We start from the raw sequence: 57,671 nt of genomic DNA on the forward strand, positions 1-57,671 counted from the left end.
GTGGCATCTTCCTGGTAATATCGCTCCAGTACTTCCTTACTTTCCGTAGTATACTGGACTGAATATGTGATGCCACCCATTGGTTCCTGCACCATCACCTTGGTCATCAAAGCTTTGCTGAACTTTCCGGTTTTCAACATTTCCGGGATATGTTCTTTTTGCATCCATTCCATCCATTGGTCGTGGATCTCTTCCTGAATATTAACGGTGACATTGTATATGATCATTTGCAATCTTTTATTGTCAAATATCCGATTTTTGGTCCGGCAAATCAAAATATGCAGAATTATTAAAACTCTTGATGCTTAGACTTCGTTATATATAAATATTATAGTTCATCCATGCTTGGGAGAGAAATCAGTAGTTTAGAACAAAACAATAATTTATCATCTAATTACTGAATAACAACATGTAGCTTTAACCATAGGTTTACTCACGATTTTAAACTATTAATAAAAAGGCGATGGTTAAAGCCTAAGTTCGTCTAACAATTAAATTATTAAATATGAAACGCTTTATCCATTTAACATTTCTTTCAGTTCTATTATCAGTTATTTTCGTAGCGTGTAGTAGCGATGATGATAATATAGACGATACAGTCGAAACACCCGTTACACAAATTAATTCTGTTACTTATGAACTAGGCTCTGTATCTAATTCTTCAATTTCTGGTAAGGCTAAAATTATTGAAAATAGTGATGCTACAATTACTGTTGAACTCTCATTAGAAAATACTTCTGAAGGTTCAGAACATCCAGCCCATATTCATTTCAACACAGCCGCAGAAGGTGGTGACATAGCTATTACCCTGGGCAGCGTAAATGGAGATACAGGTGAAAGCAGTGTTACTTTTAATTCTTTAGACAACGGTACGCCTATAACTTATGAGGAACTGATCGATTTTGACGGCTATATTAATGTACACTTTAGTAGTTCGGAACTTTCTACCTTGATTGCTCAGGGAGATATAGGACAAAATGAACTAACTGGTAATTTTAAAGCCTATGAACTGAATGAAAAGGACATCGCCGGGATAAGTGGTACAATAGAATTTGCGGAGCGGGTAAATAAGACTACACTTGTAACTATTTCTTTAGAGGGAACTATTGAAGGGAATACGCACCCAGCTCATATCCACGAAAATGATGTAGCTACAACGGGGGATATTATTGCTGGACTAAATGCCGTAGACGGAGCAACCGGTATAAGTAAAACGCAGATTGAGAATTTAGTAGGAGGTGCCACCATTACATACGAAGAATTTCTTTCCAGCAATGCTTACGTGAACGTACACTTGAGTGATGATAACTTATCAACCATTATTGCCCAGGGGAACATTGGGGATAATGAGAATATCGATACTGTAGACTCTAAAACATATGATGTTACAAATAATGGTGCAACTGCATATATTTGGAACGGAGAGGAGTTTAATAATAATTCAAATCCCAATCTTACTCTGAGAAGAGGTGAAACCTATACTTTCAATCTAGATGCTCCTGGACACCCTTTCTTAATAAAAACTGTTCAAGGTACTGGCACTTCAAATCTTTATGACGAAGGCGTTACAAATAACGGTGCTGTTTCAGGAACTATAACTTTTACTGTACCAGAAGATGCTCCAGACACGCTTTACTATAATTGTGAATTTCATGGAGTAATGACAGGAACAATTAACATTACAGATTAATCGATAATTTGATTAAAACTTATGACCCAATGCTCTAAGCATTGGATCATATTATATAGGAATAACAGCATACGGAAAGGTATGAAAGAAAAAACCTAAAATCCTGTAATCTAATATTTTGGGATTATTCTATAATGTCTCCCCGAAGCAAACGATACTTTTTACGGGCATCTGTGAAATAAATACTATTGGCAAAGTTAAAGATAATTTGCTCGTAAAGAGTCTTTGCCTTCTCTGGATGTTCCAGCTTGCTTACGTAAAGTTCGGCAAGATAAAAATGTGCGTTATCTGCCAGGATATCATCACCATACGATTGGATGATTTGTAAATAATTATTCTCAGCCCTATCATAACTTGCTTCGTATTCAAAAAGCTTTGCCTGCGCATACAAAGCTTCATCCTCTATACTTTCACCCTTATGCGTTTCCAGGATCGTATCCAGCATGGAAATAGCTTCTGAATTTCGCTTCTGAAATGCCAGCAGGTCTGCCCTTGCATACTTTTTAAGTGCAGTTTGCGTACTATCTTCCTGGCTATTGTCATTGATAAGTAAACTCAGTTCCATGGCATCATTCGCGATCAATTGCGAAGTAGATTTTTTAAGAATATCAAGCTGAGATTTCGCCCATTCAAAATCACCCTTATAGTAACTAGTCTTAGCAACCTTCAACCTGGCATCCTGCGCCATGACATCGTTTTTCACCAGGTTTTGCACCTGTGAATAATAGATCAATGCCTGGTCGAACTTTTCCTGCATCACCAGGATATCTGCCAGCGCCATTTTTACTTTCGCTTTTTCAAAATTTGATAATTGTAGTTCCTGAGCGTTATCAAGCAAAGCGATCGCTGCTTCTTTTTTATCTCTTCGGAAAGCTCTAAAGTTTGCCAGATCGATCTGAAGTTCCAGCGTTTCATTATTAACTCCGTATTCTCCAATCAATTGCTCAAATGCCAATTCAAGGTCATTTAATCCTGCTGAAGTTACCGCTTCTGTTCTGAGTTTTAGCAATAGATGTCTGGCCTGTAAATTAAAGGCCGTTGATGGTGATTCTTCGATCGCATAGGTCAGGATTTCCTGTGCTACCTCAAATTGCTTCGCTTCCCGTGCGAGCAATGCAAGATTGAGAATCCCCTGTAAGTTCTTTTCTCCTCTTTTATAAATTGCGCGCTCCTGAGTAAAAGCTTTATCGTATTGCTGCTGCTGCACAAAAAGCCAGCTTAGCATTTGATTATATAATAATCTTGGATCTTCCTGTGACCTCTTCAGTAGTAATTTTCTAAAATTGATATTGGCTTCCGTAGCAGGATCATCAGTGATATAACGACTAAATTCCCGGTTTGCCAGGCTATAGAATTTTGTATCATCTTCTATAAGATCGAGATAATTAGAGAACATCTTTTCTGTATTTCCCTGTTCCCCGTAGATTCTTGCAAGTTGTAAATTAAAGTTCTGAGCGGGATTGATCTCCATTGCACGCTCGTAAGCTTTTACTGCATAGTCGAGTAAACTGTATTTCTCAAAACTTCGGGCAATAGAATAAGCATAATTAGGTCGGGATTCTCCAGCCTGCAAAGCTTCCTGGTAAAACTGTTCTGCCCGCTCCAGGTTTTGCTGAAGTTCGTAGTTATGACCAATATCAATAAGGATAGCTGGATTATTTGCCGAAGCGCTCATACGCTCCCGCAAAAGATCTTCCGCAGCTTTGAAATCCTCCAGTTGTTGATATGAACTTACGAGACCGTTAAAAATTATTGGATTGGAAGGATTATCCTCGTAAATATCCTGGTAGATCTTAAGTGCTTTTTTGTATTCTCCCTGATCGAAAAAATTCCTGGCAAGCTGCTCAGATTGTGCAACCGCTATAGAGCCGGTGAGCAGGAAAATCAGCATAAATAAAAAACAGCGCATATGTAAATATAAACATTTGCGCTGTTCCAGAATGGTGAACCTCAGGTTAATCGATAAGATCGAAACCGCAATATGGAACCAGAACTTCAGGAACTTTAATTCCTTCTTCAGTCTGGTAATTTTCAAGGATTCCGGCAAGTACTCTTGGTAAAGCCAGGGCGCTACCATTTAAAGTATGGGCCAGTTCCTTTTGATTTTCTTTATTCTTGTATCGTAATTTAAGTCGGTTTGCCTGAAAGGTTTCGAAGTTTGAAACCGAACTTATTTCCAGCCATCTATCCTGAGCAGTAGAGAATACTTCAAAATCGAAAGTAAGCGCCGCTGTAAATCCAAGATCACCACCGCATAGACGCAAAATACGGTATGGCAGTTTTAATTCTTTAAGCAGATTTTTAATGTGATCTACCATCCCATCTAAAGCTGCATAAGAGTTTTCCTGAGTTTCAACTCGTACGATCTCCACTTTATCAAATTGATGTAAACGATTCAATCCTCTTACATGCGCTCCATAAGATCCAGCTTCTCTTCTAAAACATGGAGTATAACCGGTACATTTAATTGGAAAATCTGTTTCGGTCATCAAATTATCACGAAACATGTTCGTCATAGGAACCTCAGCCGTTGGGATCAGGTAAAGATCATCTTCGGTAACATGATACATTTGCCCTTCTTTATCTGGCAACTGTCCTGTTCCGTAACCTGAAGCTTCGTTGACCATAAGAGGCAATTGATATTCTGTATAACCAGCTTCGGTTGCTTTATCCAGGAACCAGGAAATTAAGGCACGCTGTAATCTCGCTCCTTTTCCTTTATACACCGGAAATCCTGCTCCAGTGATCTTATTCCCTAGCTCAAAATCTATAATATCATACTTCTTAGCCAGTTCCCAGTGTGGTTGAGATCCTTCGGCTAGTACCGGAACATCACCATCTTTAAATATCTCCTCATTGTCCTCTTCGCTATTACCGGCGGGAACAGATGGATGTGGAATATTTGGGATCGTATATAGCAACTCCTGCAATTGAGCTGTGGTGCTATTAAGTAATTCTGAAAGATCTTTAGAATCTTCCTTTAATTTCCCGGTTTTTTGCTTTAAAACATTAGCCTTCTGGTGTTCCCCATTTTTGAACATAAGCCCTATTTCTTTCGAAAGCTTATTGGATGTCGCCAGGGTATCATCTAATTGCGCCTGCGTGGACCTTCTGGTCTCATCCAGTTCGAGGATCTTATCGAACACAGCTTCAGCCTCAAAATTTCGCTTTTTGAGTGCCTGTATATATTCGTCTTTATGTTCTGCTATTTTGGAAACCTGTAACATAAGGCCTGAAAATTTTAAATGAAGTTGAAATTTTTATAAGCTGCAAATGTAGCAAAAGCAGGCTAGAAAATTAGTCTTCAGTAGAAGGTAAAATCCAGTCATGATGACGAAAATGTTGCCATTCTTCAGCCGCCAGATCTACCTTTGGATCAATAAGGGTTTTATAGGGACCACGATTCACCCTTATTTTTCCTTCAGTATAAACCTCTATTTCCATACCTTTTTCAGCATATTCCTGCTCGAGTCTTTGCGCAAATTGCCAGATCATGTCCGGTTTGCTTGGAATAGCTTTTAATTGTTTTCGGGACAGGTAATCTTCTTTCTGAACAATGATGGTATCGCTGGTTCCTTTTTCTACTACTTTGAAAGTAATTCTACCACCTTTGCCTCGCAACATCATTCGCCAGCTTAAGCGATGTCCTTCTTCGGTCCATAGTACATCATCCTGAAAAAACCAATGTCGTAAAGGCAATGCGATCTGTATAGCGAACCACACTGCCAGAGCGCCAATAAAGATCTTATTCCAGGAAGGAACATTGATCTCATTTCCAGTGTAAAATCTCTTCTTTCCACGCAGGAATATCTTGTTGATAGTTTCCGAAGGAAAAAAGAAAATACAGAAAGCGAGCGACATATAGGGAAAAATGCCAATATGAAAGATAAAGCTATTGAAAAGATGGAAGAATATCGCAGCGATAAATGCTGTTAATCTTGTTCTTTTCCAAAGTAGCAATGGGATAATCAGCAGATCAAAAAGGAGTCCGAAATAAGTAATCGCGTAGCGAATCCAGGGTTGTTGAAGAAACTCTCCAACCAGCCAGTAATCCTTCTTAGAAGCCATTAGCATCGCAGGAAAACTACCATCCAGCCAGTCTGGGTAAAATTTGGCTACGGAAGCATAAGTATATACAATCCATAACTGAAGTACGATTACCACCCAGACCCACCTGGGCATGGAAATTCTGCTTATTTCCGGTTTTCTCCACGCATCTATCGAAAACCAACGATGTGCCGGCAGAAAGCTCATGATAAAACATAACAACATGAGCAGGTAGTAATGATTATTATAAGAAGATTTCTGCATTAAATACACCCCAGCCCACATGATCCCGTAGAGTACCATGGACATTCGATATTTGAAACCCATCATAACAAAAATTCCGAAAACCCCCATGATCGCATAATACCAGATCATCCCATTTCCAGGCAGCGGTTGTAGAAATTCGAATCCAATAAAATTGAAGGTGAATTCTGGTTCTATCATGGTTCGGCGAATCCAACCAGTGAAAATAGCGCCAAATGCTTCAATGGTGATCAATAATCCAAATAACGCACGAAAAACAACAAGTGCTGAATTATCGACTTCTTTGAATAACCACCTATTCAGCATAATTATCCTTGATATATTGACTTGAAAATGCCTGATCCTGCTTCATGGCGATCTTTAATTCTTGTACTGAATTAAATTTCTTTTCATCGCGGATCCTTACCAGCATTTCTATGGTAAATTCTTTTCCGTATAGATCTTTATCAAGATCAAAAAAGTAAGTTTCTATCGTTTGCTCCTTCCCTCCAACAGTAGGATTTGTTCCAATATTCATCATTCCAAAAATGTTCTGTCCATCCATCACAGATCTTACTACGTAAACACCATTCTTCGGTATTAGTTTATAATCTTCAGGAATCTCCATATTTGCGGTGGGATAGCCAAGATCTTTGCCAATCCCTCTCCCTCTAACCACGGTACCCTTCAGAGTAAATTCGCTTTGAAGGTAAATATTGGCCTGTTCCACTCTCCCCTCCAGAAGTGCTTTTCGAATCTTTGTAGAACTTACAGCTACTTGCTCCACGTCCTGCTGAGAGATCTCTTCTACCTCGAAACCAAATTCTTTTCCAAATTGCTTGAGATCATTGATATCTGCAGTGCGATTACGCCCGAATCTATGGTCATAACCAATAATGATCTTTTTTGCCCTGAGTTTATTTACAAGGATATCCCGTACGAATTCCAGTGCCGTTAACCTCGAAAATTGATGTGTAAAAGGATGAACCACAAGGTGATCTATCCCTGTTTGATCTAATAATTGCTTGCGCTCCTCGATCGTATTGATAAGCTTGATATCGCTTTCCTTCTGCAATACCATTCTTGGATGAGGAAAAAAGGTTAGCACTACCGCGTCCAGGTTGTTGGCGTTGGCAGAGTTCACAAGGCGATCTATGATCTTGCGATGTCCTGCATGAACACCATCAAAAGTCCCTATGGTCACTACAGTTTGACGTTCACTACTAAATGAGTTTGCACCTTTATGCTCTTCCAAATCCTGTTATTTTCCGTTATATGAATTCATGGTATTGGAAACTCCAGCTGTTCCAAAGCTCAATATTAATTCTGCGGAAGTTTTCAAACGTTCCGGCATCTTCTTAAGTTCATCACCTTCCCATTCACCAAGTACATAATCTATTTGTTGTCCTTTGGCGAACTCATCACTGATCCCGAATCTAAAGCGATTGTATTTCGTGGTATTTAATTGTGCCTGTATATCTTTGAGTCCATTATGACCACCGTCGCTACCTTTGGTTTTGAGTCTCAAAGTTCCAAAGGAAAGGTTGAGATCATCTGTCACTATTAGTAAATTTTCCAGGTTGATTTTTTCCTTCTGCATCCAGTAATTTACTGCCTTCCCGCTAAGATTCATATACGTGCTGGGCTTGAGAAGCACAAATGTTCTTCCTTTAAATTTAAAGCTGGCAACGTCGCCCAGTTTCTGGGTTTCAAAGCTCACCTCTTTTTCTCTGGCAAGTTCATCAAGGATCTTAAATCCTATATTATGCCTGGTATTTTCGTATTTCGGGCCAATGTTTCCTAAGCCTACGATCAAAAATTTCTTCATGGGATCTATTTGCTTCCCGGTCTCTTTCTTACGTAATATCCTTCCGAAGAATGAAAGCATCCAATTTAGTTTTCGTAAAGATAAAATTTATCAGCTACTTTGAAATTAGATTACTAAAAACCGAATGATAAAATTCTGCTAATAAAAAAAGCATTCCGAAGTGGAATGCTTTTCTATATGAATTAAAGACTAAGACTAGTTGTCTTCTCCTTCTTTTACTGCTGCCACATCATCAGTCTCAGTAGCTGGTACTTCGTCTGGAGCAACTTCATCTTCGTCATCATCATCGTCAAGAGCAACAATGTTACGAGAAGTTCTTACCTGACAGATTACTGTGTTATCTGGATGCTGGATCACATAATCCTCACTAGCAACACCAGTTACATAAAGCTTCTGACCGATTTTAAGTTTAGATACATCTGCAACGATGTAATCAGGAAGATCTCCAGGTAAACCTCTTACCTTAAGACGACGAAGGTTGTATCTTAGTACACCACCGTTCTTAACTCCTCTTGCAACACCTTCAGTGTGAACAGGAATTTCCATTGTAATTGGCTTATCATCGAAGATCTGGTAGAAATCGATGTGAAGGATAGAATCATTCACTGGGTGAAATTGAATATCCTGAAGAATTGCATCAAAAGATTTTCCATCTTTCAATTTAATTTTAACTGTATGTACATCTGGAGTGTACACAAGGTCTTTGAATGAGATTTCCTCTGCTGCAAAGTGTAGTGGATCACCTTCTACGCCGTACAATACGCAAGGAACCTGTCCAGCATTACGTAGTGCCTTCGTTGCCTTCTTGCCTACGCTTTCTCTTTTAGATCCGTTGATCGTAATTGATTTCATTGTTGTAATTTAAAGTTATAACAAATGTCGTCGGGTCCGCTTTGGACTGCCTTCATTTGCCAAAATTTTGAGGTTGCAAAAGTAAAGCTTTTTCTGAATCTATAAAATACTGATCCTTAAAAAGTTCAGATGAATTACAGAGATCATGATTTTGGTATCTCTCACTGGAAGTTCATCTATTATTTGTATAAATTGAAGCTTATTTAATTCTGAAGTACATGGAGAACCCATCTGAAACTGTAAATGCCAACAAGCGAATAGCCGCGATCGATCTTGGCACAAATTCTTTTCATGCCGTACTGGTAGATATTTATCCTGATGGAAGTTTTAGAACGGTAGACAAACTGAAGGAAATGGTTATTCTTGCCGAAAAAGGAATGGATAATAAATTAAGTGAAGAAGCCATGCAACGTGGCCTTAACGCTATGAAAAGAATTAAGTTTCTATGCGATAGCATGCACGTGGAAGAAATCATCGCCTTCGCCACTTCAGCCATACGGGAAGCCACCAATGGAGGAGATTTTATTCAACGAATGAAAGCGGAATCTGGCATCAAAGTCAGAGCAATCTCGGGCAGTAAGGAAGCAGCATTAATAGGGCTGGCGGTTCAGCATAGTATAGCTCTTTCCGAAGAACTGGTCTTGATGGTAGATATTGGAGGAGGTAGCGTGGAATTTATTCTGGGTAATAATGAGAAGTTTCTCTATTCTCAGAGTTTGAAACTCGGCGTTGCCCGCATGGCGGCAAAATTTGTTTCTAATGACCCTATTAGTAAAGAAGAGATCAAATCCTTAAAAAAACATTATAAAAAAGAACTTGGTGAACTTTCAGAAATACTAGCAAAACATAAAGTTAGAACCATTATTGGAAGTTCCGGAACCATGGAGAATATAGGAGCCATGATCGCCAACAGAAACTCTCATACGGTCAATATGAGCCTGAACGAACTGGTTTTTGATGTTTCAGAATTTAAAAAACTTTACAAGGATTTTATTCAGCTTGATCGCCAAGAACGTGAGGATATTAGTGAGCTGGATGAAAAAAGAATAGATATCATCAATCCGGGAATGGTGCTGGTGAAATATCTTATCAAGGAATTTAATATCGAAGAAATCAAAATTTCTGAAGCTGCGCTTCGAGATGGGATGATCCTCGATTTTATCAAAAAGGAACGTCCAAAACTTGATCTGGTCGCTAATTATCCTGAACCACGTAAGCGTAGTGTCCATGAACTCTTACGGAAATGTCACTGGATGGAAGATCACTCCCGGCATGTGGCTGCGATGAGCCTGCAATTATTCGATGCTTTTCAAAAAGATCTTAAACTGGAAGAAGCAGATCGCGAGCTACTGGAATACGCAGCCTTAATGCATGATATTGGTTATTATATCAACTATCGTAAACATCACAAACATACACTGTATATAATAAGACATGCAGATCTACGTGGTTTCAACGAAGATGAGATCAATATCATGGCGCATACCGCTCGTTATCACCGAAGAACTATTCCAAAAAAGAGACATTATCTTTATAAGCAGTTATCCAAGAAACTACGCAAAAGGATCGAAAAGCTAGCCGCATTACTACGTCTTGCCGATGGCCTGGATCGCAGTCACTACCAGAACGTTCAGGAATTGGAGATCATTAGATCTTCAGAGAAGATCAGGTTGCAAATAACAACGCTCGGGGATCCGGAACTGGAAGTCTGGGGAGGTTTACGCAAGGCAGATCTCCTTAAGGATATTACTGGAAAAGAGATCGAGATCATCACGATAGAAAAACAAAACAAACAGAATCAAGCATAAAAAAGCCGGTTTAGAACCGGCTTTTTTTAATGTTGTATCAAATACTGAAGTTACATGATGAACTTTTCACTAATGGAGCGATTATCATTTACACTCTTCATCACATCTGCAAAAAGATTTGCACAGCTCACCACCTTGATTTTCTTGCTTTCCTTTCTTAGTGGAATGGAATCGGTAACGATTAATTCCTCAAGTTTAGATTTTTCTACACGCTCATAAGCTTCACCAGAAAGTACAGGATGCGTACAGATGGCACGAACGCTTAAAGCTCCGCGTTCCATCATAAGGTCTGCTGCTTTGGTTAGAGTTCCTGCGGTGTCAACCATATCATCTACCAGGACTACATTTTTCCCGGTAACATCTCCAATTAGCTCCATATGGGAGATCACATTTGCTTTCGCTCTTTGCTTGTAGCAAATCACCACATCGGTTTCTAATGCTTTGGAATATGCATAAGCTCTTTTAGAACCACCCATATCTGGAGAAGCGATGGTCAGGTTATCAAGTCCAAGATTCTTTAAGTATGGAAGAAAAACAGTACTGGCGTAAAGGTGATCCACAGGTTTTTCGAAAAATCCCTGGATCTGGTCGGCATGAAGATCCATTGTGATGATCCTGGTTGCACCAGCAGTTTCGAGAATACTTGCGATCATTTTAGCTGCAATGGGCACACGAGGTTTATCCTTACGATCCTGTCTTGCCCAGCCAAAATAAGGCATCACCGCAGTAATATGTCTTGCTGACGCACGTTTTGCAGCATCAAGCATTAGAAGCATTTCCATCAGGTGGTCACTACCGGGATGGGTAGAACCAATGATAAAAACCCTGCTTCCTCTTACAGACTCCTCGAAGGATGGCTGAAATTCACCATCACTATACGTGGAAGTGATCACATTCCCAAGATGAGTGCCGTAATGATCGGCGATTTTCTCGGCCAGCTCCTGGCTTTGTGTACAGTTAAAGATTTTAGCTTCCGTAGTCGGCATTTGTTGTGTTGTTTAGTTGTGTTTGTTATTGTGCCGTAAATTTAGAAAAACTTCCGCGCGAACCGGGCATAATTTGCTAACGGAATTTTAAAAATTACAGTTCCCCTGTTTAATGAGTTAGATCTATGACTACAGCTGCATTCCCCATTCATCCAATTCACGCAGAATATGCTCCAAAGATTTCCCTTTTTCAGTAAGTTGATATTCAACTTTGGGAGGAACCACCGGGTAAACCTTGCGTAAAACCAGTAAGTCTTTCTCCAATTCACGAACTGTTTGCGTGAACATTTTATTACTGATCTCTGGAATTCTGGATTTCAGAATACCAGATCTTTCCGGACCATCCAGTAAATGAAAAAGTACCAAAGGTTTCCATTTTGTACCAATAAGGTTCATGGTCGCATTTAAAGGACAAATATTCTTAGATATAATTCTCGACATAAACCTCTGATTATGTTCTATTTACTCTTTTTATAACCTATACCACTTTTAGGTAACTTATTGTTTACGAGGCTAATATACCGTAATTTTGAAGCTCTAAACAATAAGGTTATGAAAAAAGAAAACGCTTATCCAAGATCATTTTCACATATTGGAATTACTGTTCCAGACCTCCAGAAAGCTGTAGATTTTTATTCTGAAGTAATGGGGTGGTACACGATCATGAAGCCGGCGAAGGTAGAGAAAGACCCTGATACTGCCATTGGACAGATGTGTATCGATGTATTTGGAAACGACTGGGAAGAATTTGAGATCGCACATATGTCTACTTCAGATGGTGTGGGTATCGAGTTGTTTTCATTTTCTAAGGGCAAAAAAGAAGCGCCAGCATTCAACCCATTTAACACAGGATTGTTTCATTTCTGTGTACAGGATCCTGACATTGAAGGTCTAATTGAAAAAATTGTCGCCAATGGTGGGAAACAGCGAATGCCCATTAGAGAATATTACCCGGAAGAAAAACCTTTTAAAATGTGTTATGTTGAAGATCCTTTTGGAATTGTATTTGAAATTTATACGCATAGTTATGAACTCACTTATTCATCTGGCGCCTATTCAGAATAGAATAGTGAACTGAAATATATACCTTGAGACCTATTTAAACGTTCTAATTCGATGTTTACTCATGCTGTTTTCAGGTATTTCAAAGAGATCAATACATACAATGTTCCGCTGGCGATCATCATTGGGATCGCTGCCGGACCCCTGTATGCCCTGCTTATTTTTAGCAGTTTTGGTGTTTTTACAGGTATGCTTGCATTTGATTATTTCAAAAAGCATCAATACTATATGTATGAGAACCTGGGATTTAGCAAATCATTCCTGCTAAGTCGTGTTTTTCTTCTTAATATTCTCATTACTGTTATCTGCGGAATAATCCTGTTGCTATTTTGAGAATTCTTCAGGCCCGAAATATTCAAAAGAGCTATGCAGATAATATTCTGAATGATCTGAATTTTCAATGTAAAACAGGTGAAATGATCGGAATCTTTGGTAGGAATGGATCCGGAAAATCTACGCTTCTAAAAATTCTTTTCGGAAAAATAAAACCCGACCAGGGCAGCATTTATCTTGATGAACGGGAACTGACATCATCCTCCATCATTTCAGAAAAATTAATCGGCTGCTTACCACAGGATAGTTTTCTTCCGAAGAATTCAACTGTACAGGATATTATTCCTTTTTTCCATCCAGACGGAGAAGCTCAGGATCGCATATTCTATGCTAAAGGAGTCGGGAATTTTGCTTCGAGAAAGATCAAAGAACTAGCCATTGGCCAGCGGAGGTATCTGGAATTACTTCTCGTGGGCAATCTTGACCATCCATTTTTACTACTGGACGAACCTTTTTCTATGGTTGAACCTCTTTACAAAGAGTGCATTATTGAGTTCATTACTAACCTGAAAGCTAGAAAAGGTATTATCATCACAGATCATTATTACCAGGATGTTCTGAATGTTGCCTCTAAAAATTTTCTTCTGAAAAATGGGAATTTAGTAAGTATTTCTTCTGAAGCAGATCTGCTTACCGAGGGCTACCTGAAAACATAAAAACTCCCTGATTTTTTATATTTTGCAGACCTAAACGTAAAAGAACAGGTTTCCAATACCTGAATACCACAGACAGTTTTGAATATGCAAGAACGGCCATTTGGACATAATTTAATCTATAAACCTATAGGATGGTTGTATCTACATTCCCTGCATTCAGAAAAAACAGCAAAATCTCTACTGAGTGAAAAGTTCAATAACAGGTATGACCTTGCAGGTAGTCGTATAGTGCTTAACCTGGTTAGCTTTATAATTCTTGCTGTATTTGTGATTTTTGTAGTAAGCCTCCTTCTTAAATCTGTCCAGTATTTCGTGGCTTGACCTAAAATAAAAAAGGGCGGCCAAATGCCACCCTTTTCATGTTATGTTAATTTAATTTAAACCTTAAGATCGTAGCGATCAAGATTCATCACCTTGTCCCAGGCTTTTACGAAATCTTTTACGAATTTCGCTTCAACATCATCAGTAGCATACACCTCAGCCAGTGCTCTCAATTCAGAATTTGATCCAAATATAAGATCTACCCTGCTTCCGGTATATTTCACTTCTCCGGTTCTTCTATCTCTTCCTTCAAAAAATTGATCATCTTCTGAAGTTGCCTTCCAGGTCACTCCGAAGTCAAGAATATTCTTGAAGAAATCGTTGGTCAACTGTCCTGGTCTGTCTGTGAAAACTCCATGCTTAGAACCGTCATAATTAGCACCAAGAGATCTCATTCCTCCTACCAGAACCGTCATTTCAGGAGCAGTTAGAGTTAGCAATTGTGCTCTATCGATCAATAATGCTTCAGCTGAAGCTGAGATATTATCCCTGTTTCCGAAGTAGTTTCTAAAACCATCTGCATTAGGCTCCAGTGGTTCAAACGCTTCCACATCGGTCTTTTCCTGGGTAGCATCTGCACGTCCCGGAGTAAAAGGCACTTTTACATCATGCCCAGCCTCTTTAGCTGCTTTTTCAACTGCTGCACAACCGGCCAGGACTATAAGATCTGCAATAGAAACTTTTTTAGAATCCTGTGAATCGTTGAAATCTGACTGAATTCCTTCCAACGTCTGGATCACTTTTCCTAATTGTGGCGGGTTGTTCACTTCCCATCCCTTCTGAGGTGCTAAGCGTACACGTGCACCATTGGCACCACCACGTTTATCGGAACCTCTAAAAGTTGAAGCCGAAGCCCATGCAGCTGAAACCAGCGCCGCAGTAGAAAGTCCGCTATCGAGAATTTTAGATTTTAAGTTTTCAATATCCTGATCGTTAATGATTTCATGCTCTACTTTTGGAATTGGATCCTGCCATAGCAGTTCCTCCTGTGGAACTTCCGGCCCTAAATATCTTTCGATAGGTCCCATATCACGGTGTGTTAGTTTAAACCAGGCACGGGAATAGGCATCTGCAAACTCTTCAGGGTTTTCAAGGAAATGTCTGGAGATCTTTTCATATTCTGGATCCATCTTTAAAGAAAGATCTGTCGTTAACATAAACGGTGCATGTTTTTTATCTGGATCATGCGCATCTGGAACAGTTCCCGCTCCGGCATTATCCTTTGGCTGCCATTGGTATGCTCCGCCTGGGCCTTTAATACATTCCCAGTCGTACTTAAATAGATTTTCGAAATAAGTATTACTCCATTTTGTTGGAGTGTCTGTCCAAGCGCCTTCAATTCCACTAGTGATCGTATCAGCTCCCTTTCCGGTTCCATAGGTATTCTGCCATCCCATACTCTGCATTTCAATCCCTGCAGCAGCTGGTTCAGCTTCCACATATTTCTCAGGATCTGCAGCACCGTGAGTCTTCCCAAATGTATGACCCCCCGCGATCAAAGCAACGGTTTCATAATCGTTCATCGCCATTCTTCCGAAGGTGTCTCGAATATAAGTAGCTGATTCTACCGGATCTGGATTCCCATTATGTCCTTCAGGATTCACATAGATCAATCCCATATGTGCTGCTCCTAGCGGACTCTCAAGTTCACCTTTAGCATATCTTTCCTCATTATCAAGCCACTCGCTTTCAGATCCCCAGTAAACGTCGTTCTCTGGTTCCCATACATCTTCACGACCACCGGCAAAACCAAACATTGGCAAGCCCATAGATTCATGAGCACAGTTTCCTGCAAGTACCAGTAGATCTGCCCAGGACAATTTTCTACCATATTTCTTTTTGATAGGCCATAAGAGTAATCTCGCCTTATCTAGATTCGCGTTATCCGGCCAGCTATTTAGCGGAGCAAATCTCTGTTGTGCAGAACCAGCTCCTCCACGACCATCTCCAATCCTGTAAGTACCGGCACTATGCCAGGCCATACGTATAAAGAAAGGTCCATAATGGCCATAATCTGCAGGCCACCAGTCCTGTGAGTCGGTCATAAGATCATAAAGATCCTGCTTTACTGCAGCCAGATCAAGGCTCTTAAATTCTTCAGCATAATTAAAGTCATCGTCCATAGGATCGGTTAATGAAGAATGCTGTTTTAATATATTAAGGTTTAGCTGATTTGGCCACCAGTCTCTGTTAGAGGTCCCGTTACCAGCAGAGTTCTTAATAGCTCCGCCCATAAATGGACATTTACTGGATTCATTGACTTCCCAAACCTTGTGATTATCGTCGCTTCCAGAATGATTTTTTCCCATTTTGTTAAAATATTAGATTAATAAATTGGATTAGAGTTCGAATTTACGAAAAGGTATTCGATAATTTTTATCTATAGTTTTTATATAATGATAGTTATATTAAATAGCTCGCTACCGAATTGCTGTAATTTATACAATTAAAGTTTTCAAACCTAACCGTGAAAAGTTTAATTTTTAATATTAATTTTAAGCCTTAATTTAATAAAAAACTGAATATTTAGAGGCCCTACACTGCACTGTATCTTATATCTAAATAATGATGAAGTTGCTCAAATCTATAGACTGGCTCCTGATCCTGTTTTTAATTGTACTTGCTATTATTGCGAGTGTTATTATTTCTGAATGGAATTCTATCGTAGATTTTGGTCATGACATCATTTAAATTTGATAGATTGCTTTTTCTGAAATTCGATTTTGAATTATAAAAATCTTGCTGAACCTATATGACACACAGGTCTGAAAACCCCAATCCTGAAACAGATCATAACCACGATGAATTTGAAGACAATGAAATAACAGAACTCATTCCTGCACTATATTCGAAAAGAGTTATTTTCATGTTCTGCCTGCTCTTCTCCACGATCTTTGGGGCAGTTATTCTTATGAGCAACCTGAACAGCGTTAAGGAGAATAAAGGAAAATGGCAGGTACTGCTCTTTGCACTTTTATATACTGCTGGTCATGCCTATACCGTATTTAATTTCTCCACTACTTATATTGGCTTAATGCTGAATTTAGGTGGCGCTTTAATTCTCACAGAATACTTCTGGAACAGGTATATAGGAATGGAAAAAGAATTCATCCGGAAAAGCTGGACAAAACCAGCGTTAGTATCAGCTTTAATTACAGTACCGCTTATTGTAGCAGCTGTACTTACTACTCAGTAAATTTTTGATCATGAATACTGAAATAAAACTTCTACCTAGTTATTTCAAAATTACTGGTTGGATCCTTTTAGTCATAAGTATTATCGTTCTAATATTATTTCTAGTACTGGGCATAGATGAAACAGAGTACAACTGGATCCTTACAACGAATAAGCTCATTTGTCTTCTAGCTTTAACTTTCGTTAGCTTCAGCCGGATGAGGAACGAAACTCCTGAAATTGTTCGCAAACGTAAAACTTACTTAGTACGTGCATTGATATTTGGATCTGGCATTACAATCATTGAGCTTGCATTAGACTTGATTTTTGAAAGTAAGGATTCTATGAGAGATTCCGTAGAAATGATGTACTTGATCTTCGGATACTACCTTTTTACATTCTATGGAGATTCTAAAGTGAAAATGTTAAACAAAACCGATAAGTCTGCTAAATGACCTCACTGCCCTTTCAATTTTTGATATATTTAAATAAAAAGAATAATTATGGCTTCAGAAGGAAAGATCGAAATTGAGAGTAAAATAAATGCAGAACTAGACCGGGTTTGGGAATACTGGACTAAACCAGAGCATATTACCAAATGGAATAAAGCCAGTAAAGATTGGTTATGTCCCAACGCCGAAAATGATCTTAAGGAGGGCGGAAAGTTTAAATATCGAATGGAATCTGAAGATGGAAAAGTCGGTTTTGACTTCGCCGGAACTTATAAAGAGGTCAGAGAAAAAGAGAAACTCACTTATGAACTTGAAGATGGCAGGAATGCTGAAGTAACATTTTCAGAAGAAGATGGGAACGTAATGATCAAAGAAATCCTGGATACAGAAGATGATAATCCGGTGGATCAGCAAGAGCAAGGCTGGAAATCTATTCTTCAAAGTTTTAAAGCTTATACTGAAGAGCAATCATAACGAAAAAAGGCCGGAAAAAATTCCGGCCTTTTTTTTGTTATATATGAGAAGAACTATTGATCATCCAGCTGAACAGCATCGGTATCTGCTCCCATATTTTTCAAAGTTTTGTTGATATCTTCTGTCATTTCAGGTGGTCCGCATATATAAAATTGTTTACTAAGATCAGATACGTTGCTTTTCAGAAATTCCTCGTTCAAATAAGCATTTGTATGCTTAGTGTCTTTCTGATCTGTAATTACATAAGTAGCATTTTCACCAAGCATGCTATCCAGCTCCTCTTTCAGAATAATGTCCTTATCGGTCTTATTACTGAAGAATAAATTCATACCATCCAGTTTATTTTTCTTCTTAAGATCCCGAAGCATCGAAATATATGGTGTGATCCCGGCTCCTCCGGCAATAATATACCCAGGACCTTTATACTCTATTGCTCCCCAGGTATCTCTTACAATTAATTCGTCACCTTCCTTGAGTTTAGATAATTGCTCCGTTACTCCATCATGATCTGGATAGATCTTGATAGTAAACTCGAGATGAACGTCTTCGTTTAAACTGGTGAAAGTAAAAGGTCTTTTTTCATCTTTCCACTCTTCCTGGTTGATCGAAATTTCTGTGGCATGTCCCGGTGTAAACTCATAGCCTTCAGGTTTCTCAACAATGAATTGCTTCACATCGTGCGTTACCTGCCCAATCGATTTGATCTTCACTACCTTTTCCATAATTTTTTTTATTTTCAAGATAAAGGAAATGAGTGCTTGAGTCAAATACGTTTGCTACTGTATGCAGTAATTTAACCATACTTAACGACTGTGCTTCTGCATTTAAGGAAGTTTAGGAATTAATTTCCTGCATCACTTCTGAAAAAATGCGGTACGACCTAAGTCTATCTTCCTGATGGTAGATATGAGAAGCAACAATGACCTCATCAACCCCGGTATCCTTCAGAAATTCTTCAGTTTTGTTTTTGATGTGCTGTTTGTCTCCTACGAACGAATATTTCAGCATTCGCTGTAAAGCGGGATTATCGCGAACTTCACGTAATTCAGCATCCATTTCGACGGGCTTTTGCAAATAGTCCAGATTCCCAGTAAGGACACCCACCATCATTCTAAGTGAGCTGGTGGAAAGTTTTTCGGCTTCTTCGTTGGTCTCTGCGGCGGTCACATTGATCCCTGCAATAGTATAAGGTTTTTCAAGATATGCTGAAGGCTGGAATTCTCTGTAATAAATTTCCATAGCTTCAAATAACTGTCCAGGTGCAAAATGACTGGCAAAAACATAGGGAAGCCCCTTTTCTGCAGCCACATGAGCACTATCAGTGCTCGAACCTAAAACGTACATAGGCACGTTAACCCCTTCAGCAACAGTAGCTCTTACTTTTGTAGATTTTAAGCTATTCTTAAAGTATCGCTGAATTTCATCGATCTCATGCGGGAATTTAAAAACAGAATTCATGCGATCACTTCGAATCGCGTGCGCAGTTACCTGGTCTGTTCCCGGAGCCCGGCCAAGTCCCATATCGATCCTGTCTGGATATAGAGACCCTAAAGTTCCAAACTGTTCAGCAACAATTAACGGAGAGTGATTTGGTAGCATAATACCGCCACTTCCAATACGAATACTATCTGTTTTAGCCGCGACATGACTCATCAGAACAGTCGTCGCAGAGCTCGCGATACTCACCATATTATGGTGCTCTGCGAGCCAGAGTCTTTTATACCCTAGTTTTTCTCCCTGCTGAGCAAGGTCTACGGTATTTTTGAAAACCTGAGAATGTGAAATATCCTGACCTACAACTGCAAGATCCAGAATAGAGTAATTTATATGTTTGGTCATAAATTTAAAATTTGAAACCTGTATCTCTACAGGCCGGGATTTCGTCTCAACTCTATCCAAAACCTTACAGTGTTCAAACCCAAAGGAGGTTCAATGCCAATTTTCTGAAGTGAAAAATGCTGCTCTTAGAATACTGATAGCAGGAAGTGAGCTGAATTCTGCAATTTAATGTCGAATGATTGCAAAGAAAAACCCTCACAGATTTCTGTAAGGGTTTTCAAGTACTCGAGGCGGGAATCGAACCCGCACTCCCGAAAGAACTGGATTTTGAATCCAGCGCGTCTACCAATTCCGCCACTCGAGCTTGTGGACGGCAAAAATATAAAAAAAATGTAACCGCAACTTATAATTTGCAGAAAATATAGGGAAAGACACTTCCGTACTCAACCTAAAACTCAATCAGTTTTATCGACCTCTTAACTAACTAAATACTAGTGTTTTGTAAAATGTAGAAAAATTTTATCACCGATGTAAAAGCAATTGAATTTTGACATACATTCGCCCGATTTTAAATTATATCACATAAAATGAAAAAACAATTTTTTGGTGCTTTAGCACTTGCTCTTATGGTTGCAACCATCTCTTGTACAGACAAGAAAGAAGATTCTACTGAAACTCCTATCTCTCCGGTAGCAACTCCGGTAGATGCTGAAGCTTCTCTAGATCAGGATTCTGAGACTACATCTGAAATGATGAGCTCTGAAACTGCGATGGATACTACTGTAACTCCTGAAGCAACTTCTGAAGTTCCACAAATCTAAGAATATTACTTCCTAAGATTAGAGCCCTGTTTACAGGGCTTTTTTATTTTTCAACACTTCCTGAATTTCAGATTAAAATCAGACTTTTCTATTTTCTGAGATGATTAAGAGCTTTCATCATATTCAACCCTGAACATTGTATTGCTATAAACTCTTTCAGAAGTTATATTAAGAAGCTAGCATAAGCCGACTAAGACTTAAGGATGATATTTCCAGTCCTAGGATCATCCCAGAAAGGCTTAGGTTCATCTTTGCAATTTTATGAATAAGTCGTACTTTCGAGGCCCTATAACTTCGTTTTATGTCACAATTTTGGGTTTATTTCGAGCTTGGTTTAGATCACGTTTTAGATTGGCAGGCTTATGACCATGTTCTTTTTATAGTTGTCCTGGTAGCTTCTTATGGTTTCACGACCTGGAAAAGAGTGCTTGGCCTGGTAACTTTATTTACAGTGGGTCATACCCTCGCGTTGTTTCTTTCGGTTTACAAAATCCTTAAAGTAGATCCCAATTATGTAGAATTTTTAATTCCGGTTACGATACTCGCTACGGCAATTTTCGATATTGCCACTGCCGGTAAAAAAGTTCGGAATACAAATTATAACCTCCTCTATTTTACAACTGCCTTTTTCGGACTCGTTCACGGACTTGGTTTTTCTTCCTATTTTAAAATGATCGCTTCCGGGACCAGCAATAAGTTCTGGCCTCTGGTGGAGTTCGCTCTCGGGATCGAAGCTGCACAAATACTCGTAGTGTTAGCGGTGATGATCATAGGATTTGTTTGTCAGAATCTATTAAAGGTCTCCAAAAGGGACTGGATCATTGTGACTGCTTCTATCGTAATTGGAGTCATTCTACCAATTCTGCAGGAAACCTATCTGGCATTGTAGATTTAAACACTACGAATCATAAAGTTTCGCAATAATCTTTTAATTTGCAGGTAATTAATAATGCATTGCAAAGAGCTATTGAATTCTTATGAATCAGCAAAAACAACTCAAATTTGATCGGGCATATCTTCGTATCGCCCGGGAATGGAGCAAATTATCACATTGTAATAGAAAACAGGTTGGCGCGTTAATAGTTAAGGACAGAATGATCATTTCTGATGGCTACAACGGTACCCCAAGTGGATTTGAGAACTTCTGTGAAGATGATGAAGGCTACACGAAGTGGTATGTCCTGCACGCTGAAGCAAACGCGATCCTTAAGGTAGCTGGTTCTACGCAGAGTTGTAAAGATGCTACTTTATACATTACAATGTCACCTTGCAAGGACTGTAGTAAGCTTATTCATCAATCGGGGATTAAACGCCTGGTTTATCAGATTGATTATAAGGACAATGCCGGGCTGGACTTTCTTCGGAAAGCTGGCGTTGAGCTGGAGCAGATCACTGAACTGGAAGAAAATTGAAAAAAAGAAATAAAATATATACCCCTTTACTTTTAAGTATCGCATGTGCTGCGGGATTGGTCCTGGGTGCGAGACTTAATTTTGATACCGGTGATGAATTATTCTCTGCCAATCCAAAAAAGCAGAAATTAAATCGCCTTATCGACTATATAGATTATGAATATGTTGATGATGTAAATACAGATAGCATCGTAGATATTACTGTTAATAAAATTCTTGAAAACCTGGATCCACATTCGGTTTATATTCCGAAGGATGAGTATGCGAAAGTCAGCGAAAACATGAAAGGCGATTTCGTTGGAATTGGCGTAAGCTTTTACCAGGTGAACGATACTATCGTCGTCATACAGGCTCTTGAAGGTGGACCTAGTGCAAAGATTGGGATTCGCGGCGGAGACAGGATATTATATGCTAACGGGAAAGCTCTTTTCAAAAGCGATGTAACGGAAGACTCCGTCATTGCACAACTTAAGGGAAAGGAAAACTCAAAAGTTTCTTTAAAAGTTCTTCGGAAGGGAAGAGACGAGTTACTTACATTCAATGTAAGAAGAGGTGTTGTCCCCATAAAAAGCGTTGATGCCAGCTATATGCTTACCAAAGAGCTGGGCTATATAAAGATCGATCGTTTTTCTGAAACTACCTATGAAGAATTTAGTGAAGCCATACAGGAACTAAAAGCCAGTGGCGCGTCACAAATCGCTTTGGATCTAAGGGACAACCCTGGAGGATACCTTTCTGAAGCGATCAATATAGCCGACGAATTTATCAAGGACGACAAACTAATTCTGTTCACCAAAAATAAAAGTGGTTCCATTGAAGAAACCTTTGCTCAGAGGGAAGGTGAATTTGAAAACGGGAAAGTTTTTGTTCTGATTAATGAAAATTCCGCTTCCGCCAGTGAAGTGGTAGCCGGAGCTTTACAGGATAATGATGTAGGAACTATCGTTGGGCGTCGCTCCTATGGAAAAGGTTTGGTACAACGCGAAATGGAACTGGGTGACGGTAGCGCGGTAAGACTTACCATAGCGAGATATTATACTCCTACGGGAAGATCTATTCAGAAACCATATGATAATGGCAATGAGTCCTACTTCAATGATTATATGGAAAGATATGAAAATGGGGAATTAAGCAGTCGGGATTCGATTGTCACCAATGACAGTCTTCGTTATATCACTCCCGGTGGAAAAGTCGTATATGGCGGCGGCGGAATCATCCCGGATATTTTTGTTCCAAAGGATACCAATCTGGAAAAGGAAAAGCTCACCTTGCTTCTAAGAGGTGGTTATATGAGCCGATTTATATTTGATCTTCTGGAAAAGGACCGGACATTTTACAACAGTATTACCAGGAAAAATTACCGCGAGAAGATCGAAATTACAGATAAGATGATTTATGATTTTAATCGCTATTTAAAATATCAAAACATTGGTTTAGGAAATGTTAGTGAAGAGCGTAAGCCTATTTTAAAGAAATATTTAAAGGCTGAAATTGCACAGCAACTATTTGGCACTAATGTATTTGAACGGTATTTAAATGAAGATGATCGATTAATCGAGAAAATAATCCAGTTGTCGATGGAAAAATAATATTTTAGGATGCTCATGAATGAATTCCTGGAATACCTTTCAGCGATCTGGCCGCTTACCCCGTTACTGCTATTTATACTTGCAGTAACTTTCCGACTATTAGATAACAGCACTTCTCTATTTCTACAAAAAGATATTCTTGTGAATCATTCCAATGTTTCAAGAGGATTAATGCGTGACGCCATGAAACATAATGAGGATGAACGCTTTAAGAGCAAACTTAAAACCGCACTTATCTTTAGGAATCTGCATCACGGGCTTATGATCCTTGCCGCAATTACACTTCCAATAAGTTTGATCCTGTTCTTTCTACGCTAACTTATCATGGATTTTGCTATGCTCACCGTTATTCCACTCAGTTAGAATATCGGTTGCAACTGCTGCACCACTGCCCGCAGCTATTGAATACTGACTACCCCAGCCTGCTAAAGTTCCAGCTACATAGAGACCCTTAGTTACAAAGTGATCTTCATTCTGTAATTGAATTCGATTTTTCTCTGTTTTTGCTTTTTTATGCGGAATCACATACTCCTCCAAACCTTTAATTCGCATTGGACTCGTGTACAGTAGCAATAACAAGTCTTTCTGAAGTATACACATTCTTGTTTGTAGTTAACTGGAATCCTTCAGATAGAGAAAAAATTTCTTTCGCTTTCTCCTTCGGAATAAGTTCTATATCTGTATAAAGTTCTTCTAAATGCAGAATACTTTTCTCAAGGAGCTCCTTACCATTGGTTCCGGGAGCTATTCCGAAGGCATTATTGAGCAAAGCTGAGTTTAAGTGAGAGTTCCTGTGATGTAACAAAATACCTACTTTTCGATTTAAAGCGTAAGGCTTCTCGAGAGCAGAACCAAGCACAAGTGCACAGGAAATTCCTGCTACTCCAGCCCCAACAATTAGTACATCATAATGGAAATTACCCATGTTTTCTTGAAATCGTTCTGGAAACCAGAAGGATCGACATTAAAATGATCACACAAAGACTTGCAAGAATAACGATAAGCGCATTTGCACTATCACCTTCAAGAAGAGCATTGAGATCAAGTGAACTTACGCTCACTCCAATAAAAACAACAGCTAGGAAAATGATGAAATAAATAAAATACTTCATTAGAATAAATTCTGAATATTTGCGGCGAAAAGCTTCACGGCGATAGCAAGTAAGATCACACCAAAGACTTTTCTAATTACATTAATACCCTGAGATCCAAGAATCTTCTCGATACGTCCGGAAGATTTAAGAACCAGGTATACAAATATAATATTGAATATGATAGCGACAATGATATTTATTGTTTCATATTCTGCCTGCAACGAGACCAAAGTAGTCATCGTACCAGCTCCTGCAACTAATGGGAATGCCAAAGGCACTATAGACGCAGATTCGGGAGCATCATCTTTATAAAGACTAATTCCCAGGATCATTTCCAGGGCCAGGAAAAATAAGATAAAGGAACCGGCGACAGCAAATGAGTTTACATCAATTCCAATTAGATTCAGGATCTCTTTTCCCAGGAAGAGAAAGACCACCATAAGACAACCGGCAACGATCGACGCTTTTTCACTCTGTATATGACCAACCTTTTTTCGCAGATCTATAATAATAGGAATACTTCCTACGATGTCTATTACCGCAAAAAGAATCATTCCAGCGGTGAATATTTGCTTGAAGTCCAATACTTTAAACATAACCTAAACCTTTAAAAATAAGCGGCAAAAGTAATTCAAGATTTCTGATTGACAATCGATGAGATTATTAAATTTCCATAAATTTTGGAGGCCATTTCTTTAGGTCTGTAAAAGGATAGATTTATCTTTGCAGCATGTTTCAATTAGGTAAGACTTTAGTTTCTGAAGAGATCATCAAGAATGATTTTTTGTGCAATCTTTCTGCGTGTAAAGGCGCATGCTGTATAGATGGTGAGGCCGGTGCTCCGGTAGAGCCAGAAGAACGTGAGATCATGGAAAGAATCTACCCTAAAGTGAAACAATATCTTCGTCCTGAAGGTATAGAAGCTATCGAACGCCAGGGTGTTTATATCACCCGCGAAAATGGTGAAATTGAAACTCCGCTAATCAACAATGCAGATTGTGCTTACGTAACTTTTGACGAAAAAGGTACAGCACTCTGCGGAATTGAAGAAGCTTACAACCAGGGCGATATCGACTGGAAAAAACCTGTAAGCTGCCATTTATACCCTGTTAGAATCCAGGAATACACTTCATTTTCTGCAGTGAACTATCATCGCTGGGAAATTTGTGATGATGCCTGTAGTCTTGGGGCAGAACTACAGGTGCCCATTTACAAATTTGTAAAGGAGGCACTGGTTAGAAAGTTTGGTGAAGAATGGTATCAGGAATTAACTGTTATTGCAGATGAGATTCAGAAAAAATAGATCGCCGCATACCACTTTTAGCATTTCTGAAATTTAATTCCGCTGTTAACAAATCTCTATTTTGTTTAATGTTTTACGCCGAATCTTTTTCAGAAATAGATCATTAGAACCTGATTACACCTTAAATCAAGTGAATTTATGGCCAATTCCTATCAGTTTCTACCGGTCAAAAACATTAAACAAAGGCCCTAAAACCCCTAATTTTTGATGGTTTTCTTCTAAAACCCTTAACATGTATTACTGTTCTGTAATTCAATAGCTTAGATGGGTGATTTAACATAAATCTAAGAATAATAGCTATTTTCATTGTTGAAAACTTTGTTGAAAAGGTTCTACCCTGTTTCCTCTTTTATATGTCTGATTTTTAAATCTTTGTTAGAGAACGAAAGAACAAAAATTACCGATATACTTAAAACCTCCCATTTATGTCTCAAATAGAACCAATTTTGCAGGAAAATAAAGATCGATTTGTGATCTTTCCAATCAAACATAATGATATTTGGGACTGGTATAAAAAAATGGAAGCTTGCTTCTGGACTGCGGAAGAAATTGATCTTCACCAAGACCTTACCGACTGGTCAAATAAATTGAACGCAGATGAGCGTTACTTTATAAAACATATCCTCGCCTTCTTTGCTGCTTCAGATGGTATTGTGAATGAAAACCTTGCTGAAAATTTCGTGAACGAAGTACAATATTCGGAAGCCAAGTTTTTCTACGGTTTCCAGATCATGATGGAAAACATTCATTCTGAGACCTATTCCCTTTTGATTGATACCTACGTTAAAGATGAAAAGGAAAAGAATCAGCTATTTAAAGCTATCGAAGTTTTCCCGGCTATCAAGAAAAAAGCAGACTGGGCACTAAACTGGATTGAATCAGATTCTTTTGCTGAAAGACTGATCGCTTTTGCGGCGGTAGAAGGTATCTTCTTTAGCGGAGCCTTCTGCTCTATATTCTGGTTGAAGAAACGCGGACTCATGCCCGGCCTTACGTTCTCCAACGAATTGATCTCCAGAGATGAAGGAATGCATTGTGATTTCGCGGTACATCTGCATAACAATCACCTTATAAATAAAGTTCCGAAGGAAAAAATACGCAAGATCATTATCGATGCTCTTAACATCGAACGAGAATTTGTGACTGAATCACTTCCCGTGAGCCTGATTGGGATGAATGCGAAATTAATGACCCAATATCTTGAATTCGTCACAGACCGACTTCTGGTAGAACTCGAATGTGAAAAAGAATTTAATGTTACAAATCCATTCGATTTTATGGATATGATCAACCTGCAGGGAAAAACGAACTTTTTTGAGAAAAGAGTGAGCGAATACCAGAAAGCAGGAGTGATGAATAAGGATAAAGAATCAGATGAAATCAGCTTTGACGCCGATTTCTAAAGTCCAACTGCGCTGCGCCCCCCAATGCAGCGCTTGTTGAGCTTTTCTAAGAATACCATTTAAGATCTAAAATTATTAATCCGGTTACATAACCGGGCAGGGATGCCTTTGTTCAGACTTAAGCTCCCAAAAAACAATTCCAGCTTATGTATGTTGTAAAAAGAGACGGCCATAAAGAACCTGTAATGTTTGATAAGATCACCGCCAGGGTCAAGAAACTTTGCTATGGTCTAAATGAACTTGTAGATCCTGTTAAAGTTGCTATGCGTGTGATCGAAGGTCTGTACGATAATGTATCTACCAGTGAACTCGATAATCTCGCTGCTGAAATTGCCGCGACGATGACTACTTCTCATCCAGATTATGCGAAACTCGCTGCCAGGATCTCGGTTTCAAATCTTCACAAAAACACGAAAAAGAGTTTTTCTGAAGTGATGACAGATCTTTATGAGTATGTGAATCCGCGTACCAGTGAAAAGGCAGCCCTACTTTCAGAAGAAGTATATGAGGTGATCCTGGAGAATAAAGAAAAACTAGACTCCACTATTATTTACAACCGGGATTTCAATTATGATTATTTCGGCTTTAAAACTTTGGAAAGATCCTATCTTTTAAAACTGGATGGTAAGATCGTGGAAAGACCTCAGCATATGCTTATGCGTGTTTCTATAGGGATTCATCCTGATGATCTTGATAGTGCAATAGAGACCTATGAACTTATGTCTAAAAAGTACTTTACACATGCTACCCCAACACTTTTTAACTCCGGAACACCAAAACCCCAAATGTCTTCCTGTTTTCTACTTAGTATGATAGACGACAGCATTGATGGAATTTACGATACACTGAAGCAGACTGCAAAAATCTCTCAATCGGCTGGAGGTATAGGTCTCTCTATCCATAATGTGAGAGCCACTGGTTCTTATATTTCAGGAACCAATGGTACTTCCAATGGAATTGTGCCGATGCTTAGGGTATTTAATGATACCGCCAGATACGTGGATCAGGGTGGTGGAAAAAGAAAAGGATCTTTTGCGATGTATGTGGAACCATGGCATGCTGATATCTTTGATTTTCTGGATCTTAAAAAGAACCACGGAAAAGAAGAAATGCGTGCTCGTGACCTCTTTTATGCCATGTGGATCCCAGATCTTTTTATGAAAAGGGTGCAGGAAAATGGTAGCTGGACGCTTATGTGTCCCCATGAATGTCCTGGCCTTTTTGATACTTACGGAGATAATTTCGAAGCGCTTTACGAAAAGTATGAAGCTGAAAATAAAGGTCGAAGAACTATTAAAGCCAGAGAGTTGTGGGAAAAGATCATGGAGTCTCAAATAGAAACTGGAACTCCATATATGCTTTACAAAGATGCCGCTAATAGAAAGTCTAATCAAAAAAACTTGGGAACGATTCGCTCTTCCAATCTTTGTACAGAAATTATTGAATATACCAGTAAGGATGAAGTCGCCGTTTGCAACCTTGCATCTATCGCCTTGCCGATGTTCATTAAGAACAATGAATTTGATCACAAGGAACTTTTTAAGATCACGAAAAGAGTGATCAAGAACCTGAATAAGGTGATCGACAGGAATTACTACCCGGTTAAGGAAGCTGAAAATTCCAATATGCGTCATCGCCCGGTTGGTCTGGGAGTTCAGGGACTTGCAGATACTTTTATTAAACTACGATTGCCTTTTACAAGTGACGAGGCAAAAAAACTGAACCAGGAGATCTTTGAAACTCTTTATTTCGCTGCGGTTACGGCATCTATGGAACTTGCAAAAATAGAAGGTCCATACTCTACGTATGAAGGTTCGCCGATTAGCCAGGGAGAATTCCAGTTTAATATGTGGGGAATTAAAGATGAAGAACTAAGCGGTCGCTGGGATTGGGGTAAACTTAGAAAGCAGATTGAAGAAAATGGGGTTCGAAACTCCTTACTATTGGCACCAATGCCAACCGCTTCCACTTCCCAAATATTAGGAAATAACGAAGCTTTTGAACCTTATACCTCCAATATATATACAAGAAGAGTACTTTCCGGAGAGTTTATCGTGGTGAACAAGCATTTACTGGAGGACCTTGTTACCCGGGATTTGTGGACAGAAGATGTGAAAAATGCTATTATGAGAAACAACGGTTCTGTTCAGGATATCGATGTGATCCCGCAGGACCTTAAAGAACTTTATAAAACGGTCTGGGAAATGAGCATGAAAGATATTATAGATATGTCAAGACATCGTGGTTATTTCATTGATCAGTCTCAATCGCTGAATCTATTTATGGAAAACGCGAATTACAGCAAGCTTACCTCCATGCATTTCTACGCCTGGAAAAGCGGACTCAAAACTGGCATGTATTACCTGAGAACGAAATCGGCGGTAGACGCTATTAAGTTTACGCTTGAGAAAGAGAAAAAGCAGGAACCGGTTGCGATTACTTCGGAAGCTCCTATGCGAGCTGCTGAAAAGCTTCAGGAAAATACACAGCCTGTAGTTTCAGAAAAAACAGAAACTGAAGGAGCGCTGTCCCCGGAAGAACTTAAAGCACTCATTGCACAATCCAAAGAAGCTGAAGGTGACGACTGCCTGATGTGCGGATCTTAAGAATTTTGGCTAATTCAAATTTGAATGTTGAAAGGGAGGCAGTTATTGCTTCCCTTTTTTATATTTTTGAAGCTCAACAACTGGAAAATCATGACCTGGGATCAACTCTTATCACTTAAACGTTTCGGAGACAAGAACAAACGACTGCGTATAGAGCAGAATGAAACACGTTTAGGTTTTGAAGTAGATTATGATCGTATCATATTTTCTTCAGCATTTAGAAGCTTGCAGGACAAAACGCAGGTGATTCCACTTTCCAAGACAGATTTTGTGCATACCAGGCTAACGCATAGCCTCGAGGTTTCAGTCGTTGGAAGGTCGCTGGGAAGGTTAACGGGACAGAAGTTGTTGCAGAAACATCCACATTTAAAGGATTCTTCAGGTTACCAGATGAATGATTTTGGGGCTATTGTCGCAGCGGCTGCTCTTGCTCATGATATTGGAAATCCGCCTTTTGGACATTCCGGAGAGAAAGCGATTGGAGAATACTTCAGTCATGGAAACGGTAAAAGGTTCAAAGAATCTCTTTCAGAAGCAGAATACCAAGATCTGGTAAAATTTGAAGGAAATGCCAATGGTTTCAGAATACTTACAGAAAACAGACCAGGAATTAGCGGTGGCCTACGATTGTCCTATGCTACTTTAGGAGCATTCACAAAATATCCGAAAGAATCCCTTCCGCATAAGCCAAGTTCAAAGATCGAAGATAAAAAGTTTGGATTTTTCCAGAGTGAAAAAGAAACCTTTGAAGATATCGCTGAAGAATTAGGATTAAAAATGACGCGCGAAGGCAAACACATTGGATATGCACGGCATCCTCTGGCCTTCTTGGTTGAGGCCGCAGATGATATTTGCTATACGATCATTGATTTTGAAGATGGAATTAATCTTGGACTCATCGATGAAGATTACGCTCTGGAATACCTCATCAAACTTGTAAAGGACAGCATCAATACTTCCAAATATCATGAACTTCAAACCACTTCAGACAGGCTGGCGTATTTGCGTGCTCTAGCTATTAACACACTAATTACAGAAGCCGCAGAGATCTTTCTAAAAAATGAAGATGCCATTCTGATAGGAGAATTTCATGAAGCTTTATTCGATAAAAGTAAATACGAGGCTCAGATTCGGGATATTATTAAGATAAGTGTGGAGAAGATCTATCAAAGCGAAGAGGTGATCGGGAAGGAAATTGCCGGCTTTAAAATGCTCACTTATTTGCTGGATATATATACCCAGGCTTTCCTTGCAGATGCTGAAAATGAAGATTCCAACTTCACAAAACTGGTAAAAAAATCTGTTCCACAGCTAAACTATTTGAATGACGAACATTCAGTTTATGATACGTTGATCGCAATCTGTTCATATATAGCTTCGCTAACCGATGGTCTAACCGTGGCTTCCTTTAAACGATTTCAGGGTCTGGATGCTTAAAACGTTAAAAAATTAACGTTTAGTATTAATTATTCTTTCTAGTCTAAAGTAATTTCACGACTTAAGCTTCTGACACTTCAATATTTAAGCATCAGGCACTTATATAGTTAGTGTTATGAAAAAGGTTACTCAAATTTTAGAGAATAATTCTCAGCTTATCATCGAGGACTGGGAACGACAGGTTCTCGAACTCGTAAAATCCTCTACTTCTGCCAATAGAATCGCACTTCGCGATCATGTTCCTAACATCCTGAATGACATTATTGGTATCATGGAACAATATGATATCATTGACTGGAATCTTGAGGATCCTAAAATTGCATTGATCGAGAGTAATAGCATTGAGCATGGGAGACATCGCGCCAGTTCCGGAAGCTTTTCTGCAGATGAAATTCTTCACGAATATATCATCTTTCATAATGTGATTCTTAGGGTGCTCAACATAAATGGAATTACAGATCATAATGCATACAATATTTTAAAGTGCTGTGTTGATAAATCTATGCTGAAAAGCCTGGAGGCCTACACAAAGTCGATCCAAGAGATGCAAAGTAAACTAGTTGCTACGCTTGCTCACGATATTAGAAATCCACTCTCTGCCGCGAGATTGGGAATCGAAATGCTAAATACAGAGGATATAGATCAGGATCGCAGTATCAGGGTCAAGAAAATGACCATGAATAGTGTGAATAAAGCACTGGAAATGCTGGAAGGATTACTGGATAGTATTACTGTAAAGGCCGGTGAAGGGATGATGCTTACTTATGCTCAAACAGATCTGTATAACGATATAGAATCTATTTACCAGGAAGCTTCAGAGATCTATTCTGAAGAGATCATATTAGATTGTGCGGACAAGGATCTTTATGGGATTTATGACGCTGTAGCAGTACGCAGAATGCTCGAAAATCTAATTACCAATGCAATTAAATATGGAGATAAAGATACCCCGATCACGCTAAAAATTGAAAAAGATGGGGACGACTACTTATTGCTTTCTGTCCATAATCTTGGAAATCCTATTCCGAAGGAGAAACAAAAGGCGATCTTCGATTTTCTACAATACGGAAAACAAAATAACAACCCTAAACTCAAAAGCTGGGGCATAGGACTCACACTGGTTAAAATGGTTGCTGAAGCGCACGGCGGTGCGGTTGAACTCACCAGCGAAAAAGATAAAGGAACAGAATTTAAGATCAGGATTTCCAACAAAGCGAATCAACCCGGTAAAACACGCACAAGACTGAACCTGGTCTAAAACTCATAAACAACTCCAACACCAAGCATTTGCTTTAGCTGAATTCTGGCACCGGAAGTTTCCAGTTTACCATCGCCATTGGTATCTTCCTTAAACTTTACATCATCATCATAACGAATATGGGTTCCAACATTGGCCTTTACGAAGTCATTGACCTTCATATTTACTGCCAGTTGCCAGTCTACATCCACATTTCCGAAGTTATTGAGGTAATCTGAATACAGGCTCAATTGATTACTAAGATCAATATTCTCAAAAACTTCCTTGTTATATTCACTGGTAAAGAGAAAACCGAATTCTGTTCTAAGCATCTCACCTTCTTTGATAATATTCCCAAGTTCATCGGTCACTGCAGGTTCCACACCAAACATCCCTTCGTTGGCAAGTCTTTGATCTAGTACGAAAGTTGATTTCACGGTTATAGGAGAAAGGTATATGGTAAGATCCTCTACAGGATGAGAAAATTCTGTTCCTGCACCAAGAAAGGTATAGCCAGGAGCCATTAATTTCGAAATTGGTACTTCGGTATCAGGATATTTGTAACCGTTGGTGAATTGCGTGTTGAAACTAAATTTACCTGAATAATACCAGTTCGACGTACTGTCGGTTCTAAAACCAAAGGAGGAACTCAATCTTAATTCATCTTCTGTCTTTCTAATTTCCCTGCCTTCCTGCGCATTAATTCCATACCTCAACTTTGCCGAATTCTTCCAAATAGTATAGTCTTTTTCAAAATCCCGCTCAAAACCAGCATAAAATAAAGCCGAAATTGAGTTGTTTCCCCCAGCATTCCAGTTTACGAAAGCCACTTCACTTAGATTCATTCCGAAGGTGTTCTTCTCGGTCCAGTAGATCAACATGGAATCTGAAGCAGTAGTATCCTTAGCCGCCGTTGCTGTAGTATCATTCACCCTAACATGTTTAATATGAGCAGCTGAACTATAGAATGAAGTAAATATAAAAAGGAAGCTTAGTAGGTAAAATTTCATCAGGTAGGGATTACAGAATCGCAAAAATATAAAATCAGTTCAAAGTTTCCAGCTTTTGCCGTATTCCTTCAACGTTAATTCCCGCAATTTCTTGTAATTGATCGATATTTCCATGTTCTATAAAATTATCGGGCACCCCCATGATCTCAATTTTACCCTTATAATCAAGATGCATAGCAAGCTCCAGGATCGCACTTCCAAAACCTCCGGAGATTACGCCATCTTCAATAGTGATAATTTTATCAAATTTTTCGAAGATCTCTTTTAGCAGATCTTTATCTAGCGGTTTTACAAATTTCATGTCGTAGTGCGCAATACTCCCTAACCCTTTATAACTTTTAATTGCTTCGGAAGCGTTTGCAGCCATATTTCCGATCGTTAGAACGGCGATATCAGTTCCTTGCTGAAGGCACTCAGCTTTACCAATAACAGTCTTTTGAAAAGGTTTTTTCCAATCAATCTGAGATCCTCTTCCGCGGGGATAGCGAATTACTAATGGTTTGTCTAAACCAAGCTGGGCCGTGTAGAGAAGGTTTCTAAGCTCGGTTTCATTTCTTGGAGCTGCGATCATAAGATCTGGAATAAGTCTGCAGTAGGCAATATCAAAAACACCGTGATGCGTAGCTCCGTCTTCTCCTACCAAGCCAGCACGATCCAGGCAAAATATCACCGGCAGTTTTTGCAAGGCAACATCGTGAATTAACTGATCGTATGCACGTTGAAGGAAAGTAGAATAAATAGCACAAAAAACAGTAAATCCCTGGGTGGCCATTCCGGCAGATAAAGTCACAGCATGCTGCTCTGCGATACCTACATCAAACGCCCTGTCTGGAAAAGCATCCATCATATATTTGAGCGAACTACCTGTAGGCATCGCTGGGGTGATCCCAATAATTTTGTCATTTTTTTCCGCCAGTTCTACTAGCGTTAGACCGAAAACATCCTGAAACTTTATGGGTAAACCTTCGGTTTCATACTTCAGCAATTCACCAGTTGCAGGTTCAAACTTACCGGGTGCATGATATTTTACCTGGTCTTCTTCAGCTTTTTTTAAACCTTTCCCTTTTTTGGTAATGACATGTAGAAATTTAGGTCCGCTGATTTCCTTCATTTCCTGTAAAACCTTCAGTAATTCAGGTAGATCATGACCATCTACAGGCCCGAAATATTGAAAATTGAGCGCTTCAATGATATTATCGCTGGCAGGTTTATGTCCAACTCTTGCTTTGGTTAGATATTCTTTTAAGGCCCCAACGCTGGGATCGATACCAATCGCGTTATCATTCAATATAACCAGCAAGTTCGCTTTGGTTACTCCGGCATGATTTAAACCTTCGAAAGCCATTCCGCTGGCGATGGAAGCATCTCCAATCACGGCGATATGTTGTTTTTGATAATTGCCTTTAAGTCGGGAAGCGATCGCCATCCCAAGCGCTGCTGAGATGGAAGTAGATGAATGCCCTACGCCAAAGGTATCGAACCCACTTTCAGTTCTTTTTGGGAATCCGCTAATTCCATTAAGCTGTCGGTTGGTATGAAAAGTACTTTTTCTGCCAGTTAATATTTTATGACCATAAGCCTGGTGACCAACATCCCAGACCAGCAGATCTTCAGGGGTATTAAAAATATAATGTAATGCGATGGTAAGTTCTACAACACCAAGACTTGCCCCCAGATGACCTTCCTTGGTTGCTACGATTTCGATGATAAATTCTCTAAGTTCCCTGGCTAGATCCTGTAAGCTGGCTTCCGGAAGCTTTCGCAGATCTTGCGGAAAGTTGATGGTATCTAATAATTCTCTGGTCATTTGCAACAAAGTTACATCATGCAAACTGAATTATTAACCTGAAACGAAAACGGAATTTTCAAAAATGATATCTTGCACAAAAACCTGGGAATGATCAATCCATACGATGACACTTATTTTATGCGGAAAGCGCTGGAAGAAGCGGAAACTGCTTATGAAAAAGGGGAAATTCCCGTTGGAGTGGTTGTAGTCATCAACGACAGGATCATCGCAAGAGGACATAATCTTACAGAAACGCTGAACGATGTAACTGCTCATGCCGAAATGCAGGCTATCACAGCCGCTGCAAGCTTTCTGGGGGGTAAATATCTTAAGGATTGTACTATGTACATCACCCTGGAACCCTGCCAGATGTGTGCCGGTGCCCTCTATTGGAGTCAGATCTCAAAAATTGTTTTTGCTGCGGAAGATAGCACAAGAGGTTATAGAAAGAATGGAGTCCAGCTTCATCCCAAGACTAAGGTAGCTTCAGGGATTCTTGAAGAAGAAGCTTCCACTTTACTGAAGCGTTTCTTTATAGAAAAAAGAAATCTGAATTAAAAAAGCCCCAATATGGGGCCTTTTACTTTAATATTCTTCAGGTAGTTCAGTTACCTTGATATGATCTACATAGAATCTGTCTGGCAATGCCGACTCATCTATTTCAGCACCTCCAAGATTTCCTCCAACGGCCATATTGATTAGAAAATAGAAATCCTTCTTAAAAGGATACTCTTCCTCGTTATAGTTTTCCGGAGTAAAGCGGTATAACTGATTCCCGTCTACAAAAAATTCAATATAATCCGGCGTCCACACAGCTTTGTAAGTGTGATAACCTTCTTCAATATCTGCAATTTTCGTTTTCTTAGTATTGATCGTGTTCCCGTGACTCGCCGGGGTATGCAGGGAAGTAAAAACGATGCCCGGCTCTCTGCCAATATATTCCAGAATATCGATCTCACCACTGGCAGGCCATCCAACCTCACTAATGTCTGCACCCAACATCCAGATAGCTGGCCAGAGACCTTTGCCCGTAGCAAGTTTTGCTTTTACTTCAATCACACCGTAAGTAAACTCCACATTATCCTTGGAATTAATCTTTCCTGAATAATAGGTATCACCTTTTTTTTCCGCAGTGATCACCAGTTTACCATCTTCCAGGGCAACATAATCGCGATTATAGATCTGCTTTTCGTTGTTCCCCCAACCACAAAGATCAGGACAACCGTCCCCTTCTTCATAATTCCAGACCTCCATATTTAGAGTATCTGCGTTGAAATCCTCTTCGAAAATTATTTTTTCCTGTGCACTGGCCGTAGAAACCAGGACCAGGCACAGGATCAAATATGAGTAGGGTCTCTTCATCATTTCTGAAAATTAAGTGTCACTGTTTGCAATTTTTCTGAATTGGTTCCAACCATCAACCTGAATTCTCCTTCTTCAGCTTCCCACTTTTCATTAGCGGTATAAAACTGAAGCATCTCTTCTGAAATTTCAAACTCTACAGTTTTAGTTTCACCCGCTTCCAGTTCGATCAGCTCAAAACCTTTCAATCCTTTTACAGGTCTGCTCGTGCTAGCCACCATATCACGTAGATATAGTTGCACAACTTCTTTCCCTTTGGTATCCCCAGAATTTGTGACTGCAACACTCAAGGTCGCAGTTTCACCTGAAGTTAACGTAGCTGAGCTCAAAGTTGGTTTAGCGTAATCGAAAGTTGTGTAACTAAGCCCGTAACCGAATGGAAATAAAGGTCCGTTTTCGATATCTGTATAATGCGAGTAGGTCACATGCTGTTCGCTGTATGGTCTCCCAGTGTTTTTATAGTTATAATATAATGGCTCCTGTCCCACAGCTCTAGGAAAAGAAACCGGTAATTTGCCGGAAGGATTGTACTTTCCAAGAAGCACATCTGCGATAGCATTTCCACTTTCAGAACCAAGCTGCCAGGCTTCAACGATAGTAGGAATATTTTCAGCAGACCAGCTTAATTCCATTGGTCTTCCATTTATAAGTACCAGAACGATATTCTTATTTACAGCGTAAACTTTTTTCAAAAGCTCTAGTTGCAGTCCGGCGAAACCAATATTTGCCTGACTTCTACCTTCCCCAGATTGAAATGCATCTTCACCAAGAACCATAACCACCACTTCAGCGTCTCTGGCATTCTTAACGGCCTCACCCATTCCTGTAGTATCGGTTTTGTTGATTTTAAGCGGCATTAAAAAGCTACGTTCTCCCATCCCTAACTTTACTCCTTCAGAATAAACAATTTCAGAGTCTGGTAATTGATTTTTTAAACCTTCTACAACAGATACGGCAGAGTTCGCTTTACCCTGGGCTCTCCAGTTTCCAATTGGCGTGTCCTTGTCATTAGCAAGCGGACCAATCACTGCGATCTTTCCTGCGGAAGCCGACATTGGTAAAAGATCATTTTCATTCTTCAGAAGAACAATAGATTTTCTGGCAATATCACGTGCTGTTTCAAGATGTTGCTCATAAGGCACTTCATTTTTTACTTCAGCATTGATATAACGATAAGGATCATCGAAAAGCCCCATCATAAATTTCACTCTCAGGATTCTGCGAACTGCATCATTGATAAGCTCTTCATCAACTTTTCCTTCAGCAACCAATTGCTCGAGTCCGGCCTGGTAAGCTCCGCCTTCCATATCCATGTCGCTACCAGCCTTTACAGCGATTTCAGCAGCATGCACTTTATCACGGGCAAATCCATGAGGTATCATTTCTGAAATAGAACCCCAATCTGACACTATAAATCCATCCCAGCCCCATTCAGTTTTTAATAACTCACGCTGAAGGCTTTCACTACCGGTCGCAGGAATACCATCAATTGTGTTGAAGGCATTCATAAAAGTAGCAGCTCCAGCATCTGCCGCAGCTTTAAACGGTGGCAAAATGACATTATGAAGTTCGTTCTTACCAATATTCACTGTGTTATAATCCTTTCCACCTTCAGCAAAACCATATCCGGCAAAATGCTTAGCGGTTGCTGCGATCGTATTAGGATCTGCAAGGTCATCTCCTTGGTATCCATTTACTTTTGCCACCGCAACCTGAGAAGTTAAATAGGGGTCTTCCCCGGAGCCTTCCATAATCCGTCCCCAGCGAGCATCGCGTGAAACATCGATCATCGGAGAAAACGTCCAGTTCACACCTTCTGCTACAGATTCTAAAGCGGCAATTCTAGCCGACTCCTCTGCAGCTTCCATATCCCAGCTAGCAGTTTCTGCCAACGGCACTGGAAAAATTGTTTTATATCCATGAATTACATCATATCCAAAAATAATCGGAATCTTGATGCGTGAATTTTCCATGTTGAGCTTTTGTGCTTTTTCGGTCGCTTCTACGGAAAGCACATTTAGCATAGATCCAACCAGACCTTTCTTTAGCCTGTCTTCTTTTTGTTTATTACCGGTTTCAGAAGCGGGTCCAGTAAGATCCCAACTCCCGTTGTACTGGATCATCTGGCCTACTTTCTCTTCCAGGGTCATGATGTTTAAAACCGAATCTACCTTGGCTTCGACATTCTTTACTGAACTTTTGAGACCTGTTTCCTGCGCATGCAGTCCTATGGTCCCGACCACGAGTGAAAGGGTACTTAAGAATAACTTTCTCATAATCTCTAAAAATAAATCCCGGAACCTGAAAGATCCCGGGAGTTGTTAGCTAAACAAACTATTTATATACTCTGATGTAATCCACTTCCATAGAAGCTTCGCTAAATTCTGCAGGGATATCTCCGCCAAGTGCGCCTCCCATTGCTACATTCATGATAAGGAAGAAATCCTTGTTGAATGGTAAAGAAGATTCATTGGAAAAGGTGAAGTTCACCTCATTATCTACCAGAAAGGTTATTTCATCTGCTGTCCATTCTACGGCATATGTATGCCACTCTGTAGCTGCATTTTGAATATTGGTTGCTTCAAAAATTGCATTTCCACCTGAATTTCCAGGGAAATGTAATGCTGAAGAAACTTCATTTGGTTTGTTACCTACAAATTCCATGATGTCGATCTCACCGGTAGCAGGCCATCCAACGACATCAAAATCGGCTCCAAGCATCCAGATCGCTGGCCACGTTCCTCCACCTTGAGGCATCTTGGCACGAGCTTCTACTCTACCATAAGTTACTTCAAACTTGTCCATAGTAGTAATTCTTGCAGAAGTGAAATCAAATCCACTTTCTGCCTCTCTTCTGGCTGTTATGATAAGACTACCGTCTGCTACAGACACATTATCTTCAGTATAATACTGTAATTCTCCATTACCCCAGCCATTAGTTCCGTTTCCTGTTTCGTAGTTCCAGATATCGGTATCGAGGGCATCTCCGTCGAATTCATCACTCCAGAAGATTTCAGTGAATTGAGAAACAAATGCTTCTTCTTCCTCTTCCTCTTCTTCTCCACCTGTACCAGCTTGTTGCTGCTCAAAGGGAGTTGTGGTGAATTTCAAGTACCAGGCAAGATCAGGATTGCTTCCTGGAATTGCTCTTACATACATGGTATTTTCAGTAATACTAAGAACCTCGTAATTGCTGGCTCCAATATAGTAGCTCATAAAACCACCGCCACCTAACTGGATTTCAGTTCCGGTCGTAGCATCTGCAGGAACTCCATTTTCTGCAGGAGCCAAAGTAACCGACTTATCGCCAGAAGTATCGTAATCGATACATTCATCCTGGCCACCGCCACCACCAAATTCAGCAACATAGTCTACATTAAAGAATGTTCGACCCATATTATCCTGATTGTAGGTGATGTTCTCCCCACTTTCAGTAAAAGTCAGCTCATCTGTGTAAAAACATGAAGATATTTCATCACCTGCTTTTTCAAAAGGTGCTGCTTGATAATATTCTGGAAAAGCACTTGCAACTCCGTCTGCTACGAAATTAGGTCCTACTCCAAGATGTCCAGCTTCAACTGCTGCAACATACCAAGTTTTAGAACTTCCTCCAGTAAGAAATTGCTTAGTTTCAGGATCATTGAAATCACTCTCAACTTCGACTTCCAGAGACATCGAGCTACTAACACCACCTTTTCCATAGGCTACTACGGTTACGAGGTACGTATTGAGTCCTGTTCTGGTGAAACGTTTCGTATAGTTTCCACTTGGAGCAACAGCAGAGGAGCCATCGCTAAAGTTATACTCGTAAGTAATAGCATCGTTGGCGGTAGCATTAAATTCTACCATTCCAGAGCCATCGTCACTAATATTTGTACTCACCTGAAGATCTGTAGGAACTACGATCGTATCGAGGGTGAGATCATCTTCCTGGCAACTCATCATAAAGAGAGTTGCAAACAGGAAGCTTATTAATTTAATATATCTCATAGTTTTTCTTTTTTCTAATTGTGGAAATACACATTGTCTATGTACACAGTAGCTTCAGCTGTAGGGTTTGCAGAGAATATGTACTGTGCAATATTTGATGTATTACTTAAGCCTGTAAAATCTGAAAGTGGAATATCAAGCTTCACCCAGGTATTAGGAGTTACTGTAAACTCTATCTCGTGTTCGGTATCATCCCCACCATCAAAAGCGGCATCAGGACCAAAATCAACCAGTTTAACCCTGAACGCAGTAGCATTTCCGGTCCAATAATCTACATGAAAGTGAGTCATTTCCGACGCATCCACCTGATTGGCAACCGTTTCAATACCCACAAAATTAAGTTGGTCATACAATTTTATATTATTCCCTTCTACCGTAGTTTCAGAGTAAACAGCATCAGACCAATCTGTTCTCCAGGTATCTACAGTTACATTTGTGTATGCATCACTAAAAAGTGAAATTACATTTGCTTCAGGTTCTGTAGGTGTTGCTGCTGCAGAAACAGGTTCTGTTGGCGGTACAAGTACTTCATTAGAAAAATACAGGTTATCTATATAGAAGCTTCCTCCATTATCTGGCTGTACGTCAAACTTGAATTGGAATACATCGCTAATATCTAATCCCTGACTTGTAAATTCTGATAATGGGATTTGTATAATATTCCACTGGTTTGGCATAACCTCTAGATTAACCGCATTCTCACCTGTAGAAGAAATTAGAAAGAAAGGAATTGAAGTATAATCTCCAGACCATACAGCAATATTTACGAATTCAAAAGCTGTAGCATCAACACTTTCTCCAATATCAATTCCCTGGTAATTTGCGTTATCGTATTTAATAACGTTGTCTCCATCCAAGGAGATCATCTCGTAAGTAGTAGACTGACCCCAATTTGGGAAATAGTTAATATTTGCAGGATCTGTATAAACATCGCTGAAAATAGAGAATACATTTTCCTGAGCGGCTGTTGGTGCATCAGGTGCTACAGTAGGATCCTTTTGTGCCTCTTCTCCTTTTTTGATATCATCTATGTAAAAAGTACCAGCAGTAGTGCCAGGACCATCGATGAAAATTACGATTGTTGAATATTGACCAGTTGGAACAAATGGCTCACCAACACCTTGAGATCCATCGATAAAGCTTTTAATCGCGTCTGTAGCAAAATCGAAACTCAATACTTCCCATCCTGTACCACCGTGATCTGCGGAAACTTCCGTTTGTCTTTCACCATTAACACCACCTTCAAATTTTAGAAGTACCGGTAAAGCCACATCAGACCAAACCTTCATAGTAATAGTTTTAGAATCTGCACTAAAATCTACTGGTTCACCAAGAGTATAGGCAATACCCTCGAACTGCGCTCCAGAATTTGTTACGGCAGCAACATTAGTTTCTGAAGTATTGGCACCTGAAAGATCAGGATTAACAACAACTTCATAACTAGTACCATTAAATGTTCCGGCAGCATAGTTTACTGTTCCCATATCAAATGTAATAGGAAGCTTTAAAGGATCTGTTGCTTCTGGAACAATGATGATTTCATCTTCTTCCAAAGTAGCCGCACCAGCTCCACGTGCAATAACTGTCAATTCATATACTCCAGGTTCGTAAGTATGTTCGATAGATTCTCCTGGCATAAGTTGCGTAGGTTCCTCATCATCCATGTCACCAAAATAAACATCGAAAACCGTAGCATTATCTGCAGTAGCAGAAACCGTAATCGTTTTTGGATCAGTGTCCGGTTGATCTACGTTGATCACCAAGTTTTCAGGAGCTTTAAATGAGATATTCAGCATTTGATTGTATTCGCTGGTTAGGCCCGTAGAGCCAACTGCTACAATTTCCACCATATATTCTCCTTCATCATAAATGGTAGTAACCGACTCACCATTTGCGATTTCGGTAGTCTCACCATTTCCAAGATCAATTTGAAAAGTCTGAGCACCAACACCGCTTGGAGTAATTGTTACTGTTCCAGTATCATCCTGGCTAATATCAAAGTCTGCTGTTACATCTGTTGGAGCAGAGATTTCCTGGAACGCGTAGTTCGTAATTTCATCATCTTCACATCCTGTAAAAAGCAGAAGCGAGATGGTAAGCATTGCTAAAATTCTGAATATTTTCATTTTTATTCGTTTTAATGGTAGTTTTTAGTATCCTGGATTTTGCTCCCAATTGTTTCCTGCAAGCTCAATTTCGATAGCCGGGATAGGGAATAATTCGTGTTTTCCTGTAACGAAACCGTCGATTTCATCTGCTGCTCTTCCTGTTCTTACCAAGTCGAAGAAACGATGCCCTTCTCCTACAAGTTCCAGTCTGCGATCTTCATAAATCTGATTTAGCAGATTATTACCAGAAAATGATACATCTTCCAGTCCGGCTCTGTCTCTTACTCTGTTCAAATAAGTTCTGGCACGATCTTCATTACCAGATTTGAAATTAGCTTCCGAAGCCATTAGTAGCACATCTGCGAAACGAATTGCGCGGTAGTTATTTGGATTTGTAAGGTTTTGATCACCGGTATTCAAATCCCCAGCTCTTGCGATATATTTTCTGTTATAATATCCAGTATGCTCATAACCTACAGCATAGCTCGCTCCGGTTGCAGCAGCATGTGCTTCGATATCAAGAATAGCTACGTCTTTACGAATATCATCGTCTGAAAACTCATCGACTACTTCCTGTACCGGAACATTGAAACTAAATCCAGAATCAAATACAGCATTTTCTGGATTTGGATAAGAAATGTTTCTTACACCATTAAATCCAACAGCCACATTTCCTTCTGAACATTGAAGACACCCAAAACCAGCACCTTCTTTATCTGTATACTGAACTTCGAAAACTGCCTCCGCATTATTTTCGCCTTCTGGTTCAAATATGAAGTTATAATCCTGCACGAGGGAGTAAGGTCCGCTAATTACAGGTTCGAAAGCAGTAGCCGCTTCTGCAAATTTATTCTGAAACAAATAAGCTTTTCCAAGCAAAGCCTGAGCTGCTCCCGAAGTTACACGACCTTTTACGCTTTGGACAGCCGGAAGGTTTGCCGCAGCGAACATAAGATCCTGCTCGATCTGAGCATAAACTTCAGCCTTTGGAGTTCTAGGAATATCGAATTGCTCTCCAAACTGGATTCTATTGTCTACCGCTAATGGCACATCTCCAAACCATTTTACCAGTTCGAAATAATAATAAGCTCTTAGAAATCTTGCCTGGGCAATGATTTCAGTCTTACCTTCAAAATCCAGAGCGTCCTGAAATTCAAGCACATAGTTTGCACGATTTACACCCGCAAACATCCAGCTCCAGATATCTCTTAATTGCTGGTTTACAGGAGTATGCTCCATATTGTCAATTTCCTGAATTCCAGGCGTATCGTTCGCACTCTCACCACCCGCAAGGGTATTGTCTGAAGCGATCTCGCCCAGCATTACATTAAGGTAAGTAGATTGAAGCAGGTCATAAGCTCCTACTAGTGCAAGATCATAATCTTCGGGTGTATTAAAGAAATCCTCAGAATTTTCATCCTGGCTATCTACATCCACGAAGTCATCACTACATCCAGATAGCGCCAGAAATGCGAAGGCGAGTATCCAATTGATTGTATATAATTTCGTTCTCATCTAATTAAAATTTCAGATTAATTCCTAGCATATAAATTCTTGGCACTGGATAGAATCCCTGGTCTATACCACCACCAATTGGAGCTCCATTAGAAGCTGAAGGATCATACCCGCTGTATTCTGTAAGCGTAAATGCATTATTTACTGAAGCATATACTCTAAACTTCTCTACACCAGTATTTGCAATAAGATCTGAATCCAGTGTGTACCCAACCTGTACATTTTGTAATCTCAGGTAAGAACCGTCTTCTACGAAGAAATCTGAAAACTGGTTGTTGCTGGTAGCACCAACGGTCACTCTTGGGAAGCTATCTGTCGTTCCTGGTCCAGTCCATCTACCTAAGAAAGCATTAGTTCTATTCGTATTTGGCTGATTTCTTTCAAAGTTTCTTACGATCTCATTTCCGAGGGAAGCAAAAGCATATGCGTTAAAATCCCAGTTCTTGAAGGTGAACCCAATATTTGCACCCATGGTAAGGTCTGGAATTGGATCTCCAATATCTGTTCTATCATCACTATCAATAACTCCGTCACCGTTTTGATCTACAAAACGAATATCTCCTGGTGCAGCGTTCGCTTGCGTTGCAGCAGCATCAACTTCTGCTTGCGTCTGGAAAATTCCATTGGTTTCTAATCCATAGAAATATCCAATAGGTTTTCCTGGCTCCATTCTGGATGGTGGTTCCTGTCCTATTCCAAAAACTCCTCCGGGAATGAGTCCACTTTCACTATTTACGTAAAGCACTTCATTTCTAAGAGCTGTAAGGTTATAGTTTACATTAAACTTAAAATTATCATTTACAACCTGGTTATATCCAATAGAGAATTCAAGTCCCTCGTTTTCAACTCCTCCACCATTTACAAACGGTGCAGAAGATCCAGGAGCAGCAACTCCTAAAATTCCTGATACCTGCGGAATCACAAGAAGGTCTTCGGTTTTCTTTTTAAAATAATCGATAGTAACATCAATACTGGAATTGAAGAACCTGGCGTCAAGTCCAATATCAAGTGTCTTCTGTTTTTCCCATTTAATTTCAGGGTTTCCCAGAGCACCACTTGCCTTTCCGAAGATAATTTCATCATTAAATACATAAGCACCTTCACCGTTCAGTAGAGAGGCATATCTAAAAGCAGGAATTCTATCATTTCCAATGATCCCGTAACTACCTCTTAATTTTAAGAAATTTAAAGTACCGTTGTCATTAATAAAATCTTCATCTGAAATTACCCAACCTACAGAGGCAGATGGGAACCATCCAAATTTGTTTTCAGGACCAAAAGCAGTCGAACCATCACGTCTTATCAAACCAGAGAATAAATATTTTCCCTCATAGTCATATTGAACACGTGTGAAGTAAGACAATAATCTAGTATCGAAAGTATCTCCCCCATTCTGATAGTTATCTACAACTTCCGCAGCATTTGAAACTCTCGCCGCGTCATATTCATTAGATGGAAGTTCAAATCCTGTTAAAGAGGCAAGATCTCCGGTAGTTTTAAAAACAGACATACCCAATAACCACTTAAGATTATGATCACCAAAGCTGTCATTATAGGTTAAGAAGTTATCCCAGGTATAATCTCTATAGATCTCAAAGTTCTCTGTTACATTATTACGGTCTACGTTGAAAACCTTTCCAGAACCATAGAAAACCTCTGGAGAGAAATATCTTCCATCAACTTCAGAATAGTTGAACTGGAATTGAGTCTTCGCAGTTAATTTATCCCAAATAGTATATTCCAGTCCACCAACACCACTAATTTTATCTACACGTGTATCATTGAAAGCGTTGTTGATCTGAGCAAGTGGATTGACAACTTCATTTCCAAGCCCTTCAGCCAGAGAGAAATTTCCATCAGCATCACGCACAGGAATATTCGGATTCATGTTCACCGCATTGAAAAGTACAGACCCAAGTGCATTTTCAGCTAAAGTCTTACGGTTACTATTAGTATAGATCCCGGATAAATTAAGTTTCAGGTTATCTATGATTTCAAGATTATAATTTACACGCCCTGTAAAACGATCATAATTAGACTTGCTTCCACCAACAATACCATCCTGGTTAAAGTAGGAAGCTCCAAAAGAATACTTTGATCGATCTCCACCACCAGAAATATTCAGGTTCATATCAGACATTGGCGCTGTTGTAAAAACCTCATCCTGATAATCTGTCCCTTCACCAAGGTTTCTATAATTTGGGTAAGGAGGATTTTGACCAGCGGCTGCGTAAGCTTCGTTAACGATTACTGCATATTCGGTTGCATTCAAAGCAGGTAATCTTCGTGTAGTTTGCTGAACACCTGTATAAGCATCAAATTCAACCTGAAGATCTGCATTGTATGAACCTGTTTTAGTAGTAATAAGAATTACCCCGTTGGCAGCTCTAACACCATAAATACCAGCAGTTGCATCTTTCAACACATTAATGCTTTCAATATCATTTGGGTTAATAACACTAAGGTCTTCGATCACGTTACCATCAACCAGGATCAGAGGTCGGTTATCACCATTGGTACTTATACCTCTAATATTAATTGTGGAAGCACTTCCTGGAGAACCTGAAGTAGAGGTGATATTCACCCCTGCTACTCTACCCTGTAAGGCCTGTTCAACTCGTGCCGGGTTCAAATCCTCTATGGTTTCTGAACCTACCACACTTACCGCACCGGTTATTTCCTTTCTTGACTGAGTACCATACCCAATCACTACTACTTCATTTAATGCTTCTGAATCTGTTTGAAGCGTTACATTGATCGTTTGTTGATCATTCACTGTAATTTCCTGGGTTTGAAAACCTAAATAACTGAACTGAAGTACATCTCCAGAGGAGATATTCTGTACCGTATAATTTCCGTCAAAATCTGTAGTAGTACCTCTTGACTCATTTTTTACGATCACATTTACTCCCAGTAAAGGCATTTTGTTCTCATCGGTGATAGTTCCGCTAACCGAAAACGATTGCGCGTAAGCACCGAAAAACCCGCTTAGAAATACAATCAAAAGACAGGTAAATTTCCTCATGTGTTTTAAAATTAAATTTGCTTTTACAATATATTAACATGAAGTGCGTAGAGAGGATTTTCAACCTTTACAAAATATCTACAATTATAGATTTATCAATTTTAAGCGCCTCAAATTACAGAAATCGCAATAAGGATAGGCGTTAGATGCCATTTTCAAGAACAGTAGCTAAGGTGTTAAAATTTAGGAATTTAAGCGAATGTAGAGGTAATGTAGAGTTATTTTCTACAGTTGTAAAGGTTATAGAGAAAGAATATATTCGGTTAAATTTGTTTCCCGGTCAAGATCCATCTTCTTACGCAAACGATATCGTTTAATTTCTACACTTTTCACCGAAATATTTAAAAGAGGAGCAATTTCTTTAGAGCTAAGATTTAGTCTCAAATAGGCACATAATTTGAGATCGTTGGAAGTAAGTTCCGGATGTTTTGATTTAATCTTTTTGAAAAAGTCTTTATCAGCATTGCTAAATGCTTTTTTGAAGAATTTCCAGTTGTCTTCTTCGCTAATGTCCTTATCGATGGTATTAATTACCGATTGTACTTTTCCGGTTTTTTCGTATTCCTTCAGTTGATCTTTAATCTTGGTTAGAAACTCGTTCTTCTTGATCAGGCTCATGGTAGTTACCGCAAGTTCCCGGTTTTTACCTGCCATATCCTGTTCCAGTTTCTCATTTTGCAACTTGATGATTTCCTTTTCGGCCTCAAGATTCTTCAGTTTGAGTGCGCGTTCATTTTCTGCCAGGTATTTTCGATGATGTCTCCTGTTCATTAAATGAACCGCATAAAGAATAAGCAGAAAGATCAGGACATGTAAAATGATGGCGCCAGTACTTAAATAGAAAGGTCTCTCTACGGTAAATGATATGATTGCAGGTTCAGTTTCAGAATTACCAACCCGGGCTTTAACCTCAAAAATGTAATCCTCGAAATTCAGATTTTCGTAAGACACTTCATGTTCTTCACTCCATGTACTCCAGTTTGAAGAAAGACCAACGAGACGGTAACTGTATTTGGTGTTGGTGTATTTTTTGAAGATCGGCGCGCTAAACTCAAATTTGAGGTTATTACGACGGAATGGAAGTTCTATCTCTTCCGAAGAATTTAAAGAAACTCCGAGTGAATCTACAGAGCTTGCTGTAATTCGATCTACGCTGATCTCGAAATCCTCAAAATCCAAATCTGCCGCTGTATCATCAAAGCTTACATAACCATTGGCAACTCCAAGTAAATACCTGTCATTATTTAATTTATTAATGTTCTCATACCCTACCGCAATATTCCTATAGTCCTGGTCAATAAAAATATAGTCAAGCTGGTAATCACTGCCAATTCCCTCAGGCTCAATTGAAAAAATACCTTCTTCGGAAAACCCCCATAGAACATCATCTTCCTCCACGATCATTCTACCGGAAACCCTTTCCACATCGCTTACCAGATGATTTAAAGAATTATCCAGATCGAATCGATCTTCAACCTGATCAAATTTGTAAATATTGGCGAGGCTACTATAATATAAACTATCATTGAAATGAAATACTCCGGAAGTTATTCCAGATTCCTCTTCAAACTTGTAGTTGATGGTATTAGAAGCAGCGCTTAGCGAATCGTTAAGCTGAAGATTAAAAACTCCTTTATGCTCATTACCTATCCAGATACTGAGATTCTTATCAACCACAATACTTTTGGAGGAATGTGGAAAGTTATTCAGCATAGGCAGATCTTCAAACCCTGAATCCTCTTTCCGTAGAAAACTGATTCCATTATAATGTCCCTGTATATAGAGGTCCTCCTTATACTTCTTAACGATCCAGGTTCCTAGCCGCTCGCTGATCTTATCTGCAGTGGCGCCTTCAATCAGGAACGTCCCACTATTATGGCCACAAAACAGATTACCGTCGATCTCATCCAGAAACCAGACCTGTCCATTAGTTCCTGGTATTAGCTGAAATTCTTCGGAATCATCCTCTTTGACATATAGTCCCTGGTTTGTGCCCAGGTATAACAAATCGTCTTTTTTATATGAATCGTAGACTGAGCCAATTTTACCCCTGTTATCCTGAAAAGATCTAAATGTAGACCCAAGGTCAATAACGCTAATTCCGTAATCTAGTCCTGTCCATACATTGCCAGACTGATCAAGGTGCAAATCCAGGGTTGTATTATTTTGCAAAATATTATTCTGATCAAATCTACCAATGATCCTGCCATCCTGAGCGATCTCAATCACACCACTTCCTACTGTTCCCAGTACTAGATTTCCATTATCAAGATCCAGTGCATCGAGCGCATTTGGTTTTCCAATATTATCACTAAGCTGTCCATAAAACTGTTCCAGCAAACCTGATCGCATTTTATAAAATTCTGAATTCCCGGTAATCATGGAAAGCCCATCCTCGTCGAGATCGTATAAATGCATGATCGCAATATCTCCTAATTGCTCCCCGCTAATGATTTGCCTGGGCTGGCCTTTTTCAAATTTGTACAATCCTTCGCCAACAAGCTGAAAGTAAAGTTCATCTTCAAAATTGAAAATATTGGAAACAGGTTTCCCTGTTGGATTAGCCATTTTCGTAACCTTATCACGTTCCAGGTCGTATAGATATATGCCTGCAAAACTTCTAAAAACAACCTGTCCATCTATATATTCAATATCCCAGAATTGTTCGCCATCATTAAGATCAGGGAACTTTGAGATAAGACTTTGAAAAACCAGCTCTCCATTATTTCTTGGAGTCCAATATCCCGCTTCCATGTAAGCTCCCGTGAAGATTTTTTCTTTTACAACTTTTACAGATCTAACTATAGATTTATTGGGTACCGGGTATAATCTCCAACGCTCGCCATTATATTCAAGCAAACCTGTGCTATTTGCGAAATACAGGTTCTTGTTATCAGCCTGGGAAATCATCCAGTTCTGATTGCCTGCGGAATAGTCATTGGGGCTGAAATTGGTAACCGGAGGGAGTTCCTGCGCATATGTTTGCAGATCACATACTAAAAGTCCGCTAAGAATAAGCATGAACAGCATTCTTGAATGCTGGATCTCAAAAACATTAAACTTAAACTGAATCCTGAACAATTGCAGATAAACCTTAATTAGTAAAAATTTTAGGAGTGGTTGTTAAAGTATTATAAAGAGCTATGACATCCTAAATTAAATGAATTTTTTTGAAGGTTATTAGCAGAATACTACTACTATACTGAATTCAATCAAACTCCTACCTTCAATGAGCATAATTACTAAACTAACCCTACAAACACAAGTCGGCAGCAAAACTTTATTTCTTGGAATTCTATTCGCATTTCTTGGAAATATGACCGGATATTCTCAAACGAATTCGAAAGAGGTCGTGCATTCTGTTTATGTCACTTCCAATACAGGACTTCGTTCTAATGAAGATAATAAGCAAATACTCGATCAAATCGTAAAGTCCTCCCAGGCAGGTGAATCTAACAGTTTGGTGATGGTCGGGAATATCGTACCACAAAGCGGGTTTCCAGATAAGGATAACGGACGTTCTCAGGTGGAAACAGATTTAAAGAAAAATCTGCTGGATAAGATTAAAGATTTTAACGGAAAGATCATTTATACCCCTGGCTATAATGAATGGCAGGAAGACGCTCCAGATAACATCGATGACCTGGAATCCTTCTTACAGGATACCCTGGAATCTGATTTCTGGCCAAATGATGGTTGCCCAATTGAGAGTGAAAGCCTTAGTGACGATGTGCAGCTTATAATGATAGATTCTCAATGGTATATCGAAAACTGGGATGATCATCCTTATATCAATAACAAATGTGAGATCAAAACAAGGCTTCAGTTTCTGGATGAATTTAATGATGAATTAGAGGATAGCCAGAGAAAAACAGTTCTTGTAGCTGTTCATCATCCTGCGATGACGCAAACCAAAATTGGATTTTTAGAAAAGATGTTAGGTCATGGTACCCAAACAAGTCGCAATCCGCAGCTAAAAAAACTGATGGGTAGTCTCGAAGCGCTTGCCAGACAATATAATGATGTCATTTTCCTTTCAGGTAAAGATAAAAATCTTCAGTTCGTACATGATGACGGGATCGAACAGATCATTACTGGGGTCACTAAAGAAATTGAGAAGGCGAGACCAGATAAAGAAGAAGGTGATTTTGTAAGTTATGAACTCGGTTATGCCAAGATCAATATCTACAAGAACGGGGCATCAAACGTAGAATATTTCTCGGTTTCCCCAGAAGGTGAAAAACAGATCTACAGTTACGAAATGGCGAGGGAACGACCAACTCTAGACGAAGTAGAATGGCCAGATACCAAATTAGGTAAAACTACTACCACTTCTGTTTACACTGAAGAAGAAACCAATAAGGACGGACTTTACAAAGCACTGTGGGGAGAACATTACAGATCTCTATACAGTAAAAAATTTGAATTCCCTGTTCTTTATTTAGACACTATTCCGGGGAATATGAAAGTACTGGGTGCCGGAGGTGGACATCAATCAAGATCGCTGGGATTCATTGATGACGATGGACACGAATATACTTTGAGAGCTTTGAAGAAAAGTGCACTTCAGTTTTTGCAGACTACCGTGATCACAAATCACTATGTTGAAGATTATTTAGAAAACACGGTAGCTGAACGATATGTACAGGATTTTTACACTACAGCTTTTCCTTACGGTACTTTCCCGGCAGGAAAATTTATGGACGAACTTAATATTTTCCACCCGAATTCTGAACTTTACTATGTTCCTAAACAGGAAGCATTAGGGGTTTATAATGAGGAATATGGTGACGAACTATATATGTTCGAAGCACATATTGGAGGAGAAAACAAAGATCTACCAATTTTTGATGGAGCTGAAGATATCCTGAACTCATCAGATCTACTTCTGGAAATGCAGGAATCAAAAGATGCTTATGTAGATGAAGAGATCTACATTAGAGCAAGGCTTCTCGACATGTTCCTGGGTGACTGGGATAGACATGAAGGACAATACGAATGGGCAGAATTCGAGGACGAAGAAGGTATGAAAAGATATGTGCCCATTGCAAAAGACCGTGACCAGGTATTTTCTAAAACTGATGGTTTTATACTATCCTTACTTCGTGTAGGTTTCCCTCAAATTAGAGCGATGGAACCATTTACAGAAACTGTAAAAAGACCAAAATGGTTCAACCATGCTGGATATCCATTAGACAAAGCAGTAATTCGAGACAACAACTGGAATACCTGGAAGGAACAGGCTGAATATCTTCAGAATACTCTTACAGATGAAGTTATTCAGGAAGCTTTCGATGTATTACCTGCAGATATAGCAGATGATGAATACGTAAAGGACATCAAAAGCACTCTTAAGGTAAGACGAGGGAACATGATGGAGATCGCACGTGAATACTACGATTACCTGGTGAAATTTGATATCTTCCTTGGAACCGAAGATGATGATGCTTTTCTTATCACTCATAAACCTGACGGAATTACGCAAATAGAGCTAACCAATGAAGATGGAAAAGTAGTTGCTCAAAAAACTTACGATAGTGAGGAGACCAAAGAAGTATGGATCTATGGACTTGATGGTGATGATGAATTTAAGATCGTAGGTGAAGGTTCTTCTCTAGTAAAACTAAAAGTTATTGGTGGCGAAGAGAATGATATTTATGACTTTCAGAATACAAAAAAGGCAAAACTTTACGATTACAAGAGTAAGGATAACACCATAAAAACTTCAGGTGCAAATAAAATGCTTGTAGACTCTTACGATATCAATAACTACGATCCTAAAAAGAGAAAAAGTAACCAATTCACCTTTTTTCCTAGTGCCGACTTTAACTCAGACCAGGGATTCAGCTTAGGGGTTAAAAATACATTTACTACCTATGGTTTGGTTCGTAATCCATTTACATCTCAACATAATCTCTCTGCAAACTACTATTTTGCGACCCAAGGATTTGATGTTGGCTACTATGGCGAATTCGCAAACGTATTCTATAAATGGAATTTAGGAGTAGATGCCTATTATTCAAGTCCGAATTTTGTGATTAACTATTTTGGAACAGGAAATGATACAGAGTATGATGACGACGATGTTTCCAGGGATTTCAACAGGGTGAAAATTGAACAATGGAGAATTGCACCTTCACTTATATATAGAAAGAACAATAATGTATTCTTCAGTATTAAACCAATGATCGAATCGAAGCAGGTTTCTTACGATGCAAATAGAATTGTAGCCGAAACTTTTGATCAGGATAATGATGTTTTTGAAGAACAACTATACGCTGGTGCAGAGGTGAATTACAACTATTATAATAAGGATAGAGTTGCATTTCCATCAAGAGGGATTGAAGTGGATCTAACCGCGGGTTATAAAAGCAATATTGATGAGTTTGACAATAAATTCGCTTACGTAAGACCTATGCTTTCTTTAAATTATCCATTACACGAAAGTGGTTTTGCGGCTATTGCGACAAAAATAGGTGGTGAAGCGATCCTGGGAGATGAGTACGAATTCTATCATGCGGCAACACTTGGCGGCGGAAATAGAAATACGCTTAGAGGTTATCGTAATGAACGTTTTAATGGCAAATACGCATTCTATCAGAATATTGATATTCGAAGTGGGATCGCTCAATTCAGAACTAATTTTATCCCAATTCGTATGGGAGCCAGCATTGGTTATGACTACGGTAGAGTTTGGGTAGATGATGATGATAGTAACGAATGGCATTCCAACGTGGGTGGATCGATCTTTATCAACGCGTTCAAAGCCTTTACCGGAAACATTGGATACTATGTTGGGGACGAAGGAGGTCGTTTGAACTTCACCGTCAACTTTGACTTCTAGTTCTCGATACTATAAATTTAAGCCACACCTTACAGTGTGGCTTTTTTGGTTATAATTCTTTTGCCAGTTCTTCTATAGATTCTACCAATAGATCGGGTTCTTTCGCCAATCGAAACGGAAATTTTCCCGGTCTGCGTACAAAAGCTGTTTGCATTCCAGCCCTTCCTGCTCCGGTTATATCCCATCCATGAGCTGCAACCATCATACAATCGCTTTTATTTACTTCGGAAGCATCTACAATGTATTTATAACTATCAAGATGAGGTTTGTATTTCTTCACGTTCTCAACGCTTACAATATGATCGAAGAAATGATCAATTTCAGCAAATTCCAATTGTTTTTGAAGTACATCTGGCTTACCGTTACTGTAAGCTATCAATTTGAACCCTGAATTTTTCAAACGTTTTAAACCTGGCATCACATCTGGATACGCTTCTAGACTGGTGATTGGTTTCAAAGTTTCTTGTAATTCTTCTTCGGAAAGTTCTAAATCATATTTCAGAGCATTCATTCTTAGTACCTCCTGCGCTATTTGACTAAAGTTGTGATAGGAATCACTTACAGATTCTACAAGGGAATATTGTAAAAGTTCGGCAAACCAGATATCAGCTGCATATTCCTTACCCAGGGTTTTATTGATGCTTTCCTTCAGCGGAGACAGATCGAGAAGAGTTTCGTTCACATCGAAGATGAGTACTTTAGGAGTAGATTTCATTTCGTTTTTTAGATAAAATTACAAATCTTAATCCCGATAGTTAGACCCGGTAACAATAAAGCTGAAGAGTTCTAACTAATAAGGTGCTGGAGGATTCAAAGCCGAAGTATTACTCAACTGCTCTCCCGTGAATTCCTCTTCCTCAATTATGGTAACTGAATCTGAATAGGTACTGGAAGTAATTAAAAATACAAGAAGACTGATAGCGAGTAGAAATAGAGCTTTAGTGAGAACAGATAAATACCGAACCTGTCTATCGATTTTAACTTCGTCCTGAAGACTTGCAACTATGGTTGGTTTCATAGCATAAATACTATGTAGCAGATAGGGCACTACAGGTTAATAATAAGTTCTTTCCAGGTAGGGTTAATTTTGATAATTTAAGATAGGAATCTAATTAACTGACTGCAAGTCTTTTATCAATTAAAATAAATAGGATATCAACAGGTAGAAAACTCCAAATTGCTGATGTTTACTGCATTAAACCGACTTATAAACAATTTAACACTTTACGGGCAAATCGATTAAGTGCAAATTAGACCGATCAAATACACTAGTAGCCAGGTAATTAGAGGAACATAAATCATCAAACAGTATCCTGTTTTCAAACATAAGATTAAGAAGTGCGACTTCGCAATGAAATAACTTAATTAATGAATTTCATAACAATTGAATCCTATTATGAGGAGAAATTGTAGCCTCACCAGGAATCGAACCTGGATCTAAAGTTTAGGAAACTTCTATTCTATCCATTGAACTATGAGGCCGTTGGACGAATTTATAAAAATCGGTGTAGACTTCGATACTACATAATTCTAAAATTTACAGTCTTATTCTATATCTTTAGACTTTAAGTTCGTTAAGTATGAAAAAATTAGTTTTAGCAGTTTTCTGTTTATCAATATTCAGCACTCACGCACAGAATATTGGACATGAAAAGAGCGCATTTGCACATACCTTTTCAATTGTTGCCAGAGATACAGTGACCGGTGAAATGGCTGTAGGAGTTCAAAGTCACTGGTTTTCGGTGGGTTCCATCGTTTCCTGGGGAAAATCTGGTGTAGGAGTGGTTGCTACTCAATCTTTCGTAAATCCGGCATACGGTCCTCAAGGTCTTGAATTAATGGAAAATGGAATGCCTGCCGATATTGCGCTGGCTAAAATGGTAGATGAAGATGAAGGCCGTGCTTTCCGTCAGGTTGCTTTTCTGGATGTAAACGGTAACGTTTCTGCCTATACAGGTGATAAATGCGTTCAGGCTGCGGAAGATATACAGGGTAATAATTTTTCTGTACAGGCAAATATGATGTTAAATGAGAATGTAGTTCCTGCCATGGCGAATGCCTATGCTACGAATTCAGATCTTCCTTTAGCTGAAAGAGTGGTTGCTGTGATGCTGGCCGCACAGGAAGCCGGTGGTGATATACGAGGAAAACAATCTGCTGCTCTTATTGTCGTAGGTCCTGAAAAAACCGAAAAAAGCTGGGAAGATAAAAAGGTGGATCTTAGAGTGGATGATCACGAAAATCCAATCAAGGAACTTGGAAGATTACTGAAGGTGCATCGTGCTTACGAGCATATGAATAAAGGAGATCTTGCTGTGGAAGCAAACGACATGGAAAAAGCACTTCAGGAATATGGTGCTGCAGAAAAAATGTTTCCTGAAAACCTGGAAATGAAATACTGGAAAGCTGTAGCTCTTGCCAATAGTGGGAGAATGGATGAAGCTAGACCAATTTTCAAAAAAGTTTTTGCTGCAGATGAAAACTGGAAAGAAATGACCACAAGGTTGCCTGCATCAGGACTACTGAATATTTCAGAAGAAGAATTAGAGACCCTTACTAAATAAGATAGCCATATGATGAAATTGATGAAAATTAGTTTTTTAAGCCTTCTGGTCATAGCATTCATTGCTTGTGAAGAAACTAAAAAAGAAGAAGAGAAAACTTCCGAAGAAAAAGAAACCGTAAGCACTGCGAATTCGATGAAAACGAATATGGAAGCAGATAGTGAGCTAAAATATAATCCTGCTCATGGCGTAGAAGGACATCGTTGTGAACTACCGGTAGGAGCTCCTCTTAGAAGTGAGGGAAATACCGCGGCTCAACCTATGACCACGAGTCCTGTTAGAATGCAGAGCGCCACTCCAACGATTAATCCTCCACACGGGCAACTTGGGCATGACTGTTCAGTAGCTGTGGGTGCTGAGCTCAATTAGCATTAAAATCCGAAATTTTTATATATCCATTTCGACAGAAGTTCTATGATGGACAAGCATCGTAATTTCTATACCCAAGTCCCAATTAGTGATCTGGCTATTCATGAACTTTTTCGGGATAGAAATAATTTTCAGGAGGTTCCACCAACATGGCATGTCCTGGTTGCGGATATTCGGGATTCTACCCAAGCAGTCAACGATGGCAGGCATGAAGAAGTGAACCTGGTAGCTACCGGCTGTGTGATCGCGATACTTAATTTGTCCATTTCTGAAGGGATCACTGTTCCTTTCTTTTTTGGAGGCGATGGAGCTACATTTTTAATACCTGATAGTTTAACTACCAAAGCTTTATCTGTACTCGAAAAACACAACAGGAACGTTCAGAAGAATTTTAAATTCGAACTTTCATTGGGAACCTATCCCGTAAGGGATCTTTATAAGGATGGGATCGAATTAAATATAGCCCGCGTAAGTACTACAGAATCTCT

At 39.3% G+C, this 57,671-nt stretch carries 52 protein-coding genes and 2 tRNA genes (2 of these 54 running past the window's edge); 25 read left to right on the forward strand and 29 right to left on the reverse strand.

Annotation, left to right across the window (positions count from 1 at the left end; genetic code table 11):
- Positions 1-227, reverse strand: the 5' portion of a protein-coding gene (locus T8I65_RS15230; protein WP_322301394.1) for a DUF4286 family protein. 94 nt of this gene lie to the left of the window's left edge; 227 of the gene's 321 nt are visible here — the first part of the coding sequence; its start codon is at positions 225-227; its stop codon lies off the left edge, out of view.
- Between the two features lie 278 nt (positions 228-505).
- Here T8I65_RS15230 and T8I65_RS15235 point away from each other — a divergent pair, with 278 nt between their 5' ends.
- Positions 506-1,690, forward strand: a complete 1,185-nt coding sequence (locus tag T8I65_RS15235) for a hypothetical protein (RefSeq protein ID WP_322301395.1) — start codon at positions 506-508, stop codon at positions 1,688-1,690.
- Positions 1,691-1,814: 124 nt separating this feature from the next.
- Here the strand turns inward: T8I65_RS15235 and T8I65_RS15240 are convergent, their stop codons facing one another.
- From T8I65_RS15240 to T8I65_RS15265, 6 genes are all read right to left on the reverse strand, one after another.
- On the reverse strand, positions 1,815-3,599 hold the full coding sequence (locus tag T8I65_RS15240) for a tetratricopeptide repeat protein (RefSeq protein WP_322301396.1): 1,785 nt from the start codon (positions 3,597-3,599) through the stop codon (positions 1,815-1,817).
- Positions 3,600-3,645: 46 nt separating this feature from the next.
- The gene (gene serS, locus T8I65_RS15245; protein WP_322301397.1) at positions 3,646-4,917 is read right to left on the reverse strand and encodes a serine--tRNA ligase; all 1,272 of its coding nucleotides are present in this window, start codon (positions 4,915-4,917) and stop codon (positions 3,646-3,648) included.
- Positions 4,918-4,987: 70 nt separating this feature from the next.
- Entirely contained in the window at positions 4,988-6,307 is a 1,320-nt protein-coding gene (locus T8I65_RS15250; protein ID WP_322301398.1) for an HTTM domain-containing protein, read from the reverse strand.
- Positions 6,297-7,235, reverse strand: a complete 939-nt coding sequence (locus T8I65_RS15255) for a bifunctional riboflavin kinase/FAD synthetase (RefSeq protein ID WP_322301399.1) — start codon at positions 7,233-7,235, stop codon at positions 6,297-6,299. Before T8I65_RS15255 ends, T8I65_RS15250 begins: the two co-directional genes overlap by 11 nt.
- Positions 7,236-7,241: 6 nt before the next feature.
- Entirely contained in the window at positions 7,242-7,868 is a 627-nt protein-coding gene (gene pth / locus T8I65_RS15260) for an aminoacyl-tRNA hydrolase (protein ID WP_322301400.1), read from the reverse strand.
- Between the two features lie 135 nt (positions 7,869-8,003).
- Positions 8,004-8,660, reverse strand: coding sequence for a 50S ribosomal protein L25/general stress protein Ctc (locus tag T8I65_RS15265; RefSeq protein ID WP_322301401.1), 657 nt, complete (start codon positions 8,658-8,660; stop codon positions 8,004-8,006).
- A gap of 218 nt (positions 8,661-8,878) precedes the next feature.
- Between T8I65_RS15265 and T8I65_RS15270 the strand changes: the two genes are divergently transcribed.
- Entirely contained in the window at positions 8,879-10,468 is a 1,590-nt protein-coding gene (locus T8I65_RS15270; RefSeq protein ID WP_322301402.1) for a Ppx/GppA phosphatase family protein, read from the forward strand.
- 50 nt (positions 10,469-10,518) lie between these two features.
- Here the strand turns inward: T8I65_RS15270 and T8I65_RS15275 are convergent, their stop codons facing one another.
- Both T8I65_RS15275 and T8I65_RS15280 read right to left on the reverse strand, forming a co-directional pair.
- Positions 10,519-11,454 carry a ribose-phosphate pyrophosphokinase gene (locus tag T8I65_RS15275; RefSeq protein ID WP_322301403.1) on the reverse strand — a complete coding sequence of 312 codons (936 nt, stop codon included), beginning with the start codon at positions 11,452-11,454 and terminating at the stop codon, positions 10,519-10,521.
- A gap of 129 nt (positions 11,455-11,583) precedes the next feature.
- A complete protein-coding gene (locus T8I65_RS15280; RefSeq protein WP_322301404.1) occupies positions 11,584-11,895 on the reverse strand; it encodes a helix-turn-helix domain-containing protein in 312 nt (103 codons plus the stop codon).
- 111 nt (positions 11,896-12,006) lie between these two features.
- Between T8I65_RS15280 and T8I65_RS15285 the strand changes: the two genes are divergently transcribed.
- From T8I65_RS15285 to T8I65_RS15300, 4 genes are all read left to right on the forward strand, one after another.
- Positions 12,007-12,519: a lactoylglutathione lyase family protein gene (locus T8I65_RS15285; protein WP_322301405.1), complete on the forward strand. Its 513-nt coding sequence runs from the start codon at positions 12,007-12,009 to the stop codon at positions 12,517-12,519.
- A 51-nt stretch (positions 12,520-12,570) separates the two neighbouring features.
- Positions 12,571-12,849 (forward strand): hypothetical protein, encoded by a 279-nt coding sequence (locus tag T8I65_RS15290; RefSeq protein WP_322301406.1) that lies wholly within the window; start codon positions 12,571-12,573, stop codon positions 12,847-12,849.
- Positions 12,846-13,505 carry an ATP-binding cassette domain-containing protein gene (locus T8I65_RS15295; protein ID WP_322301407.1) on the forward strand — a complete coding sequence of 220 codons (660 nt, stop codon included), beginning with the start codon at positions 12,846-12,848 and terminating at the stop codon, positions 13,503-13,505. The genes T8I65_RS15290 and T8I65_RS15295 overlap by 4 nt, the downstream gene beginning before the upstream one ends.
- 84 nt (positions 13,506-13,589) lie before the next feature.
- Entirely contained in the window at positions 13,590-13,826 is a 237-nt protein-coding gene (locus tag T8I65_RS15300; RefSeq protein ID WP_322301408.1) for a hypothetical protein, read from the forward strand.
- 56 nt (positions 13,827-13,882) lie between these two features.
- Here T8I65_RS15300 and katG read toward each other — a convergent pair whose 3' ends face one another.
- Positions 13,883-16,135 carry a catalase/peroxidase HPI gene (gene katG / locus T8I65_RS15305; protein ID WP_322301409.1) on the reverse strand — a complete coding sequence of 751 codons (2,253 nt, stop codon included), beginning with the start codon at positions 16,133-16,135 and terminating at the stop codon, positions 13,883-13,885.
- Between the two features lie 256 nt (positions 16,136-16,391).
- Between katG and T8I65_RS15310 the strand changes: the two genes are divergently transcribed.
- The 4 genes from T8I65_RS15310 to T8I65_RS15325 all read left to right on the forward strand — a co-directional run bounded on the left by T8I65_RS15310 (position 16,392) and on the right by T8I65_RS15325 (position 17,926).
- Positions 16,392-16,517 (forward strand): hypothetical protein, encoded by a 126-nt coding sequence (locus T8I65_RS15310; protein WP_322301410.1) that lies wholly within the window; start codon positions 16,392-16,394, stop codon positions 16,515-16,517.
- 61 nt (positions 16,518-16,578) lie between these two features.
- Positions 16,579-17,022 (forward strand): hypothetical protein, encoded by a 444-nt coding sequence (locus T8I65_RS15315; RefSeq protein WP_322301411.1) that lies wholly within the window; start codon positions 16,579-16,581, stop codon positions 17,020-17,022.
- A gap of 10 nt (positions 17,023-17,032) precedes the next feature.
- Positions 17,033-17,455 (forward strand): hypothetical protein, encoded by a 423-nt coding sequence (locus T8I65_RS15320; RefSeq protein ID WP_322301412.1) that lies wholly within the window; start codon positions 17,033-17,035, stop codon positions 17,453-17,455.
- Between the two features lie 48 nt (positions 17,456-17,503).
- Positions 17,504-17,926 carry an SRPBCC domain-containing protein gene (locus T8I65_RS15325; RefSeq protein ID WP_322301413.1) on the forward strand — a complete coding sequence of 141 codons (423 nt, stop codon included), beginning with the start codon at positions 17,504-17,506 and terminating at the stop codon, positions 17,924-17,926.
- Positions 17,927-17,979: 53 nt separating this feature from the next.
- Here the strand turns inward: T8I65_RS15325 and T8I65_RS15330 are convergent, their stop codons facing one another.
- From T8I65_RS15330 to T8I65_RS15340, 3 genes are all read right to left on the reverse strand, one after another.
- Positions 17,980-18,648: an FAD-binding oxidoreductase gene (locus tag T8I65_RS15330; RefSeq protein ID WP_322301414.1), complete on the reverse strand. Its 669-nt coding sequence runs from the start codon at positions 18,646-18,648 to the stop codon at positions 17,980-17,982.
- Positions 18,649-18,760: 112 nt separating this feature from the next.
- Positions 18,761-19,765: an LLM class flavin-dependent oxidoreductase gene (locus T8I65_RS15335; protein ID WP_322301415.1), complete on the reverse strand. Its 1,005-nt coding sequence runs from the start codon at positions 19,763-19,765 to the stop codon at positions 18,761-18,763.
- A gap of 222 nt (positions 19,766-19,987) precedes the next feature.
- Positions 19,988-20,069, reverse strand: a tRNA-Leu gene (locus tag T8I65_RS15340).
- Between the two features lie 223 nt (positions 20,070-20,292).
- Between T8I65_RS15340 and T8I65_RS15345 the strand changes: the two genes are divergently transcribed.
- From T8I65_RS15345 to T8I65_RS15365, 5 genes are all read left to right on the forward strand, one after another.
- Positions 20,293-20,526, forward strand: coding sequence for a hypothetical protein (locus T8I65_RS15345; protein WP_141876211.1), 234 nt, complete (start codon positions 20,293-20,295; stop codon positions 20,524-20,526).
- A gap of 301 nt (positions 20,527-20,827) precedes the next feature.
- Positions 20,828-21,415 carry a HupE/UreJ family protein gene (locus T8I65_RS15350; RefSeq protein WP_295180122.1) on the forward strand — a complete coding sequence of 196 codons (588 nt, stop codon included), beginning with the start codon at positions 20,828-20,830 and terminating at the stop codon, positions 21,413-21,415.
- An 88-nt stretch (positions 21,416-21,503) separates the two neighbouring features.
- Positions 21,504-21,938, forward strand: a complete 435-nt coding sequence (locus T8I65_RS15355; protein ID WP_141876213.1) for a deoxycytidylate deaminase — start codon at positions 21,504-21,506, stop codon at positions 21,936-21,938.
- Entirely contained in the window at positions 21,935-23,527 is a 1,593-nt protein-coding gene (locus T8I65_RS15360; RefSeq protein ID WP_322301416.1) for a S41 family peptidase, read from the forward strand. The genes T8I65_RS15355 and T8I65_RS15360 overlap by 4 nt, the downstream gene beginning before the upstream one ends.
- A 9-nt stretch (positions 23,528-23,536) precedes the next feature.
- The gene (locus tag T8I65_RS15365) at positions 23,537-23,845 is read left to right on the forward strand and encodes a hypothetical protein (RefSeq protein WP_322301417.1); all 309 of its coding nucleotides are present in this window, start codon (positions 23,537-23,539) and stop codon (positions 23,843-23,845) included.
- On the opposite strand, the gene T8I65_RS15370 is transcribed toward T8I65_RS15365, so the two are convergent.
- The 4 genes from T8I65_RS15370 to T8I65_RS15385 are packed head-to-tail and all read right to left on the reverse strand — an operon-like array spanning position 23,837 to position 25,217.
- Positions 23,837-24,079 (reverse strand): hypothetical protein, encoded by a 243-nt coding sequence (locus tag T8I65_RS15370; protein WP_322301418.1) that lies wholly within the window; start codon positions 24,077-24,079, stop codon positions 23,837-23,839. The genes T8I65_RS15365 and T8I65_RS15370 overlap by 9 nt on opposite strands.
- Positions 24,069-24,452, reverse strand: coding sequence for an FAD-dependent oxidoreductase (locus T8I65_RS15375; protein WP_322301419.1), 384 nt, complete (start codon positions 24,450-24,452; stop codon positions 24,069-24,071). Before T8I65_RS15375 ends, T8I65_RS15370 begins: the two co-directional genes overlap by 11 nt.
- On the reverse strand, positions 24,445-24,639 hold the full coding sequence (locus T8I65_RS15380) for a hypothetical protein (protein ID WP_141876217.1): 195 nt from the start codon (positions 24,637-24,639) through the stop codon (positions 24,445-24,447). Before T8I65_RS15380 ends, T8I65_RS15375 begins: the two co-directional genes overlap by 8 nt.
- Positions 24,639-25,217, reverse strand: a complete 579-nt coding sequence (locus tag T8I65_RS15385) for a MarC family protein (RefSeq protein ID WP_141876218.1) — start codon at positions 25,215-25,217, stop codon at positions 24,639-24,641. The genes T8I65_RS15380 and T8I65_RS15385 overlap by 1 nt, the downstream gene beginning before the upstream one ends.
- 134 nt (positions 25,218-25,351) lie before the next feature.
- Between T8I65_RS15385 and T8I65_RS15390 the strand changes: the two genes are divergently transcribed.
- The 5 genes from T8I65_RS15390 to T8I65_RS15410 all read left to right on the forward strand — a co-directional run bounded on the left by T8I65_RS15390 (position 25,352) and on the right by T8I65_RS15410 (position 32,628).
- Positions 25,352-25,924: a DUF3109 family protein gene (locus T8I65_RS15390; RefSeq protein WP_322301420.1), complete on the forward strand. Its 573-nt coding sequence runs from the start codon at positions 25,352-25,354 to the stop codon at positions 25,922-25,924.
- Positions 25,925-26,349: 425 nt separating this feature from the next.
- Positions 26,350-27,327, forward strand: coding sequence for a ribonucleotide-diphosphate reductase subunit beta (locus T8I65_RS15395; protein ID WP_322301421.1), 978 nt, complete (start codon positions 26,350-26,352; stop codon positions 27,325-27,327).
- A 146-nt stretch (positions 27,328-27,473) separates the two neighbouring features.
- Positions 27,474-29,933: a ribonucleoside-diphosphate reductase subunit alpha gene (locus T8I65_RS15400; protein ID WP_322301422.1), complete on the forward strand. Its 2,460-nt coding sequence runs from the start codon at positions 27,474-27,476 to the stop codon at positions 29,931-29,933.
- 90 nt (positions 29,934-30,023) lie between these two features.
- Positions 30,024-31,370: a dGTP triphosphohydrolase gene (gene dgt, locus T8I65_RS15405; RefSeq protein WP_322302809.1), complete on the forward strand. Its 1,347-nt coding sequence runs from the start codon at positions 30,024-30,026 to the stop codon at positions 31,368-31,370.
- Positions 31,371-31,485: 115 nt separating this feature from the next.
- Positions 31,486-32,628: a sensor histidine kinase gene (locus T8I65_RS15410; RefSeq protein WP_322301423.1), complete on the forward strand. Its 1,143-nt coding sequence runs from the start codon at positions 31,486-31,488 to the stop codon at positions 32,626-32,628.
- Here T8I65_RS15410 and T8I65_RS15415 read toward each other — a convergent pair.
- Positions 32,625-33,617 (reverse strand): DUF3078 domain-containing protein, encoded by a 993-nt coding sequence (locus T8I65_RS15415; RefSeq protein WP_322301424.1) that lies wholly within the window; start codon positions 33,615-33,617, stop codon positions 32,625-32,627. The two genes, T8I65_RS15410 and T8I65_RS15415, sit on opposite strands and share 4 nt — an antisense overlap.
- A 34-nt stretch (positions 33,618-33,651) precedes the next feature.
- A complete protein-coding gene (locus T8I65_RS15420) occupies positions 33,652-35,424 on the reverse strand; it encodes a 1-deoxy-D-xylulose-5-phosphate synthase (protein WP_322301425.1) in 1,773 nt (590 codons plus the stop codon).
- A gap of 90 nt (positions 35,425-35,514) precedes the next feature.
- On the opposite strand from T8I65_RS15420, the gene T8I65_RS15425 reads away from it, so the two are divergent.
- On the forward strand, positions 35,515-35,964 hold the full coding sequence (locus tag T8I65_RS15425; RefSeq protein ID WP_322301426.1) for a nucleoside deaminase: 450 nt from the start codon (positions 35,515-35,517) through the stop codon (positions 35,962-35,964).
- Positions 35,965-35,991: 27 nt separating this feature from the next.
- Here T8I65_RS15425 and T8I65_RS15430 read toward each other — a convergent pair whose 3' ends face one another.
- The 7 genes from T8I65_RS15430 to T8I65_RS15460 form a co-directional block, all read right to left on the reverse strand.
- A complete protein-coding gene (locus T8I65_RS15430; protein ID WP_322301427.1) occupies positions 35,992-36,771 on the reverse strand; it encodes a glycoside hydrolase family 16 protein in 780 nt (259 codons plus the stop codon).
- A complete protein-coding gene (gene bglX / locus T8I65_RS15435) occupies positions 36,768-39,044 on the reverse strand; it encodes a beta-glucosidase BglX (RefSeq protein ID WP_322301428.1) in 2,277 nt (758 codons plus the stop codon). Before bglX ends, T8I65_RS15430 begins: the two co-directional genes overlap by 4 nt.
- Before the next feature lie 58 nt (positions 39,045-39,102).
- Entirely contained in the window at positions 39,103-40,758 is a 1,656-nt protein-coding gene (locus tag T8I65_RS15440; protein ID WP_322301429.1) for a family 16 glycosylhydrolase, read from the reverse strand.
- 14 nt (positions 40,759-40,772) lie between these two features.
- Entirely contained in the window at positions 40,773-42,884 is a 2,112-nt protein-coding gene (locus T8I65_RS15445; protein WP_322301430.1) for a hypothetical protein, read from the reverse strand.
- Positions 42,885-42,908: 24 nt separating this feature from the next.
- Entirely contained in the window at positions 42,909-44,381 is a 1,473-nt protein-coding gene (locus T8I65_RS15450) for a RagB/SusD family nutrient uptake outer membrane protein (RefSeq protein ID WP_322301431.1), read from the reverse strand.
- A 4-nt stretch (positions 44,382-44,385) separates the two neighbouring features.
- On the reverse strand, positions 44,386-47,406 hold the full coding sequence (locus T8I65_RS15455) for a TonB-dependent receptor (RefSeq protein WP_322301432.1): 3,021 nt from the start codon (positions 47,404-47,406) through the stop codon (positions 44,386-44,388).
- A gap of 240 nt (positions 47,407-47,646) precedes the next feature.
- Positions 47,647-50,436, reverse strand: coding sequence for a triple tyrosine motif-containing protein (locus T8I65_RS15460; RefSeq protein ID WP_322301433.1), 2,790 nt, complete (start codon positions 50,434-50,436; stop codon positions 47,647-47,649).
- A 199-nt stretch (positions 50,437-50,635) separates the two neighbouring features.
- Here T8I65_RS15460 and T8I65_RS15465 point away from each other — a divergent pair, with 199 nt between their 5' ends.
- Positions 50,636-54,250, forward strand: coding sequence for a metallophosphatase (locus T8I65_RS15465; protein WP_322301434.1), 3,615 nt, complete (start codon positions 50,636-50,638; stop codon positions 54,248-54,250).
- Positions 54,251-54,299: 49 nt separating this feature from the next.
- On the opposite strand, the gene T8I65_RS15470 is transcribed toward T8I65_RS15465, so the two are convergent.
- The 3 genes from T8I65_RS15470 to T8I65_RS15480 form a co-directional block, all read right to left on the reverse strand.
- On the reverse strand, positions 54,300-54,965 hold the full coding sequence (locus tag T8I65_RS15470) for a haloacid dehalogenase type II (protein WP_322301435.1): 666 nt from the start codon (positions 54,963-54,965) through the stop codon (positions 54,300-54,302).
- Between the two features lie 75 nt (positions 54,966-55,040).
- Positions 55,041-55,268 carry a hypothetical protein gene (locus tag T8I65_RS15475; protein ID WP_322301436.1) on the reverse strand — a complete coding sequence of 76 codons (228 nt, stop codon included), beginning with the start codon at positions 55,266-55,268 and terminating at the stop codon, positions 55,041-55,043.
- 392 nt (positions 55,269-55,660) lie between these two features.
- Positions 55,661-55,732: transfer RNA gene (locus T8I65_RS15480), tRNA-Arg, on the reverse strand.
- 98 nt (positions 55,733-55,830) lie between these two features.
- On the opposite strand from T8I65_RS15480, the gene T8I65_RS15485 reads away from it, so the two are divergent.
- The 3 genes in view from T8I65_RS15485 to T8I65_RS15495 are tightly spaced (at most 45 nt apart) and all read left to right on the forward strand, a layout consistent with a single transcriptional unit that may run on beyond the window.
- Positions 55,831-56,814 carry a DUF1028 domain-containing protein gene (locus T8I65_RS15485; protein ID WP_322301437.1) on the forward strand — a complete coding sequence of 328 codons (984 nt, stop codon included), beginning with the start codon at positions 55,831-55,833 and terminating at the stop codon, positions 56,812-56,814.
- A 9-nt stretch (positions 56,815-56,823) separates the two neighbouring features.
- On the forward strand, positions 56,824-57,183 hold the full coding sequence (locus tag T8I65_RS15490) for a hypothetical protein (RefSeq protein WP_322301438.1): 360 nt from the start codon (positions 56,824-56,826) through the stop codon (positions 57,181-57,183).
- Between the two features lie 45 nt (positions 57,184-57,228).
- A protein-coding gene (locus T8I65_RS15495; RefSeq protein WP_322301439.1) for a DUF3095 family protein crosses the window boundary here: on the forward strand, positions 57,229-57,671 show its beginning. The gene runs 712 nt beyond the window's last position; the window shows 443 of its 1,155 coding nt (coding positions 1-443); the start codon lies at positions 57,229-57,231; its stop codon lies beyond the right edge, outside the window.

Origin of the sequence: Christiangramia sp. OXR-203, from assembly GCF_034372165.1 — a bacterium.
GTDB lineage: Bacteria > Bacteroidota > Bacteroidia > Flavobacteriales > Flavobacteriaceae > Christiangramia.

What these genes read in the sequence shown, in the direction of transcription:
- T8I65_RS15465 (WP_322301434.1), top strand. Translation starts at nt 50,636, where the DNA reads ATGAGCATAATTACTAAACTAACCCTACAAACACAAGTCGGCAGCAAA.
- bglX (WP_322301428.1), bottom strand. Translation starts at nt 39,044, where the DNA reads ATGAGAAAGTTATTCTTAAGTACCCTTTCACTCGTGGTCGGGACCATA.
- T8I65_RS15415 (WP_322301424.1), bottom strand. Translation starts at nt 33,617, where the DNA reads ATGAAATTTTACCTACTAAGCTTCCTTTTTATATTTACTTCATTCTAT.
- T8I65_RS15355 (WP_141876213.1), top strand. Translation starts at nt 21,504, where the DNA reads ATGAATCAGCAAAAACAACTCAAATTTGATCGGGCATATCTTCGTATC.
- T8I65_RS15420 (WP_322301425.1), bottom strand. Translation starts at nt 35,424, where the DNA reads ATGACCAGAGAATTATTAGATACCATCAACTTTCCGCAAGATCTGCGA.
- T8I65_RS15400 (WP_322301422.1), top strand. Translation starts at nt 27,474, where the DNA reads ATGTATGTTGTAAAAAGAGACGGCCATAAAGAACCTGTAATGTTTGAT.
- T8I65_RS15280 (WP_322301404.1), bottom strand. Translation starts at nt 11,895, where the DNA reads ATGTCGAGAATTATATCTAAGAATATTTGTCCTTTAAATGCGACCATG.
- T8I65_RS15300 (WP_322301408.1), top strand. Translation starts at nt 13,590, where the DNA reads ATGCAAGAACGGCCATTTGGACATAATTTAATCTATAAACCTATAGGA.
- T8I65_RS15390 (WP_322301420.1), top strand. Translation starts at nt 25,352, where the DNA reads ATGTTTCAATTAGGTAAGACTTTAGTTTCTGAAGAGATCATCAAGAAT.
- T8I65_RS15455 (WP_322301432.1), bottom strand. Translation starts at nt 47,406, where the DNA reads ATGAGGAAATTTACCTGTCTTTTGATTGTATTTCTAAGCGGGTTTTTC.
- T8I65_RS15325 (WP_322301413.1), top strand. Translation starts at nt 17,504, where the DNA reads ATGGCTTCAGAAGGAAAGATCGAAATTGAGAGTAAAATAAATGCAGAA.
- T8I65_RS15310 (WP_322301410.1), top strand. Translation starts at nt 16,392, where the DNA reads ATGATGAAGTTGCTCAAATCTATAGACTGGCTCCTGATCCTGTTTTTA.
- T8I65_RS15475 (WP_322301436.1), bottom strand. Translation starts at nt 55,268, where the DNA reads ATGAAACCAACCATAGTTGCAAGTCTTCAGGACGAAGTTAAAATCGAT.
- T8I65_RS15265 (WP_322301401.1), bottom strand. Translation starts at nt 8,660, where the DNA reads ATGAAATCAATTACGATCAACGGATCTAAAAGAGAAAGCGTAGGCAAG.
- T8I65_RS15385 (WP_141876218.1), bottom strand. Translation starts at nt 25,217, where the DNA reads ATGTTTAAAGTATTGGACTTCAAGCAAATATTCACCGCTGGAATGATT.
- T8I65_RS15375 (WP_322301419.1), bottom strand. Translation starts at nt 24,452, where the DNA reads ATGGGTAATTTCCATTATGATGTACTAATTGTTGGGGCTGGAGTAGCA.
- T8I65_RS15430 (WP_322301427.1), bottom strand. Translation starts at nt 36,771, where the DNA reads ATGATGAAGAGACCCTACTCATATTTGATCCTGTGCCTGGTCCTGGTT.
- T8I65_RS15235 (WP_322301395.1), top strand. Translation starts at nt 506, where the DNA reads ATGAAACGCTTTATCCATTTAACATTTCTTTCAGTTCTATTATCAGTT.
- T8I65_RS15370 (WP_322301418.1), bottom strand. Translation starts at nt 24,079, where the DNA reads ATGCGAATTAAAGGTTTGGAGGAGTATGTGATTCCGCATAAAAAAGCA.
- T8I65_RS15490 (WP_322301438.1), top strand. Translation starts at nt 56,824, where the DNA reads ATGATGAAATTGATGAAAATTAGTTTTTTAAGCCTTCTGGTCATAGCA.
- serS (WP_322301397.1), bottom strand. Translation starts at nt 4,917, where the DNA reads ATGTTACAGGTTTCCAAAATAGCAGAACATAAAGACGAATATATACAG.
- T8I65_RS15345 (WP_141876211.1), top strand. Translation starts at nt 20,293, where the DNA reads ATGAAAAAACAATTTTTTGGTGCTTTAGCACTTGCTCTTATGGTTGCA.
- T8I65_RS15315 (WP_322301411.1), top strand. Translation starts at nt 16,579, where the DNA reads ATGACACACAGGTCTGAAAACCCCAATCCTGAAACAGATCATAACCAC.
- T8I65_RS15270 (WP_322301402.1), top strand. Translation starts at nt 8,879, where the DNA reads ATGGAGAACCCATCTGAAACTGTAAATGCCAACAAGCGAATAGCCGCG.
- T8I65_RS15350 (WP_295180122.1), top strand. Translation starts at nt 20,828, where the DNA reads ATGTCACAATTTTGGGTTTATTTCGAGCTTGGTTTAGATCACGTTTTA.
- T8I65_RS15445 (WP_322301430.1), bottom strand. Translation starts at nt 42,884, where the DNA reads ATGAAAATATTCAGAATTTTAGCAATGCTTACCATCTCGCTTCTGCTT.
- T8I65_RS15410 (WP_322301423.1), top strand. Translation starts at nt 31,486, where the DNA reads ATGAAAAAGGTTACTCAAATTTTAGAGAATAATTCTCAGCTTATCATC.
- T8I65_RS15395 (WP_322301421.1), top strand. Translation starts at nt 26,350, where the DNA reads ATGTCTCAAATAGAACCAATTTTGCAGGAAAATAAAGATCGATTTGTG.
- T8I65_RS15250 (WP_322301398.1), bottom strand. Translation starts at nt 6,307, where the DNA reads ATGCTGAATAGGTGGTTATTCAAAGAAGTCGATAATTCAGCACTTGTT.
- T8I65_RS15240 (WP_322301396.1), bottom strand. Translation starts at nt 3,599, where the DNA reads ATGCGCTGTTTTTTATTTATGCTGATTTTCCTGCTCACCGGCTCTATA.
- T8I65_RS15485 (WP_322301437.1), top strand. Translation starts at nt 55,831, where the DNA reads ATGAAAAAATTAGTTTTAGCAGTTTTCTGTTTATCAATATTCAGCACT.
- T8I65_RS15290 (WP_322301406.1), top strand. Translation starts at nt 12,571, where the DNA reads ATGTTTACTCATGCTGTTTTCAGGTATTTCAAAGAGATCAATACATAC.
- T8I65_RS15470 (WP_322301435.1), bottom strand. Translation starts at nt 54,965, where the DNA reads ATGAAATCTACTCCTAAAGTACTCATCTTCGATGTGAACGAAACTCTT.
- T8I65_RS15440 (WP_322301429.1), bottom strand. Translation starts at nt 40,758, where the DNA reads ATGAGATATATTAAATTAATAAGCTTCCTGTTTGCAACTCTCTTTATG.
- T8I65_RS15285 (WP_322301405.1), top strand. Translation starts at nt 12,007, where the DNA reads ATGAAAAAAGAAAACGCTTATCCAAGATCATTTTCACATATTGGAATT.
- T8I65_RS15460 (WP_322301433.1), bottom strand. Translation starts at nt 50,436, where the DNA reads ATGCTGTTCATGCTTATTCTTAGCGGACTTTTAGTATGTGATCTGCAA.
- T8I65_RS15425 (WP_322301426.1), top strand. Translation starts at nt 35,515, where the DNA reads ATGATCAATCCATACGATGACACTTATTTTATGCGGAAAGCGCTGGAA.
- T8I65_RS15330 (WP_322301414.1), bottom strand. Translation starts at nt 18,648, where the DNA reads ATGGAAAAGGTAGTGAAGATCAAATCGATTGGGCAGGTAACGCACGAT.
- T8I65_RS15380 (WP_141876217.1), bottom strand. Translation starts at nt 24,639, where the DNA reads ATGAAGTATTTTATTTATTTCATCATTTTCCTAGCTGTTGTTTTTATT.
- dgt (WP_322302809.1), top strand. Translation starts at nt 30,024, where the DNA reads ATGACCTGGGATCAACTCTTATCACTTAAACGTTTCGGAGACAAGAAC.
- T8I65_RS15275 (WP_322301403.1), bottom strand. Translation starts at nt 11,454, where the DNA reads ATGCCGACTACGGAAGCTAAAATCTTTAACTGTACACAAAGCCAGGAG.
- katG (WP_322301409.1), bottom strand. Translation starts at nt 16,135, where the DNA reads ATGGGAAAAAATCATTCTGGAAGCGACGATAATCACAAGGTTTGGGAA.
- pth (WP_322301400.1), bottom strand. Translation starts at nt 7,868, where the DNA reads ATGCTTTCATTCTTCGGAAGGATATTACGTAAGAAAGAGACCGGGAAG.
- T8I65_RS15365 (WP_322301417.1), top strand. Translation starts at nt 23,537, where the DNA reads ATGCTCATGAATGAATTCCTGGAATACCTTTCAGCGATCTGGCCGCTT.
- T8I65_RS15335 (WP_322301415.1), bottom strand. Translation starts at nt 19,765, where the DNA reads ATGACCAAACATATAAATTACTCTATTCTGGATCTTGCAGTTGTAGGT.
- T8I65_RS15320 (WP_322301412.1), top strand. Translation starts at nt 17,033, where the DNA reads ATGAATACTGAAATAAAACTTCTACCTAGTTATTTCAAAATTACTGGT.
- T8I65_RS15450 (WP_322301431.1), bottom strand. Translation starts at nt 44,381, where the DNA reads ATGAGAACGAAATTATATACAATCAATTGGATACTCGCCTTCGCATTT.